Below are 57,671 nucleotides of genomic sequence, written 5' to 3'. Positions count from 1 at the left end.
CAAGCATCAGGTCGTGATGTTGCAGCCTTCATGGACTCTTGGTTGGAACAACCTGGTTACCCAGTTCTCACTGTCAAAGTTGAAAATGATGTCTTGAAGATTTCACAAAAACAATTCTTTATCGGTGAGCATGAAGACAAGAACCGCCTCTGGGTAGTGCCACTCAACAGCAACTGGAAAGGTCTACCAGATACACTTGAAACTGAAAGTATCGAAATTCCTGGCTACGCCGCTCTTCTTGCTGAAAATAAAGGAGCACTTCGCCTTAACACTGAAAATACAGCCCACTACATTACAGACTATCAAGGAGACTTGTTAGATGCTGTTCTTGCTGAGCTAGAGTCACTTGATAACACAAGCAAACTGCAAATCGTCCAAGAACGTCGTCTGCTTGCTGAAGCAGGGCACATTTCTTATGCTGACTTGCTCCCAGTCCTTGATAAACTTGCTAAGGAAGAGTCTTACCTTGTTGTTTCAGCTGTTTCTCAAGTGATTGCTGCCCTTGAACGCTTTATCGATGAAGGTACAGAAGCTGAGAAAGCCTTTAACAGTCTGGTTGCTAAATTGGCTCGTCATAACTATGACCGTCTTGGTTTTGAAGCTAAAGACGGAGAATCAGATGAGGATGAATTGGTTCGTCAGCTGGCCGTTTCTATGATGATTCGCTCCAATGATGCAGAAGCTAGTCAAGTCGCTAGTCAAATCTTTGCAGCTCATAAGGAGAACCTTGCAGGACTTCCAGCAGCCATCCGTGCACAAGTTCTCATCAATGAGATGAAACACCATGAGACCAAGGACTTGGTCGCAACTTATCTGGACCTCTACACTCATGCGACGGATGCGGTCTTCAAACGCCAGTTGGCAGCTGCTCTAGCCTACAGTACAGATGCTGACAATATCCAAACCTTGATTAGTTCATGGAAGGACAAATTTGTGGTCAAACCTCAAGACCTTTCTTCATGGTACCTCCAATTCCTCGGACACCAAGCAACTCAAGAGACTGTTTGGGTATGGGCGCGCGAAAACTGGGATTGGATCAAGGCAGCTCTTGGTGGCGACATGAGCTTTGACAGCTTTGTCATCTTCCCATCACATATCTTTAAAACAGAGCAACGCTTGGCAGAGTACAAGGAATTCTTTGAACCACAACTTTCTGACCTAGCTCTTAGCCGTAATATCCGCATGGGGATCAAGGATATCGCAGCGCGTGTTGACTTGATTAAGCGTGAAAAAGCTGCAGTAGAAGCTGTTGTAGCCCAATATGCTAAAGCTTAATTCGTTTATGTAAACAAAAACTCAACTTTCTATCTGAAAAGAAGAGAGAGTTGAGTTTTTTTTAAGGCAATTTTGGTATAATAATCATAAGAAGGAGGAGTTTCTGATGATAAAAATCTTATTAGTAGAAGATGACCTGGGTCTGTCAAACTCAGTATTTGACTTTTTGGATGATTTTGCAGATGTCATGCAGGTCTTTGATGGAGAAGAAGGTCTCTACGAAGCTGAAAGTGGCGTTTATGACTTGATTTTGCTTGACCTGATGTTGCCGGAAAAAAATGGGTTCCAAGTCTTGAAAGAATTGCGTGAAAAAGGAATCACGACACCAGTCCTTATCATGACTGCCAAAGAGAGTTTGGATGACAAGGGACACGGTTTTGAGCTTGGAGCGGATGACTACCTCACCAAACCTTTCTACCTTGAAGAACTCAAAATGCGAATCCAAGCCCTTCTCAAACGTTCAGGTAAGTTTAACGAAAACACCTTGACCTATGGAGATATTGTCGTCAACCTTTCAACGAATGAAGTGAAGGTGGAAGACACTCCTGTGGAACTACTCGGAAAAGAGTTTGAATTATTGGTTTACTTCCTTCAAAATCAAAATGTTATTCTTCCTAAGACGCAAATTTTTGACCGTCTATGGGGATTTGATAGCGATACGACGATTTCCGTTGTAGAAGTCTATGTCTCAAAAGTTCGTAAGAAATTGAAGGGAACAGCCTTTGCTGAAAATCTTCAAACCTTGCGTAGTGTCGGGTATATTTTAAAAGATGTTCAATAAACTAAAAAAAACATGGTATGCGGATGATTTCAGCTATTTCATTCGAAACTTTGGAGTGTTCACCCTGATCTTCTCTGCTATGACCTTGATTATCCTCCAGGTCATGCACTCGAGTCTCTACACTTCTGTAGATGAAAAACTCCAAGCCCTTAGTAGCAGTCCCCAAGCGGTTATCCAGTTAGCCCTGAATCGGGCAACTGAAGTGGTTAAGGATATTCAACCAGCAACAGCGGATGCCAACAAGGCTGAAATCAAGCCCAATGTCAGCTCCAATACGGAAGTCTTGCTCTTTGACAAGGATTTTAATCAGCTCTTACTGGGCAATCGCTTTTTAGGTTTGGACAAGATCAAGCTGGACAAAAAGGAGTTGAATCACATTCGCCAAATCCAAGTTGTCAATAGCTATGGTCAGGAAGAAACCTATCGGATGATTTTGATGGAAACCAACTCATCTTCCGTCTCAAGTAACGTCAAATATGCTGCGGTTTTAATCAATACCAGCCAGCTCGAGCAAATCAGCCAAAACCACGAGCATTTAATTGTTGTAGTCATGGCTAGTTTCTGGCTCCTGTCTTTAATTGCCAGTGTTTATCTGGCACGTGTCAGTGTCAAACCCTTGCTGGAAAGTATGCAAAAGCAGAAGTCCTTTGTTGAAAATGCGAGTCACGAACTGAGAACGCCTTTGGCCGTTTTACAAAATCGTTTAGAAAATCTCTTTCGAAAACCAGAGGCAACGATTATGGAATCCAGCGAAAGTATCGCTTCCAGTCTTGAAGAAGTTCGCAACATGCGCTTCCTCACGACCAATCTTCTCAACCTTGCACGTCGCGATGATGGAATTAAACCAGAAATAGCAGAAGTATCACCACAGTTCTTTAAGACGACCTTTGCTAACTATGAGTTGATTGCTTCTGAAAATGATCGTATTTTTGAGTATGAAAATCGGATTTATCGTCCCTTTATGACCGATCAGTTGCTCCTAAAACAGCTCATGACCATCTTATTTGACAATGCCATCAAGTATACTGAAGAAGATGGGAAAATTGAGTTTATAGTCCATGCTACAGATCGTCACCTCTATCTAACAGTAACGGATAACGGAATTGGAATCTCAGCTGCTGACAAGAAGAAAATCTTTGACCGTTTTTATCGTGTAGACAAGGCAAGAACTCGTCAGAAAGGTGGCTTTGGTCTTGGACTATCCTTGGCCAAGCAAATCGTAGATGCCTTACGAGGAACGATTAGCGTAAAAGATAACAAACCTAGAGGAACAATTTTTGAAGTTAAGATCGCTATTCAATCTCCTTCAAAACGTAAGAATAAATAAAAAAGACAGTTAGAGAACTGTCTTTTTTGATAACTAGAAAAGAGGTTGGTAGTAGTACCAACCTTTATTTCGAAAATTTTCGTTTCATTATCTTTCGTTGAAGTTGTAAAAGGGCGAAACTAAGACCCATTGCAGCGACAAAGGATAAAGCTGTATTTAATTTTATAGCTAAAAAGATAAAACTAAAAAGTGCCATAAAAATACAGAAACAAGCGATATTTACAAAAAATAAAATCTCTTTTAGGTTAGGGCCGACTGGGGCTTCAGGTGTGTAATCTTGGTAAAGCGGAGTTTGTTTTGATTCGGGAGCTTGTTCAAACTCATAAGCTTCTAGTTTTCTTGCGGACATGATTCTCTCCTTAACAGTACATAACTATTTTATCATTTTTTATGCAGAGAATTATTACAGGATTGTTACAAAACTACTAAAGTCTCTTATCATCCTCTAAGTCGCTCTCTTGACACCTACAAGGGAAAATGGTAGCATGGATGTTACACTTAAAACAGATGACATGACCTTCTCTTTTATAAATATACTGAGAAAGAAAAGGATAACTTATATAAATTGATAGTAAGCTGAGGCTTTTCCTAAGATGATTTGTTAAGTTGCTACCCTGATTTATTTTAAAAAGTATTGGTAGGAGTTGTTTTGAATGGATGATAAGACAGAGATTCTGTCTATTGGTCTGGGTGGCTTTTAAACTACCTCTGGGGAAAAGTAAAAAGGAGATAAGCATGTATCTTGCTATCAAAGAGATATTACGAAACAAACTTCGATATAGTTTGATTCTAACTACCATTTTTCTTATCGCTTTCATGGTCTTTTTTATGACCAGTCTAGCTCTTGGTCTTGTGCGAAACAACCGAGCAGCTATTGATAATTGGCAAGCGACGGGTGTCGTTTTATCCGACTACGCAAATGATAATTTGACAGCATCCTTTATTCCTGAAAAGGACCACAAGGACAAGAGTTCTGAAGAGGCTGCTCCATTGGGCTATATGTTCGCTGTAACCAATCTAGTCGATGGTAGTGAAAAGGTCAATGTTTCCATTTTTGCTCAAAACTGGGACTCTTTTATCTCTCCTAGTTTGACGGAGGGTCGTTATCCTGAAGGAGATGATGAGGTTGTCGTGGATCAGTCTTTTGAGAACTATGGGATGAAGCTAGGTGATGCCATTCAGCTCAATGGAAGTGATTCAAGTTACAAGATTGTAGGCCTGACTCAAGGAAATAAGTTTTTCACTGAGCCTGTTGTCTTTACGAGTCTGACAACTTATTGGACCTTACAAGGAACCTTGAAAGCCAATCGTTCCATCACTGCCTTGGTATTGAAAAATGACATAGAAGTGTCTGGCGATGGACTGAAACAGATTTCCATTCCAAAAATGATTTCGAAAATTCCTGGTTACACACCTCAGGTGAATGTATTTTCAGGAATGATTCTCGCTATGATTGTCATTACAGGCTTGATTGTGGGGATTTTTGTTTATATCATTACCATCCAAAAACTAGGCCTTTATGGAATAATGCGAGCTCAAGGGATACAGATCAAAACCATTGTATGGTCTCTATTCTGTCAAATCTTCCTCCTAGCTGGTATGGGGATTGCTTTAGCCTTGCTGGCAATCGGAGGAGTGATTTTAGTCTTACCAGCTACCTTCTTTTTCTATCCAAGTTGGATAGCCTACTCTGTCCTAAGTTTGGTAATTTCCTTGATGGCCCTTCTAGGTGGTGTCATTTCACTTCCACGCTTGTTAAAGGTGGACCCGATTACTGCGATTGCAGAATGATAAGGAGAATAGTATGACAGCATTGATTGAAATGAATCAAGTGACAAAAACCTACGGGGAAGGAAAGATGAAAGTCGTAGCCCTGCATGAGACGAATTTTCAGCTAAATGCGGGAGAGTTCGTAGCTATCGTTGGACCTTCAGGTTCCGGAAAGACGACCTTTCTAACAACTCTAGGACAACTACAGGAAGCATCGAGTGGAAAGATTCTAGTCAAGGGGAAGGAAACAGGCAGTTTGACGGAGAAGGAAAAAACAGATCTCCGTTTTAGAGAGTTTGGTTTCATTCTCCAGGCTTCAAACTTAATTCCTTTTCTAACGGTCAAGGAACAGCTAGATTTGATAGACAGACTAGATAAGGGGAAAAATAGTAAAAGTGACCGAAAAGAGCTGTTTGACTTGTTGGATTTGGAAAAAGTTCAAAATCATTATCCCAAAGCTCTATCGGGTGGTGAACGTCAACGTGCCGCGATTGCTAGAGCGCTCTATAACAATCCAAGCATTGTGCTTGCAGATGAGCCGACAGCCAGTCTTGACACTGAGCGTGCTTACCAAGTAACGGAGATGCTGGCTGCCATTGCCCATGAACAAGGTAGAGGAGTTGTTATGATTACGCACGATACTCGTCTTCTTGATAAGGTTGATCGTATTTATGTCATGAACGATGGCCACCTAGTTGAAGAAACACATGCATAAAATAGAGTGAATGGTACAAGTTACTGTTCACTTTTTTGATTGGAAAAGATAGAAACAAGTTTAACTTTTTGTGAAACTCTCAGTAACCATAGCTGATTTTTGAGAAATGTGGTATAATCTTCCTTATGGAAAAGATTATCATTACAGCAACTGCTGAAAGTATTGAACAAGTTGAACAACTACTCGAAGCTGGCGTAGACCGTATCTATGTCGGTGAGAAAGATTTTGGCCTTCGTCTGCCAACGACTTTTAGTCATGACCAATTGCGTGAGATTGCTAAGTTGGTTCATGAAGCTGGCAAAGAATTGATTGTTTCGGTTAATGCCCTCATGCACCAAGATATGATGGACCGTATCAAGCCTTTCCTAGACTTCTTGGAAGAAATCAAGACAGACTATATTACTGTTGGGGATGCAGGTGTCTTTTACGTTGTCAATCGCGATGGTTATTCCTTTAAGACCATTTATGATGCTTCAACCATGGTAACAAGCAGTCGTCAGATTAACTTCTGGGGTCAAAAGGCTGGCGCCTCTGAGGCGGTTTTGGCGCGTGAAATTCCATCTGCTGAACTCTTCAAGATGCCAGAGATTTTGAAAATTCCTGCTGAAGTATTGGTTTATGGGGCTAGTGTCATTCACCATTCTAAGCGTCCGCTCTTGCAAAACTACTATAACTTCACGCACATCGATGATGAAAAGACACGTAAACGTGACCTCTTCTTAGCAGAACCGAGTGACCCTGAGAGCCATTATTCTATCTTTGAAGACAATCATGGTACTCACATCTTTGCCAACAATGACCTTGATTTGATGACCAAATTGACAGAATTGGTCGAGCACGGCTTTACTCACTGGAAGCTAGAGGGGCTCTACACACCTGGTCAGAATTTTGTAGAAATTGCTAAACTCTTTATCCAAGCACGTAGCTTGATTCAAGAGGGGAATTTCAGCCATGACCAAGCTTTCTTGTTAGATGAGGAAGTGCGCAAGTTACACCCTAAAAACCGTTTCCTCGACACAGGATTCTATGATTACGATCCTGATATGGTTAAATAGGACACCAAAACCCGAAATAAAAATGTTCGGGTTTTTCCAGTGTATCCATGAAATAAAAACGGATACATGTTATAATAAAAATAGCTCTTTAATGGAGGTGTTTGAGTGGAAAATCTGAAGAAAATGGCAGGTATCAAGGCTGCTGAGTTTGTCAAGGATGGCATGGTAGTCGGACTTGGAACGGGCTCTACTGCCTACTATTTCGTAGAAGAAATCGGTCGTCGGATTAAGGAAGAAGGTTTGCAGATTACTGCTGTGACAACTTCCAGTGTGACTAGTAAACAGGCTGAAGGTCTTAACATCCCGCTCAAGTCAATTGATCAAGTAGACTTTGTCGATGTGACGGTTGATGGGGCGGATGAAGTAGATAGCCAGTTTAACGGAATCAAAGGCGGTGGTGGTGCCCTTCTGATGGAGAAGGTTGTGGCAACGCCCTCAAAAGAATACATTTGGGTGGTAGATGAAAGCAAACTAGTAGAGAAACTAGGTGCTTTTAAATTGCCAGTAGAAGTGGTTCAGTATGGTGCAGAACAGGTCTTTCGTCGGTTTGAACGAGCTGGCTACAAACCAAGTTTCCGTGAAAAAGACGGCCAACGTTTTGTGACCGATATGCAGAACTTTATCATTGATCTTGCCTTGGATGTCATTGAAGATCCGATTACTTTCGGGCAAGAAATGGACCATGTCGTTGGTGTCGTAGAGCATGGCTTGTTCAACCAAATGGTGGACAAGGTCATCGTAGCGGGACGAGATGGTGTTCAGATTTTAACTTCAACAAAAGCAAGATAACTAAAATAATAAGGAGACAGATTATGTCAAAATTTAATCGTATTCACTTGGTGGTACTGGATTCTGTAGGAATCGGTGCTGCGCCAGATGCCAATAACTTTGTCAATGCAGGGGTTCCAGACGGAGCTTCTGACACACTGGGACACATTTCAAAAACCGTTGGTTTGAATGTACCAAACATGGCTAAAATCGGTCTAGGAAATATTCCTCGCGAAACGCCGCTTAAGACTGTACCAGCTGAAAGCAATCCAACAGGTTATGCAACAAAATTGGAAGAAGTTTCCCTTGGTAAGGATACCATGACTGGTCACTGGGAAATCATGGGACTCAACATTACTGAGCCTTTCGATACTTTCTGGAACGGATTCCCAGAAGAAATCCTGACAAAAATCGAAGAATTTTCTGGACGTAAGGTCATTCGTGAAGCCAACAAACCTTACTCAGGAACAGCTGTTATCGATGATTTTGGACCACGTCAGATGGAAACAGGGGAGTTGATTATCTATACTTCAGCTGATCCTGTTTTGCAAATTGCTGCCCACGAAGACATCATTCCTTTGGATGAATTGTACCGTATCTGTGAATATGCTCGTTCGATTACTCTTGAACGTCCAGCCCTTTTAGGTCGTATCATTGCTCGTCCTTATGTGGGTGAACCAGGTAACTTCACTCGTACGGCAAATCGTCGTGACTTGGCCGTATCTCCATTTGCCCCGACTGTTTTGGATAAATTGAACGAAGCTGGCATCGATACGTACGCTGTTGGTAAAATAAACGATATCTTTAACGGTGCGGGTATTAACCATGACATGGGCCACAACAAGTCAAACAGCCACGGAATTGATACATTATTGAAGACAATGGGACTTGCTGGGTTTGAAAAAGGATTCTCCTTCACAAACTTGGTGGACTTTGATGCCCTTTACGGCCACCGCCGCAATGCTCATGGTTACCGTGATTGCTTGCATGAGTTTGATGAGCGCTTGCCTGAAATTATCGCAGCTATGAGAGAGGATGACCTTCTCTTGATTACTGCTGACCATGGAAATGACCCAACCTATGCAGGAACAGACCACACTCGTGAATATATTCCACTTTTAGCTTACAGCCCTAGCTTTAAGGGAAATGGTGTCATTCCAGTTGGACATTTTGCAGATATCTCAGCAACAGTTGCGGATAACTTTGGAGTGGAAACTGCCATGATTGGGGAAAGTTTCTTAGATAAATTGGTATAAGATGACACACTATGCTTTACTGGTTAGGGGCATTAATGTCGGTGGGAAAAATAAAGTTGTCATGGCGCAACTTCGTCAAGAACTGACAGAGTTGGGACTGGAAAAGGTTGAAACCTACATCAACAGTGGCAACATTTTCTTTACTTCGACAGCTCCCAAAGCCCAATTGGTTGAAAAGTTAGAGGCTTTCTTTGAAATCCATTATCCATTTATTCAGATCTTTTCCTTGTTGAGTCTTGAGGACTTTGAAGAGGAACTTGAAAATCTGCCTGAATGGTGGACCAAAGATTTGGCACGAAAGGACGTCCTCTTTTACACGGAGGGCTTGGATGTGGATCAAGTCATCGAGAAAGTTGAAAGTTTGGAACTGAAAGATGAAGTGATTCATTTTGGAAGACTTGGGATTTTCTGGGGGAAATTCTCTGAAAAATCCTACTATGCAACTGCCTATCACAAGTACTTGCTCAAGATGCCTTTCTACCGCAACATCACCATTCGCAACGCAAAAACCTTTGACAAAATCGGTCAAATGCTAAAAAATAATAAAGGAGACACACAATGACATTTTTAGATAAAATCAAGGAAACAGCTGCTTTCCTGAAAGACAAGGGAATCCAAGCACCTGAGTTTGGTTTAATCCTTGGATCAGGACTTGGAGAATTGGCAGAAGAAATCGAAAATCCAGTTGTAGTAGACTATGCAGACATTCCAAACTGGGGCCGCTCTACAGTAGTTGGGCACGCTGGTAAATTGGTATATGGTGAACTTGCAGGGCGCAAGGTCTTGGCTCTTCAAGGACGCTTCCATTTCTACGAGGGAAATCCTCTTGAAGTCGTGACTTTCCCAGTACGTGTAATGAAAGTACTCGGATGTGAAGGTGTCATTGTAACCAATGCAGCTGGAGGTATTGGATTTGGTCCTGGTACCTTGATGGCTATCTCAGACCATATCAATATGACGGGGGAAAACCCATTGATGGGTGAAAACTTGGATGATTTTGGTCCACGTTTCCCAGATATGTCTAAAGCCTACACTCCAGAATACCGTGCTACTGCCCATGAAGTGGCTAAAAAACTCGGTATCAAGCTTGATGAAGGTGTCTATATTGGTGTAACAGGTCCGACTTATGAAACCCCAGCAGAGATTCGTGCCTATAAGACATTGGGAGCAGATGCAGTTGGTATGTCTACAGTTCCTGAAGTTATTGTGGCAGCTCACTCGGGCTTGAAAGTTCTCGGTATTTCATGTATTACGAACCATGCTGCTGGTTTCCAAGAAGAACTCAACCACGAGGAAGTTGTGGAAGTGACAGAGCGTGTTAAAGGCGACTTCAAAGGCTTGCTTAAAGCGATTCTTGCTGAATTGTAATGTCATGAGAGTTCACTTTATTTTACATGAGACATTTGAGGTTCCAGGCGCATATCTAAAATGGGCTCTAGAACGAGGTCATCAAATTACATCAACAAAGGTTTATGAAAAAGAACCTCTTCCTGAAACAATTGACGGGATTAATTTTCTGATTGTCATGGGTGGTCCTCAATCACCTGATGAGGATAGAGAAAACTTCCCATACTATGATCCAAAGGCTGAGCTTGCTTTTATGAAAGAAGCGATTGCTGCAGATATTTATATTGTTGGTGTCTGTCTTGGTGCGCAACTCCTGTCTGTTGCCTATGGTGCGAAGTATGAACATAGTCCAGAGCGCGAGATCGGCGTTTATCCTGTGACATTGACGATGCAAGGTCTAACAGATCCTCATGTCAGCTTGTTCGGAAAAAACATAGAAACCGGCCACTGGCATGGTGATATGCCAGGGCTGACAGAGGATGCTGTTGTTCTTGCGACCAGTCAAGGTTGTCCACGTCAGATTATTCGTTTCAGTCCAAAACATTATGCCTTTCAGGCTCATTTGGAATTTGATCCAGACGCAATAGAGTTATTGATTGCTGCGGATGGTGAGGAGAAATTAAGAGAGCAAAGTGAAAAGTTGCCTTTTGTTCAAACACCAGAAGAATTACGTGGAAACGATTATTCTGAAATGAATGCAAAACTGTATGTATTTTTAGATTCATTGGTAAACTAGGAATTACAGAAAGGCAGAGTATCTGAGTTATAGTCAAACTCGGGCTAATTGTTCTGTGAAATATTTAATTTTAAAATCAAGAAAGAAAGGATGGGTAAACCGTATTTGTTGAACTGAATACGGGCGGAGAACTGTGTAAAAAAGATAAACTGTCTAGCATCTGCGATGCGTCGTCAGTTTCCTATTTTTACTTTGTTCTCTGTCGCTATCCTAAATATACAAAAAGAAAGGTAGAGTAAGGTGTTCAGATTTGAACACGAGCGGAAAACTTTTCTAAAACATTGAAAGGTAGGGTAGTTTGGTTTTGAATTGAACCCGAGCTATTCTCCTATTTATCATCAAAATTAAGAAAGAAAGGAATTGAACCCACCCTAAAAGCAGTGGGAAAAAGATAGTTGGTCTAGCGAGCATCGCTCACTGCGCCCAACTCCTATTTTCCCTTCGCTTTTTGACGGGTTTGGTATCTTATATTATGTCTATCCATATTGCTGCTCAGCAGGGTGAAATTGCTGATAAAATTCTTCTTCCTGGGGATCCTCTTCGTGCGAAATTTATTGCGGAAAACTTCCTTGAAGATGCTGTTTGTTTTAATGAAGTGCGTAACATGTTTGGTTACACTGGTACTTACAAAGGGCACCGTGTATCGGTCATGGGAACTGGGATGGGGATGCCGTCCATTTCGATTTATGCGCGTGAGTTGATTGTGGACTACGGTGTGAAAAAATTGATCCGTGTGGGAACTGCTGGTTCTTTGAATGAAGATGTCCACGTCCGTGAATTGGTTTTGGCGCAAGCAGCTGCAACCAACTCAAACATCATCCGCAACGACTGGCCACAGTATGATTTCCCACAAATTGCTAGTTTTGACTTGCTAGACAAGGCCTACCATATCGCCAAAGAACTAGGTATGACCACCCACGTTGGGAACGTTTTGTCATCAGATGTCTTTTATTCAAACTACTTTGAAAAGAACATCGAACTTGGTAAATGGGGAGTTAAAGCTGTCGAAATGGAAGCAGCAGCCCTTTACTACTTGGCTGCCCAACACCACGTCGATGCACTTGCTATCATGACCATTTCTGATAGCTTGGTCAATCCAGATGAAGACACCACTGCAGAAGAACGCCAAAACACCTTCACTGATATGATGAAGGTCGGCTTGGAAACCTTAATTGCAGAGTAAATTGTAAAAGAAAATCCTGATTTCAAGTGGAATCAGGATTTTTTCATAGATGCGATTTTTTCTGGGTCTGGTGTAACGCGGAGGGTCTTTTGTCCTGTGTAGGTTACAAAGCCAGGTTTTCCACCAGTTGGTTTGTTGAGTTTTTTCACTTCAATCATATCCACCTGCACGAGATTTGACAAACGCCCTTTGGAGAAGTAGGCAGCTAGTTCGGCCGCATCTGTCTTGACTTCATCAGAAGGATTAAGATTTCCTGAGATGACGACATGGCTTCCAGGGATGTCCTTGGCATGGAACCAAAGTTCCTCCTTGCGGGCCATTTTAAAGGTCAATTCCTCATTTTGCAGGTTGTTTCGTCCGACATAGATGATGGTCTTGCCATCGCTCGCCAGATACTGTTCTGGTTTTTTGCGTTTCTGAATTTTCTCGCGTTGGCGTCTTCTAATAAAGCCTGTTTGGATCAATTCTTCACGGATTTCAGCGATTTCCTCCAGCCCAGCTTGGTTGAGAACAGTCTCAACACTTTCCAGATAGAGAATGGTTGCCTTGGTTTCTTCAATCAACTCAGTCAGGTATTTGACAGCTTCTTTGAGTTTCTGGTAGCGTTTAAAGTAGCGTTGGGCATTCTGACTAGGAGTTAGTGCCTTATCAAGAGCAATGGTGATAGGTTGGTTGGTGTAGTAGTTGTCCAAGGTAACCTGATCTTGGTCATTCGGAACTTGGTGGAGGAAGGTTGTCAACAATTCTCCTTTTTGGCGAAATTCTTCAGCATTGTCTGTCGCTAGTAACTCTTTTTCTTGTTTTTTAAGCTTATGTCGATTTTTCTGAAGTTCATTTTCAACACGACGAATGAGCTCACTGGCTTGCTGTTTGACACGGTCCCGTTCAGCCTTGTCCTTATAGTAGGTGTCCAGCAAGTCAGAAAGGCTGGCAAAAGGCTCTCCCACCTGATTTACAAAAGGAACTGGGCTGAAGGAAGTCTCTGTTAAGCATGGATTGGTTTCTTGCCCGAAGAAGTTTCGGAAAGTAGACAGTTTATCACTGACAAGAATGTTTTCCAATTCATTTGCCGTATCACGTCCTAGACCATGAAAGAGACTTTGAAGATTTTTTGCTGTTAGTTCCTGTGTTTGTAGGATTTCAAAGAGTTTTTCATCCTTGACAGTAAATGGATTGAGAGACTCGGTACTCGGCGGAGCGATATAGGTAGATCCTGGAAGTAAGGTGCGGTAGCTATTTTGTGAAAAGCCGACGTGTTTGATGACTTCGAGGATTTTATGGCTACTTTTATCTACGAGGAGAATATTACTGTGTTTGCCCATGATTTCGATAATCAAGGTAGCCTGAATATGGTCTCCAATCTCGTTTTTATTGGAAACGGTAATTTCCACGATACGGTCGTTTTCCACTTGCTCAATCGACTCAATCAGGGCGCCTTGTAAATACTTTCTCAAAACCATGATAAAAGTCGAAGGTTGGGCTGGATTTTCAAAAGTTGTTTGGGTCAGCTGGATGCGACCAAAAACGGGATGAGCAGAGAGGAGCAGGCGATGGCTTTGGCGATTGCTGCGGATTTGCAAGACCAACTCTTGTTCAAAAGGTTGATTGATTTTCTGAATGCGACCATTGACCAACTCGCTTCGCAATTCCTCAACCATGTGGTGTAAAAAAAATCCGTCAAATGACATCGTTCTCTCCTTGTGATTGTATTCCATAGTATTATATCAAAAAGGTAGAATAAAATCATGGAAATGTGGTATAATAAAGCCAAGTAAAGAGAATCGAGAAGTACATGTATATTGAAATGGTAGATGAAACTGGTCAAGTTTCACAAGAAATCTTGCAACAAACCCAAGAAATTTTGGAATTTGCAGCCCAAAAAATAGGAAAAGAAGACAAGGAGATGGCAGTTACTTTTGTGACCAACGAGCGTAGCCACGAACTCAATCTAGAGTACCGTGATACGGATCGTCCGACAGATGTCATTAGCCTTGAGTATAAACCAGAGTTGGACATCTCCTTTGACGAAGAGGATTTGCTTGAAAATCCTGAATTGGCAGAGATGATGTCTGAGTTTGATGCCTATATTGGGGAACTGTTCATCTCTATCGATAAAGCGCATGAGCAGGCTGAGGAATACGGTCACAGCTTTGAGCGTGAAATGGGCTTCTTGGCAGTACACGGCTTTTTACACATTAACGGCTACGATCACTACACTCCGGAAGAAGAAGCGGAGATGTTCGGTTTACAAGAAGAAATTTTGACAGCCTATGGACTCACAAGACAATAAACGAAAATGGAAAAATCGTGACCTGGTATCCAGTTTAGAATTTGCTCTTACAGGAATTCTGACTGCTTTCAAGGAAGAACGCAATATGCGAAAACATGCAGTGACGGCTCTAGTAGTCATCTTTGCAGGTTTTGTTTTTCAGGTGTCACGAATCGAATGGCTCTTTCTCCTAATGAGCATTTTCTTAGTAGTAGCATTTGAGATTATTAACTCTGCTATTGAAAATGTAGTGGATTTAGCCAGTCACTATCACTTTTCTATGTTGGCAAAGAAAGCCAAGGACATGGCAGCAGGAGCTGTGCTAGTGGTCTCTCTTTTTGCTGCAATGACAGGTGCACTTATCTTTATCCCACGCATTTGGGATATACTATTTTAAACTATAAGAGGAAATTATGACATTTAAATCAGGCTTTGTAGCTATTTTGGGACGTCCCAATGTTGGGAAGTCAACCTTTTTAAATCACGTCATGGGGCAAAAGATTGCCATTATGAGTGACAAAGCGCAAACAACGCGCAATAAAATCATGGGGATTTACACCACGGATAAGGAGCAAATCGTCTTTATCGATACACCGGGGATTCACAAGCCCAAAACAGCTCTTGGAGATTTCATGGTGGAATCAGCCTATAGTACTTTGCGTGAAGTGGATACTGTTCTATTCATGGTGCCAGCTGATGAGCCACGTGGTAAGGGCGACGATATGATTATCGAGCGTCTGAAAGCTGCCAAGGTTCCTGTGATTCTGGTGGTGAATAAGATTGACAAGGTCCATCCAGACCAACTTTTGGCTCAGATTGATGACTTCCGTAACCAGATGGACTTTAAGGAAATTGTTCCTATCTCAGCCCTTCAGGGAAATAACGTTTCTCGACTAATCGATATTTTGAGTGAAAATCTAGAGGAAGGTTTCCAGTATTTCCCATCTGATCAAATCACAGACCACCCTGAGCGTTTCTTGGTTTCAGAAATGATTCGTGAGAAGGTTCTTCATTTGACTCGCGAAGAGATTCCTCATTCTGTCGCAGTAGTGGTCGACTCTATGAAGCGTGATGAAGAGACAGACAAGGTTCACATCCGAGCAACCATCATGGTGGAGCGCGATAGCCAAAAAGGAATTATCATCGGAAAAGGTGGCGCTATGCTCAAGAAAATAGGGACCATGGCCCGTCGTGATATCGAACTCATGCTAGGGGACAAGGTTTTCCTAGAAACTTGGGTCAAGGTCAAGAAAAACTGGCGTGATAAAAAGCTAGATTTGGCTGACTTTGGCTATAATGAAAAAGAATACTAAGTAGAGGTGGGCTCATGCCTGCTTCTTGTTTTTACAGAAGGAGGATTTATGCCTGAATTACCTGAGGTTGAAACGGTTCGTCGTGGCTTAGAAAAATTGATCTTGGGAAAGAAGATTTCTAATATAGAGATTATTTATCCTAAGATGATCAAGACGAATTTGGACGAGTTTCGAAAGGAAGTGCCTGGTCAAGTAATTGAGTCCTTGGGGCGTCGTGGAAAATATTTGCTTTTTTACCTGACAGGCAAGGTATTGATTTCTCATCTGCGGATGGAGGGAAAGTATTTTTACTATCCGAACCATGTTCCTGAACGCAAGCATGCCCATGTTTTCTTCCAGTTTGAGGATGGTGCCACTCTTGTATATGAGGACGTACGCAAGTTTGGTACGATGGAACTATTGGCACCCGACCTTTTGGATGTCTACTTTATTTCTAAGAAACTAGGCCCTGAGCCAAGAGAGCAGGACTTTGATTTGCAGGTCTTTCAAGCTGCCCTAGCCAAGTCTAAAAAGCCTATCAAATCCCATCTCCTAGACCAAACCTTGGTAGCTGGCCTTGGGAATATCTATGTGGATGAGGTTCTCTGGCGAGCTCAGATTCATCCAGCAAGACCTTCCCAGACTTTGACAGCAGAAGAAGCGACAGCCATTCATGACCAGACCTTTGCTGTTTTGGGGCAGGCAGTTGAAAAGGGCGGCTCCACCATTCGGACCTATACCAATGCCTTTGGGGAAGACGGAACCATGCAGGATTTCCATCAGGTCTATGATAAGACTGGACAAGCATGTTCGCGCTGTGGGACAGTGATTGAGAAATTCCAGCTCGGTGGACGGGGAACTCATTTTTGTCCTCAGTGTCAAAGGAGGGACTGATGGGAAAAATCATTGGAATTACAGGAGGAATTGCCTCTGGTAAGTCAACTGTGACAAATTTCCTAAGAGAGCAAGGCTTTCAAGTGGTGGATGCTGACGCAGTCGTCCACCAACTACAGAAACCTGGTGGTCGTCTTTATCAGCTCTTAGTTCAGCACTTTGGGCAGGAAATTATCTTAGAAAATGGAGAATTCAATCGCCCTCTCCTAGCTAGTCTCATCTTCTCAAATCCTGAGGAGCGGGAATGGTCTAAACAAACCCAAGGAGAGATTATTCGTGAGGAATTGGCTGCATTGAGAGACCAGTTAGCCCAGACAGAAGCGATTTTTTTCATGGATATTCCCCTGCTTTTTGAACAGGGCTACAGTGCTTGGTTTGATGAAACGTGGCTGGTCTATGTGGACCGTGATGTTCAGGTGGAACGTTTCATGAAACGGGATCATCTTTCTAAGGAAGTAGCAGAGTCCCGTTTGGCCGCCCAGTGGTCTTTAGAAGAAAAGAAAAAATTAGCGAGTCATATATTAGATAACAATGGCAGTCGTGATCAGCTTGTGAGTCAAGTAATGAAGTTACTTGAAGGAGGCGATAGCTGTGCAAGAGATTAGTTGGAAAGAGAATCTTCGTGTTGCCTGGTTCGGTAGTTTTCTAACGGGCGCCAGCATTTCCTTGGTCGTTCCTTTCATGCCTATCTTTGTGGAGCAGTTGGGAATTGAAGGGGACCAAGTTGCTTTCTATGCTGGATTAGCCATCTCAGTTTCGGCTGTTTCAGCAGCTCTAGTTTCTCCCATCTGGGGTATTCTTGCTGACAAGTACGGTCGAAAACCCATGATGATTCGAGCAGGTCTTGCCATGACCATTACGATGGGAGGTTTGGCCTTCGTGCCAAATATCTATTGGCTACTCTTTTTGCGCTTGCTCAATGGTGTATTTACTGGTTTTGTCCCCAATGCGACAGCCTTGATTGCTAGTCAGGTACCTAAAGATAAGTCTGGAGCGGCTCTGGGGACTCTATCTACAGGTGTTGTTGCAGGAACACTGACGGGTCCCTTTGTTGGAGGCTTTATTGCTGAAATTTTTGGCATTCGTAATGTCTTTTTATTGGTAGGTTCTTTCTTATTTTTAGCTGCAATCCTAACCATTTTCTTTATCAAGGAAGATTTTCAGCCAGTTGCTAAGGAGAAGGCTATCCCAACGAAAGAAGTATTTTCTTCTTTCAAGTATCCTAGACTCTTAGTAAACCTATTTTTGACGAGCTTTGTCATTCAATTTTCAGCTCAATCAATTGGCCCCATTTTAGCTCTCTATGTGCGGGACTTAGGGCAGACTGAGAATCTCCTCTTTGTATCAGGATTGATCGTATCCAGCATGGGATTTTCTAGCATGATGAGTGCTGGAATTCTAGGAAAACTTGGCGATAAGGTAGGGAATCATAGATTGTTGGTCGCGGCGCAGATTTATTCCGTCATCATTTACCTTCTTTGTGCCCATGCAACCAGCCCCCTTCAACTTGGCTTGTATCGTTTTCTCTTTGGTCTGGGAACAGGAGCTCTCATACCAGGTGTCAATGCTCTTCTTAGCAAAATGACTCCAAAATCAGGTATTTCACGGATTTTCGCCTTCAACCAAGTCTTTTTTTACCTTGGTGGAGTGATCGGACCTATGGCGGGATCCGCAGTTGCAGGATATTTGGGCTACCATGCTGTCTTTTATGCGACAGCAGCCTGTGTAGCTTTCAGTTGTTTATGCAACTTAGTACAATTTAGATCATTATTAAAAGTAAAGGAAATCTAGTGCGAGTAAAAATCAATCTCAAGTGCTCCTCTTGTGGCAGCATGAATTATCTAACCAGTAAGAACTCCAAAACCCATCCAGACAAGATTGAGGTGTTAAAATATTGTCCAAAGGAAAGAAAAGTAACTTTACATCTTGAATCTAAGTAGAATTTATGGTAAAATAATAGGGATTTTAAGGAGTTTGATATGTATAACCTATTATTAACCATTTTATTAGTATTATCTGTTGTGATTGTGATTGCGATTTTCATGCAACCAACTAAGAACCAATCCAGCAATGTATTTGATGCCAGCTCAGGTGATTTGTTTGAACGTAGTAAAGCGCGTGGTTTTGAAGCTGTGATGCAACGTTTGACAGGTATTTTAGTCTTTTTCTGGCTAGCCATTGCCTTAGCATTGACGGTATTATCAAGTAGATAAGAAATGGGCGAGACTAGGTCTTAGCCTATTTTTATTTTGAATGATGTTTACTAAAGTTATCACTCAAAAAATTATAAAAATCTAGAAAGAAAACATGAAAGATAAAATTAAAGAATATTTGCAAGAGAAGGGGCGAGTGACGGTAAATGATCTTGCTCAGGCTCTCGGAAAGGATGGGTCCAAGGATTTCCGTGAGTTGATTAAAACCCTGTCTCTGATGGAAAGAAAGCACCAGATTCGCTTTGAAGATGATGGTAGCTTATGTCTGGACCAAAAGAAGAAACATGAAATCACTCTCAAAGGGGTTTTTCATGCCCATAAAAATGGCTTTGGCTTTGTCAGTCTAGAAGGCGAAGAGGACGATCTTTTTGTAGGAAAAAACGATGTCAATTATGCCATTGATGGTGATACCGTTGAGGTCGTGATCAAAAAAGTCGCTGACCGCAACAAGGGAACTGCTGCAGAAGCCAAAATTATCGATATCCTAGAGCATAGTCTGACAACAGTTGTCGGGCAAATCGTTCTGGATCAGGAAAAGCCCAAGTATGCCGGCTACATCCGTTCAAAAAATCAGAAAATCAGCCAACCGATCTATGTGAAGAAACCGGCTATCAAGTTGGAAGGTACAGAGGTTCTCAAGGTCTTTATCGACAAATATCCAAGTAAGAAACATGATTTCTTTGTCGCTAGTGTGCTAGACGTGGTGGGGCACTCGACTGATGCTGGGATTGATGTTCTTGAAGTCTTGGAATCCATGGATATTGTCTCAGAATTTCCAGAAGTTGTTCTCAAGGAGGCAGAAAGTGTGCCAGATGCTCCGTCTCAAAAGGATATGGAAGGTCGTCTGGACCTGAGAGATGAGATTACCTTTACCATTGACGGTGCGGATGCTAAGGACTTGGATGATGCGGTACACATCAAGCCTTTGAAAAATGGCAATATCGAACTCGGTGTTCACATCGCGGATGTTTCCTACTATGTGACAGAGGGGTCTGCCCTTGACAAGGAAGCCCTTAACCGCGCGACTTCTGTTTATGTGACAGACCGTGTGGTCCCAATGCTTCCAGAGCGTCTGTCAAATGGTATCTGCTCCCTCAATCCTCAAGTCGATCGCTTGACCCAGTCTGCCATTATGGAAATTGATAAACATGGTCGTGTGGTTAATTACACCATTACCCAAACGGTTATCAAGACTAGTTTTCGCATGACCTATAGCGCTGTTAATGATATCCTGGCTGGCGATGAGGAAAAGAGGCAAGAGTTTAAGAAAATTGTTCCTAGTATCGAACTGATGGCCAAGCTTCATGAAAGGCTAGAAAGCATGCGTGTGAAACGTGGAGCTCTCAATTTTGATACCAGTGAAGCTAAGATTCTAGTGGATAAAAAAGGTAAGCCTGTGGATATCGTTCTTCGTCAGCGTGGAATTGCAGAGCGGATGATCGAGTCCTTCATGTTGATTGCTAACGAAACGGTTGCCGAACACTTTAGTAAGCTGGACCTTCCTTTTATCTATCGGATTCACGAGGAGCCCAAGGCTGAAAAGGTTCAGAAGTTTATTGATTACGCTTCGAGCTTTGGCTTGCGAATTTATGGGACTGCTAGTGAGATTAGCCAGGAGGCCCTTCAAGACATCATGCGTGCTGTTGAGGGAGAACCTTATGCGGATGTATTATCCATGATGCTTCTCCGTTCTATGCAACAGGCTCGCTATTCAGAGCACAATCATGGTCATTATGGTCTTGCTGCAGACTATTACACTCACTTCACCAGCCCCATTCGTCGTTATCCTGACCTTCTAGTCCATCGGATGATTCGCGACTATGGGCGTTCTAAGGAAATAGCAGAGCATTTTGAACAAGTGATTCCAGAGATTGCAACCCAGTCTTCCAACCGTGAGCGTCGTGCCATCGAGGCGGAGCGTGAAGTCGAAGCCATGAAAAAGGCTGAGTACATGGAAAAATACGTGGGTGAAGAGTACGATGCAGTTGTATCCAGCATGGTCAAATTTGGTCTCTTTGTCGAATTGCCAAATACAGTCGAAGGCTTGATTCACATCACCAATTTACCTGAATTTTATCATTTCAACGAGCGTGATTTGACTCTCCGTGGGGAGAAATCAGGAACAACCTTCCGTGTTGGACAGCAGATTCGCATTCGGGTTGAAAGAGCGGATAAGATGACAGGTGAGATTGATTTCTCCTATATCCCAAGTGAGTTTGATGTCATCGAAAAAGGTTTGAAACAAGCTGGGCGCAAAGACAGAGGTCGTGGTTCAAGTCGTCGTTCAGACAAGAAGGAAGACAAGAGAAAATCAGGGTGTTCAAGTGATAAGCACAAGCATTCACAAAAAGATAAAAAGAAAAAAGGCAAGAAACCTTTTTACAAAGAAGTAGCTAAGAAAGGAGCCAAGCATGGCAAAGGGCGAGGGAAAGGTCGTCGCACAAAATAAAAAGGCGCACCACGACTATACAATCGTAGATACGCTAGAGGCAGGAATGGTCCTGACCGGAACTGAAATCAAGAGCGTTCGAGCTGCTCGAATCAATCTCAAGGACGGCTTTGCCCAAGTAAAAAATGGGGAAGTCTGGCTGAGCAATGTTCATATCGCCCCTTACGAAGAGGGGAATATCTGGAACCAGGAACCTGAACGCCGTCGCAAACTCCTGCTCCATAAGAAGCAAATTCAAAAACTGGAACAGGAAACCAAAGGAACAGGAATGACCCTAGTTCCCCTCAAAGTCTATATCAAAGATGGCTACGCTAAACTCCTTTTAGGACTTGCTAAAGGGAAACATGACTATGACAAACGGGAGTCGATCAAGCGACGTGAACAAAACCGCGACATCGCGCGTGTGATGAAAGCTGTCAACCAGCGTTAAGAAGAGGAAGTAAAATGGAAAAACTAATTGCCTATAAACGGATGCCCTTGTGGAATAAACAGACCATGCCTGAAGCAGTTCAGCAAAAGCACAATACCAAGGTCGGCACTTGGGGAAAAATTACTGTCTTGAAAGGGGTACTCAAGTTTATTGAATTAACCGAAGATGGTGAGGTTCTAGCTGAGCACCTCTTTGAGGCAGGAGCAGACAACCCTATGGCACAACCGCAAGCCTGGCACCGAGTAGAGGCTGCAACAGACGATGTAGAGTGGTATTTGGAATTTTATTGTAAACCTGAGGATTATTTCCCTAAGAAATACAATACCAATCCAGTCCATTCAGAGGTCCTAGAGGCTATGCAGACAGTGAAACCAGGAAGAGCCTTGGATTTGGGTTGTGGTCAGGGGCGTAACTCTCTCTTTCTCGCACAGAATGGTTTTGATGTGACAGCTGTGGATCAGAATGAATTGTCCCTTGAAATCTTGCAAAGCATTGTGGAACAAGAGGATCTAGACATGCCTGTAGGACTATACGATATCAATTCGGCCAGCATTAGCCAAGACTATGATTTCATCGTATCGACGGTTGTTCTGATGTTCCTACAAGCGGACCGCATTCCAGCTATTATCCAAAATATGCAGGAGCACACCACGGTCGGTGGCTATAACCTTATCGTCTGTGCTATGGATACAGAGGATTATCCTTGCTCAGTCAATTTCCCATTCACCTTTAAAGAAGGGGAGTTGGCGGACTACTACAAGGATTGGGAATTAATTAAGTACAATGAAAATCCAGGACATTTGCACCGTCGTGATGAAAATGGCAATCGTATTCAACTACGCTTTGCGACTATGTTAGCTAAAAAAATCAAGTAAATCAAACATATACAAGCGAATAGTAACCGATTTGCAAGGTTTCTATTCGTTTTTGTTTGCGTTGGTTGATTGGGGCGAGCAGGATTTTATGCTATACTAGAAGTAGGAAATCTGAGTAGTAGAACTGTATTGCTGATACTCTCAGCGCAAGAAAGTCTTTATGATGGAGGTGGTCGAATGACGAGTCTTTTGGTGGAATTGTATGATCGGCATGTATTGGAAAAGAATGTCTACCAAGCCTTTATCAGTGATTGTGACGAGATTCTCTTTCTTTCTTTGACAAAAATAAGCAATGAAGAGAAAGTCTCCCTCCGTCAGTTTATTCTTGATGAGGTGCACCATATCCAACGAGTGACCTTTCGTCAGCTAACTTTAGAACAATTAACAGATCAGTTAGATTATTGCCTAGCAGGTTACGACCAAGTCCTTCTCGATGTTTTTGGCGGGGATTCACTACTAGCCTTATCTCTCTATCAATATGGCTTGGATCGGCAGCTCCCCATCGTTGCCATGGATGTCGAGCGGGGAAAACAATACAAGTGGGTAGCCGCTCAGTTAGAAAAAGAAGACTTGGACATTCCAACCCTAAGCATCCAACAGCTGATAGCCTTGCGTGGTGGAAAAATGCTCAAATCAAAACGCCCTATCCACTCAGATCAGCAAATTGCAGCCATTAAAAAGCTAGCCAGCTCTGCTATTTCCAATCCTGCTCACTGGTATCAAGTGACCCAATTTTTCTCTCTAGCTAAGACCAATGACCTGCATGCTGAGACAGAAAAGATACTGGAAAACAATGGCAGGTATTATCACTATCCAAAATCCCTTATTCCTTTACTTGTGGAAGCAGGAATGCTTTGTATTGAAAGCGAAGACAAGAAACGAGTAGCATACAGCTTTCCAAGTCAAGAAGCTCAAGTTTTTTGCCGCAACAAGGGGCATATTTTAGAGGTGTATCTTTATCTCTTGGCGCTGGAATCGCAGCTGTTTGATGAGTGTATGATAGGCGGTGAGATTGATTGGAATGGCATCTTTCCAGAGGCGGACAATGTTCAAAATGAGATTGATGTCATTCTGAGAAAGGGACGCTCGATTACCTTTATCTCTTGCAAGATGACAGATTTATCAGTTGAAGCCATTAACGAACTAGAAGTCTACGCCAATCATTTTGCTGGGGAGAGTTGCCTCAAGTTGATTGTTTGTACGGGAAAAATCAATCCAGCTTATGCCAATCGTTGTCAGGAATACGGCGTGCTGGTCATTAGAAGTGAGCAGATTCCTAATCTCATTCCCATGCTAAAAAAATATTCTAAGAGACAAAAAAGATAAGAAATAGTATCATGAAAGGCTGGAATTCCAGTCTTTTTTGCTTCTTTTTCGAATAAATGAGAAAAGGAGGTAGCCCATGTTTGTAGCCAGAGATGCCAAGGGGAATTTTGTGAATGCCCTCGAAAATGATGTGACCAAGCAAGCTTATACTTGTCCAGCCTGTGGAGGCGGACTACGATTACGCCAAGGACAGAGCATTCGAACGCACTTTGCCCATGAAAGGTTAAGGGATTGTATGGCCATTTTTGAGAATGAAAGTCCAGAACACTTGGGCAACAAAGAGGGCCTTTATCACTGGGCCAAGAAAGACAATCAGGTCGCCTTAGAATATAGTCTGCCCGAGATTCAGCAGATAGCAGATGTTCTCGTCAATGAAAAATTAGCACTGGAGGTTCAGTGCAGCCCCTTGTCTCAAAAGCTTTTAGGCGATAGAAGCCAAGGATACCGCAGCCAGGGCTATCAGGTTATCTGGCTACTGGGAGAAAAACTCTGGTTAAAGGAGCGATTAACACAACTGCAAAGGGGCTTTCTCTATTTTAGTCAAAATATGGGTTTCTTTGTTTGGGAACTGGATCTCAAAAGGAAAATTTTGAGACTCAAATATCTTCTGCATCAGGATCTACGTGGCAAGCTTCATTTTCAGGTCAAAGAATTTCCCTATGGAAAAGGAAATCTCTTGGAAATTCTACGATTTCCTTATCAGAAACAAAAACTGCCTCGTTTTGCAGTTGTGCAAGATTCCACTATCTGTCACTACATTCGCCAACAGTTGTACTACCAAAACCCTTACTGGATGAAAAAACAGGAGGAGGCTTATCAACGAGGAGACAATCTATTAAACCGTCAACTGGATGACTGGTATCCCCAGGTCAGACCGATAGAGTCAGGAGATTTTTTGCAGATTGAAACGGATTTGGCTAGCTATTATAGAAATTTTCAGGCCTACTATCAAAAAAATCCGAAAAATAATCGCCAAAAGCTCTATCCACCAGCCTTTTATCACTTATATTTCTCAAAAAATGTGGTAAAATAGAAAGGATGGAGGAATCTTATGGTATTACAACGACATGAAATAAATGAAAAAGATACATGGGATCTTTCGACAATCTACCCAACAGACCAGGCTTGGGAAGAAGCCTTGAAAGATTTAACTGAAAAAGTACAAACAGCAGCCCAGTATGAGGGACATCTCTTGGACAGCGCAGACAGTTTGCTTGAGATCACAGAATTCTCACTCGACTTGGAACGCCAAGTTGAAAAGCTTTATGTCTATGCGCATATGAAAAATGACCAGGACACGCGTGAGACCAAGTATCAAGAGTACTATGCCAAGGCAATGACCCTATACAGTCAGTTAGAACAAGCCTTTTCATTCTATGAACCTGAGTTTATGGAGATTAGCGAAGAGCAGTATGCGGCCTTCCTAGAAGCTCAACCAAAACTCCAAGTTTACAAGCACTTTTTTGACAAGCTCTTGCAAAAGAAAGACCATGTTCTTTCGCAACGTGAGGAAGAATTGCTTGCTGGAGCAGGAGAAATCTTTGGTTCTGCTAGTGAAACCTTCGCTATTTTGGACAATGCGGATATTAGCTTCCCATACGTGCTTGATGACGAAGGCAATGAAGTGCAACTCTCACACGGTACTTACATCCGTTTGATGGAGTCTAAAAACCGTGAAGTGCGTCGTGGTGCCTATGAAGCCCTTTATGCGACTTACGAGCAATTCCAACATACTTATGCTAAGACCTTGCAGACAAATGTTAAGGTGCAAAACTACCGAGCAAAAGTTCGCAACTATAAGAGTGCTCGCCATGCAGCCCTCGCAGCAAACTTTGTTCCAGAAAGTGTCTATGACAATCTAGTAGCAGCAGTTCGCAAGCATTTGCCACTCTTGCATCGTTACCTAGAACTTCGTTCTAAAATCTTAGGTATTTCCGACCTCAAGATGTACGATGTCTACACACCACTTTCGTCAGTAGATTATAGCTTTACCTACGAAGAAGCCTTGAAAAAGGCAGAAGAAGCTTTGGCAGTTTTAGGTGACGACTACTTGAGCCGTGTTAAACGTGCCTTCAGTGAGCGTTGGATTGATGTCTATGAAAACCAAGGCAAGCGTTCTGGTGCCTACTCTGGTGGTTCTTACGATACCAATGCCTTTATGCTTCTCAACTGGCAGGACAATCTAGACAATCTCTTTACCCTTGTCCATGAAACAGGTCACAGTATGCACTCAAGCTATACTCGTGAAACCCAGCCTTATGTTTACGGGGATTACTCTATCTTCTTGGCGGAGATTGCCTCAACCACAAACGAAAATATCTTGACAGAGAAATTGTTGGAAGAAGTAGAAGACGATGCAACTCGCTTTGCTATTCTCAATAACTTCCTAGACGGTTTCCGTGGAACAGTCTTCCGTCAAACTCAATTCGCTGAGTTTGAACACGCCATCCACCAAGCAGACCAAAATGGAGAAGTCTTGACAAGTGATTTCCTCAATAAGCTCTACGCTGACCTGAACCAAGAGTACTATGGACTCAGCAAGGAAGACAATCCTCAGATCCAATACGAGTGGGCACGCATTCCACATTTCTACTATAACTACTATGTTTATCAGTATTCAACTGGTTTTGCAGCTGCTTCAGCCTTGGCTGAGAAGATTGTCCATGGTAGTCAAGAAGACCGTGACCGCTATATAGACTACCTCAGGGCAGGTAAGTCAGACTATCCGCTCAATGTCATGAGAAAAGCGGGAGTGGATATGGAAAAAGAAGACTATCTCAACGATGCCTTTGCAGTCTTTGAACGCCGCTTGAACGAGTTTGAAGCCCTTGTTGAAAAATTGGGACTAGCTTAAGATGGTAGAGTCTTATAGTAAAAATGCCAACCATAACATGCGTCGTCCCGTCGTCAAGGAAGAAATCGTAGAACTCATGCGCCAGCGTCAAAAGCAGGTGACAGGTTCCTTAAAAGAATTGGAGACCTTCGCTCGCAAGGAAAACATTCCCATTATTCCCCATGAAACAGTTGCCTACTTCCGTTTTCTCATGGAAACTATGCAACCTGAGAACATTTTGGAGATTGGAACGGCAATTGGCTTTTCTGCCCTCCTGATGGCGGAACATGCGCCAGATGCTAAGATTACAACCATTGACCGTAATCCTGAGATGATTGGCTTTGCCAAGGAAAACTTTGCCCAGTTTGACAGTCGTAAGCAAATCACCTTACTTGAAGGTGATGCTGTTGATGTTTTATCTACTTTGACAGAAACATATGATTTTGTCTTTATGGATTCGGCCAAGTCAAAGTATATCGTCTTTCTGCCTGAAATCCTTAAACATTTGGAAGTCGGTGGAGTGGTGGTCTTGGATGATATTTTCCAAGGAGGAGATGTTGCCAAGGACATCATGGAAGTCCGCCGAGGTCAACGCACCATTTACCGTGGTTTGCAAAGACTTTTCGACGCAACTTTGGACAATCCAGGTCTAACAGCAACTCTAGTTCCACTTGGAGACGGCATTCTCATGCTAAGAAAAAATCTAGCAGAAGTAGAGCTTCCTGAGAGCGAATGATTTTCAGAAAAATTTAAGAAATTATAGTAAAATAGATAAGGTAACACTTACCGTAAAAGGAGTAAAAATGAAGAAAAAACTTATGGCAGGAGCCATCACACTTTTATCAGTAGCAACACTTGCAGCTTGTTCAAACAGTTCTGAAGGAAAAGATTTGATCAGCATGAAGGGCGATGTGATTACAGAGCATCAATTCTTTGAAGAAGTAAAGAACAATCCAACTGCGCAACAAGTCTTGCTCAATATGACCATCCAAAAAGTATTTGAACAACAATATGGATCAGAGGTAACGGATAAAGATGTGGATGACGCCGTTGCTGAAGAACAAAAGAAATACGGCGATAGCTACAACAGCGTGCTTCAACGTGCAGGTATGACACCTGAGACTCGTAAAGCTCAAATCCGTACCAGCAAATTGGTTGAATTAGCGGTTAAGAAGGCTGCAGAGAGTGAGTTGACAGACGAAGCCTACCAAAAAGCTTTTGAGTCTTACACACCAGATGTAACAGCTCAAATCATCCGTTTGGATAATGAAGACAAGGCAAAAGAAGTACTTGAGAAAGCTAAAGCAGAAGGTGCGGATTTTGCTCAGTTGGCAAAAGACAACTCTAACGACGACAAAACAAAAGAAAATGGTGGAGAAATCACTTTTGACTCTGCTTCAACAGAACTTCCAGAACAAGTCAAGAAAGCAGCCTTTGCCTTGGATGTGAACGGGGTTTCTGATGTGATTACAGCTACTGGAACACAAGCCTACAGCAGTCAGTTCTACATCATCAAAGTAACGAAGAAAACAGAAAAATCTTCTAATATAGAGGATTACAAAGAAAAATTGAAGACCATCATCTTGACTCAAAAACAAAATGATTCAGCCTTTGTTCAAGGAGTAATTGGTAAAGAATTGCAAGCAGCAAACATCAAGGTTAAAGACCAATCATTCCAAAACATCTTCACCCAATACATCGGTGGTGGTGACTCAAGCTCAAGCAGCAGTTCTTCATCTAACTAAGTAAGCAAAAAACAAATCTCAAAAGAGATTTGTTTTTTTATACCTGATACGAGAAAATGAGTAAAATTCGAAGGATTAAAGGATAAGAGTTTTTTTCTTTCTGAAAAAGTGGTATAATAGCAATCAAAACTAGAAAATAAAACGGAATTGGGAACAGAAGCGTCTGTTCCTATTAGAGTGGTGAAATATGAAAATTAGTAAAAGGCACCTACTAAACTATTCCATTTTGATTCCTTACTTCCTTTTATCGATTTTGGGGCTGATTGTGGTATACTCGACAACGAGTGCAACCTTGATCGAAGAAGGGAAAAGTGCCTTTCAATTGGTGCGTAACCAGGGGATCTTCTGGATAGCTAGTTTGATTCTGATTGCCTTAATCTATAAATTAAAATTAGGTTTCCTAAGAAACGGACGTCTCATCTTTATCGTAATGATTGTGGAGATGGTTCTTTTAGCTCTGGCGCGACTGGTCGGAACACCTGTCAATGGAGCATACGGATGGATTTCTGTAGGACCTGTAACGATTCAACCTGCTGAGTACCTTAAGATTATCATCATCTGGTACCTGGCACATCGATTTTCAAAACAACAAGATGAGATTGCGGTTTATGACTTCCAGGTTTTGACACAGAATCAGTGGCTACCTCGAGCTTTTAACGACTGGCGTTTTGTTCTGCTAGTTCTGATTGGTAGCTTGGGAATTTTTCCAGACTTGGGAAATGCGACCATCTTGGTCTTGGTGGCGCTCATCATGTATACGGTTAGTGGGATCGCCTATCGTTGGTTCTCGACCATTCTGGCTCTCTTGGCAGGGAGCTCAATGTTAGTCTTGTCTGTCATTCGCTTTGTTGGGGTTGAAAAGTTTTCTCAAATTCCTGTATTTGGTTACGTTGCTAAACGTTTTAGTGCCTTCTTTAATCCCTTTAATGACTTGGCGGGTGCAGGACACCAGCTCGCAAATTCCTACTATGCAATGGTAAATGGAGGCTGGTTCGGACTGGGACTAGGGAATTCTATCGAGAAGCGTGGTTATCTGCCAGAAGCCCATACGGATTTTGTCTTTTCGATTGTCATCGAGGAGTTTGGATTCGTAGGAGCCAGTATGATTTTGGCTTTACTCTTCTTCTTGATTTTGCGAATCATCTTGGTTGGTATTCGAGCAAAGGATCCCTTTAACTCCATGGTTGCTATTGGTGTCGGAGGGATGATCCTTGTTCAGGTCTTTGTCAATATCGGTGGGATTTCAGGATTGATTCCTTCTACAGGGGTAACCTTCCCCTTCCTTTCACAAGGTGGGAACAGTCTCCTGGTATTATCAGTAGCCATCGCGCTTGTACTAAACATTGATGCCAGCGAAAAACGTGCCAAACTTATCAGAGAATACGAGAATCAAACCGATGAAAGTCTGTAAGGATTGAATGGAAAGGAAAGTATATGTCTCTTCAAAAATTAGAAAACTATAGTAATAAAGCAGTTGTCCAAGAAGAAGTCTTGATTCTGACGGAGCTATTAGAAGATATCACAAAAAATATGCTAGCGCCAGAAACCTTTGAAAAGATTATCCAGTTGAAGGAATTATCAACTAGCGAGAATTATCAAGGGCTCAATAACCTAGTGACCAGTCTTTCGAATGAAGAAATGATTTACATTTCACGCTATTTCTCTATCCTTCCACTTTTGATTAATATCTCTGAGGATGTGGATTTGGCCTATGAAATCAATCACCAAAACAATGTGGACCAAGACTATCTAGGAAAACTATCTACAACGATTAAGATGGTAGCTGAAAAAGAAAATGCAGCCGAAATTTTAGAAAAGTTAAATGTCGTTCCTGTCTTGACCGCTCATCCAACGCAAGTACAACGCAAGAGTATGCTGGATTTAACCAACCACATCCATACGCTCTTGCGCAAGTACCGTGATGTCAAACTCGGCTTGATTAATAAAGAAAAATGGCACACAGATCTCCGCCGTTATATTGAAATTATCATGCAAACGGACATGATTCGTGAGAAGAAATTGAAAGTAACCAACGAAATCACCAACGTGATGGAGTATTACCAAAGTTCTTTCCTGAATGCTGTTCCGCGTTTGACAGCTGAGTATAAAAAATTGGCTAAAGAACAAGGTATCGAGCTTGAGCATCCAAAACCGATTACTATGGGGATGTGGATAGGAGGAGACCGTGATGGAAATCCTTTCGTAACAGCGGAAACTCTCAATAAATCAGCCTTGACTCAGTGTGAAGTCATCATGAACTACTATGATGAAAAGATTTATAATCTTTACCGTGAATTTTCACTTTCAACCAGTATCGTGAATGTCAGCGACAAGGTCCGTGAGATGGCGCTGAAGTCACAAGATAACTCGATTTATCGTGAAAAAGAACTCTATCGTCGTGCTCTTTTTGACATCCAAGCTAAGATGCAGGCTACCAAGGCTTATCTCATTGAAGACAAGGATCTTCAGCCAAGATATGCCACTGCAGATGAATTCTATCAAGATTTGTTGGCCATTCGCGATTCTCTCCTTGAGAATAAGGGAGAATACCTGATTTCAGGAGAATTTGTCGAGTTGATGCAAGCTGTCGAAATTTTTGGTTTCTACCTTGCTTCTATTGATATGCGCCAAGACTCTAGTGTTCATGAAGCCTGTGTAGCTGAATTGCTAGCATCTGCTGGTATCAATGATCACTATAGCGATCTATCTGAAGATGAAAAATGCGCACTCCTCTTAAAAGAGTTGGAAGAAGATCCTCGTATCCTCTCAGCGACTCATGCTGAAAAGTCAGAACTGCTTGAAAAAGAACTCTCTATCTTTAAAGCTGCGCGCAAATTGAAGGATAAACTAGGTGAAAATGTCATTCGTCAAACCATCATTTCTCACGCAACCAGTGTATCTGATATGCTAGAGCTAGCCATCATGCTCAAGGAAGTCGGCTTGGTAGATGCCCAAAAAGCCCGCGTTCAGATTGTTCCCCTCTTTGAAACGATCGAAGATTTGGATCACTCAGAAGAAACCATGAGAAGATATTTCTCTCTTCCTTTGGCTAAAAAATGGATTGCTTCAAAAGACAACTACCAAGAAATCATGCTTGGCTACTCTGATAGTAACAAGGATGGTGGTTACCTATCCTCATGTTGGACTCTCTATAAAGCGCAACAACAACTGACTGCTATTGGGGATGAATTTGGCGTTAAGGTTACTTTCTTCCATGGTCGTGGTGGTACTGTGGGTCGTGGTGGTGGACCAACTTATGAAGCTATCACATCTCAACCACTCAAGTCTATCAAGGACCGCATCCGTCTGACTGAGCAAGGAGAAGTCATTGGAAACAAATACGGTAACAAAGACGCTGCCTATTATAACCTTGAAATGCTGGTTTCTGCAGCCATTAACCGTATGATTACCAAGAAGAAGAGTGATACTAATACGTCGAATCGTTACGAAGCTATTATGGACCAAGTAGTAGACCGTAGTTATGATATCTACCGTGATTTGGTCTTTGGAAATGAACATTTCTATGACTATTTCTTTGAATCAAGTCCAATCAAGGCTATTTCAAGCTTCAATATCGGTTCGCGTCCAGCAGCTCGTAAGACCATCACTGAAATCGGCGGTTTGCGTGCTATTCCTTGGGTCTTCTCATGGTCACAAAGCCGTGTCATGTTCCCTGGGTGGTATGGTGTGGGATCAAGCTTTAAAGAGTTTATTGATCAAGATCCAAAGAATATCGAGTTCCTTCGAGACATGTACCAAAACTGGCCTTTCTTCCAATCTTTGCTTTCCAATGTAGACATGGTCTTGTCTAAGTCTAACATGAACATTGCTTTTGAATATGCCAAGCTCTGTGAAGACGAAGAAGTACAAGCTATCTACTACACTATTTTAGATGAATGGCAGTTGACTAAGGACGTTATTTTAGCTATCGAAGGTTATGACGAACTCTTGGCAGAAAACTCTTATCTAAAAGACAGTCTAAACTATCGTATGCCTTACTTTAATATCCTGAACTACATCCAGTTGGAGTTGATCAAACGTCAACGTCGCGGCGAATTGTCAGCAGACGAAGAAAAACTGATCCATACAACTATCAACGGAATTGCAACTGGTTTGCGTAATTCAGGCTGATATTCTACAAACTTCCTCCTTTTTCAAGGGGAAGTTTTTGAATTGTTTAAAAAATTCTAAAAATAAGCTTGACAAGTAGTTGAAAAATGATATAATTTAAACATTCAGAAAGTAATCATGCTCATTTTATAGAGAGTCTGTGGTTGGTGAAAGCAGATAGATGAAATTGATGAAATTGGGCTGAATGTACTTAAGAATTTGAAATCATAAAAATTCGGTGAGCACACCTTACAGTGCAACTCGTTATTGCGAGAAAGAGCGATAGGGATATTCCCTATAATTGAGGTGGCACCGCGCATCGACGTCCTCACACAAGTTTTTTGTGTGAGGACTTTTTCTATTAGGAGGATGATGATGGAATTTAAACGATGGCGTCGCTTGTTTTGTTGAAAAGAGCATTATACAAGTGATTTAAAAGGAGAAAGAAAAATGAAAAATAAACGTTTGATTGGAATTGTCGCTGGATTAGCAGTATTGGTGGTGGCTAGCTTGATTTATTCATCTATGAATAAGCCATCAGCTAAAGAAGAGCAAAAGGTTGCTAAGGTTGGTGTCCTTCAATTTGTTAGTCACCCATCCTTGGACTTGATTTACCAAGGGATTCAAGATGGACTAGCTGAAGAAGGCTATAAGGACGACCAGGTAAAAATCGACTTTATGAACTCTGAAGGTGATCAGAGCAAGGTTGCAACCATGAGTAAACAATTGGTTGCTAATGGAAACGATGTTGTTGTTGGGATCGCGACACCAGCGGCTCAAGGACTCGCTAGTGCTACAAAAGACCTACCAGTTATCATGGCTGCTATTACAGACCCAATCGGTGCTAACTTGGTCAAAGACTTGAAAAAACCAGGAGGCAACATCACAGGGGTATCAGACCACAACCCTGCTGAACAACAAGTAGAGTTGATAAAAACTCTCACACCAAATGTCAAAACAATCGGAGCTCTTTACTCAAGTAGCGAAGATAACTCAAAAACACAGGTAGAAGAATTCAAGGCTTATGCTGAAAAAGCAGGTTTGACAGTCGAAACATTTGCCGTTCCTTCAACAAATGAAATTGCTTCAACAGTCAATGTTATGACAAGCAAGGTCGATGCAATTTGGGTTCCAATTGACAATACCATTGCATCCGCATTCTCAACAGTTGTTTCAAGTAATCAAACAGCTAAAAAGCCAATCTACCCAAGTGCCACGGCCATGGTAGAAGCAGGTGGATTAGCATCTGTAGTAGTTGACCAACACGATCTTGGAGTGGCTACTGGTAAAATGATTGCCAAAGTTTTGAAAGGTGAAAAACCAGCTGATACGCCAGTTAATGTCTTTTCAACTGGTAAGTCAGTGATTAATAAAAAACTAGCGCAGGAACTTGGTATTACCATTCCTGAGTCCGTTCTAAAAGAAGCGGGACAAGTGATTGAATAAAGATAAAGGAGGAGCTGGACACATCTCCTCCCATTTTTACTAAAGAAAGAAATGAGTGAAAGATTATGATAGTATCCATTATTTCTCAGGGAATGGTCTGGGCGATTTTAGGTTTGGGAATCTTTATGACTTTCCGAATTTTGAATTTCCCTGATATGACTACTGAAGGTTCTTTTCCTCTTGGGGGAGCAGTAGCTGTAACCTTGATAACACAGGGAGTCAATCCGTTTTTGGCGACCTTAGCTGCAGTAGGTGCGGGCTGTCTAGCTGGAATGGCGACGGGTCTTTTGTATACTAAAGGAAAAATCCCAACCCTCTTATCAGGGATTCTGGTCATGACTTCTTGTCATTCCATCATGCTCATGATTATGGGACGTGCCAATCTGGGGCTTCTTGGAACCAAACAAATTCAGGATGTCTTGCCTTTTGATTCAGACCTTAACCAACTCCTGACTGGATTAATCTTTGTAGCTCTTGTTATTGGCCTTATGCTCTTTTTCCTTGATACCAAACTAGGTCAAGCCTACATCGCTACAGGTGACAATCCCGATATGGCTCGTAGCTTTGGTATCAATACGGGACGTATGGAACTCATGGGTTTGGTTCTCTCAAATGGGATTATCGCGCTTGCAGGGGCCTTAATTGCTCAACAAGAAGGATACGCGGATGTCTCTCGAGGAATTGGCGTGATTGTCGTAGGGCTTGCTAGCTTGATTATTGGTGAGGTTTTGTTCAAGAGTTTGACCCTGGCAGAGCGACTCATGACCATCGTCGTTGGCTCTATCGCTTATCAGTTCCTCGTTTGGGGAGTTATTGCTCTTGGGTTTAATACAAGTTATCTTCGTTTGTACAGCGCCTTGATTTTGGCAGTTTGCCTTATGATTCCAACCTTCAAAAGCAAATACCTGAAAGGAGTCAAGTTTAGCAAATGACAGCAATTGTAGAATTAAAAAATGCTACCAAAGTCATCACGAATGGCTTTGACGAAGAAAAAATCATTCTGAATGATGTTTCTCTTGAAATTTTCGAACATGATTTCATTACCATCTTAGGGGGAAATGGAGCGGGGAAATCAACGCTTTTTAACACGATTGCAGGTACCTTACCTTTAACAAGTGGAAGTATCCGTATCATGGGGGAGGACGTGACGAATTTTTCACCTGAAAAGCGGGCTAAGTACTTGTCTCGCGTCTTTCAGGATCCTAAGATGGGTACGGCTCCCCGTATGACAGTGGCGGAAAATCTCTTGATTGCCAAGTTTCGTGGTGAGAAGAGAGGACTCCTGCCTAGAAGGCTTTCAAGCCATAGGGAAGAGTTCCAGACTACCATTGAAAAGGTTGGAAATGGTCTTGAAAAACATCTGGACACTCCTATTGAGTTTCTTTCAGGTGGACAACGTCAGGCCTTGAGTCTCTTGATGGCAACTTTGAAACGACCAGAGTTGCTCTTGTTGGATGAACACACAGCAGCCCTTGACCCAAAAACAAGTGTGGCATTGATGGAATTAACAGATGACTTTGTCAGCAAAGATCATCTAACAGCCTTGATGATTACCCACCATATGGAAGATGCACTGAAGTATGGAAACCGTCTGATTGTCATGAAGGAAGGTCGCATCATCCAAGACCTCAATAAAGAAGAAAAAGCTAAGATGAAAATTTCAGACTACTATCAATTATTTGAATAGATGAGTGAAGTAATCATCAAAAAATAGTGAAAATTAACTTAGAAACATGGAAGTGTTTCTGAGTTTTTTATCACCTCTTTCTATCTAGAAAAATAAGGCAAAGAGAATTACGGAAAGCGTATGAAATGGTTTACTTTTTTTCAGAAATAAGCTATACTAGTTTACGTGAAACTATGATAAGATGGAGGTATTGTGTATGGTTGACAAGCAAGTCATTGAAGAAATCAAAAACAATGCCAACATTGTGGAAGTCATAGGTGATGTGATTTCTTTACAAAAGGCTGGACGGAACTATTTAGGGCTCTGTCCTTTTCATGGTGAAAAGACCCCTTCTTTCAACGTTGTGGAAGACAAGCAGTTTTATCACTGTTTTGGCTGTGGTCGTTCAGGAGATGTCTTTAAGTTTATCGAAGAATACCAAGGTGTGTCCTTCATGGAAGCCGTTCAGCTCTTAGGAGAGCGCGTCGGTATTCAACTAGCTACGCCGGTACAGTCTCGTCCCCAACAAACTTCCCCTCATCAAGCTCTATACGATATGCATGAAGAAGCTGCCCGTTTTTACCATGCCATCCTCATGACGACAAAGATGGGAGAAGAAGCAAGGGCTTATCTCTACAAACGCGGATTGACAGATGATGTTCTGAAGCACTTCCAGATTGGACTAGCTCCAGCAGAGAGAACTTATCTCTATCAACGTTTGGCTGACAAGTTTGAGGAAAAGGATTTATTGGATTCGGGCTTGTTTTATCTGTCAGATGGTAATCAATTTTATGATACTTTTTTTGGACGAATCATCTTTCCTTTGACCAATGACAAGGGGCAGGTTATTGCATTTTCAGGTCGTATCTGGCAAGAAACGGATAGTCAGACTGCCAAATATAAAAATAGCCGCTCGACTGCAATTTTTAACAAGAGCTACGAATTGTATCATCTGGACAAGGCAAAAAAGGGAACAGGTAAGATTACAGAGCTCTATCTGATGGAAGGCTTCATGGATGTGATTGCAGCCTACCGTGCTGGTATAGAAAATGCTGTAGCTTCCATGGGAACAGCCTTAAGCAAGGAGCATGTTGATCACCTCAGACGCTTTACCAAAAAAATTGTTCTCAGCTACGATGGCGACAAGGCAGGGCAGACAGCAACAGCCAAGGCTCTAGAGGAGTTAAAAGACTTCTCAGTTGAGGTTGTTCGAGTACCTGATGCCATGGACCCAGATGAGTATTTGCAAAAGAATTCTGCTGAAGACCTGGCTTACCTTTTAACCAAGACTCGGATTAGTCCCATAGAGTTCTATATTCACCAGCTCAAGCCGGAAAATAGTGATAACTTACAGGCGCAAATCGAGTTCATTGAAAAGATTGCCCCCCTAATCGCCAAAGAAAAGTCTATCACTGCCCAGAATTCTTATATCCACATTCTGGCGGATAATCTACCTTCTTTTGATTACCAGCAGGTGGAGCAGATTGTAAATGAAAGTCGCATTGTTCAAAGGCAGGAAAGAGTCAAAGAGGAGCAACCTCCAGCAGCGATTAGTTTACCTGTAACGCGGCAACTGAGAGCAGTCATGAGAGCAGAGGCTCATCTCCTTTATAGGATGGCTGAGAATCCAGTTGTTCTAAATGACTACCGATTAAGAGAAGATTTTTTCTTTGATACCCCAGAATTTCAAATTCTTTACGAATTATTAAGTGCAGAGGGAGAAATCGGATCAGAGGAACTGTCTCATCAGACTCCTGAGGTTGAAAATGCCTGGTACCACGTGCTTAGCTTGGATTTGCCAGCTGAGATGTCGCCTCAAGAGCTAGCGGAAGTCGAAGCGACTCGTAACCGTGCCCTCCTCAGCAAGGACAATTTAAGGATTAAAAAGAAAGTGCAGGAAGCTAGTCATGTAGGAGATACAGACACAGCCTTGGAAGAATTGCAACGATTGATTTCCCAAAAGAGAAGAATGGAGTAATAATGGCAACAAAACAAAAAGAAGTAACCACATTTGATGTGCAAGTAGCAGACTTTATCCGTAACCACAAAAAAACAGGAACAGCAACAGATGACGAAATCAATTCAAGTCTGGTTATTCCGTTTGCCCTTGATGCAGAAGGCATTGAAGACCTTTTGCAACGGATTCAGGATGCTGGAATTTCTATCACAGATAACGAAGGAAATCCAAGCGCGCGTGTTCTTAGTGCAGAAGAAGAACCAGAACTCAGTGATGAGGACTTGATTGGCTCAACTTCTGCCAAGGTTAATGACCCAGTCCGTATGTATTTGAAGGAAATCGGGGTTGTTCCTCTCTTGACTAACGAAGAGGAAAAAGAATTGGCCTTAGCAGTTGAGGCTGGTGATATTGAAGCCAAACAACGTCTTGCAGAAGCCAACCTTCGTTTGGTGGTTTCGATTGCTAAGCGCTACGTAGGGCGTGGCATGCAGTTTCTTGACCTGATCCAAGAAGGAAACATGGGCTTGATGAAGGCTGTTGACAAGTTTGACTATTCAAAAGGATTCAAGTTTTCAACTTACGCAACTTGGTGGATTCGTCAGGCGATTACCCGTGCCATCGCTGACCAAGCCCGTACTATTCGTATCCCTGTCCACATGGTAGAAACCATTAACAAGCTTGTCCGTGAACAGCGGAATCTCCTTCAAGAATTGGGACAAGATCCAACTCCTGAACAAATCGCTGAGCGTATGGATATGACACCTGACAAGGTCCGCGAAATCTTGAAAATTGCTCAAGAACCAGTATCACTTGAAACACCGATTGGTGAAGAGGACGATAGCCATCTTGGGGACTTTATCGAAGACGAAGTAATTGAAAATCCAGTAGACTACACAACTCGAATCGTTTTGCGCGAGCAGTTGGATGAAGTTTTGGATACTCTCACAGACCGTGAAGAAAACGTTCTGCGCCTTCGTTTCGGGCTAGATGATGGGAAAATGCGTACCCTTGAAGATGTTGGTAAAGTCTTTAACGTGACTCGTGAGCGTATCCGTCAGATTGAGGCCAAGGCTTTGAGAAAATTGCGCCAACCAAGTCGCAGCAAACCCCTTCGTGATTTTATTGAAGACTGAGAGTGAGGAATAACATGGCTTATACAGAAGAGCAAATTGAAACGATCAAAACACGCATTTTAAATGCTTTGGAAGAAGTCATCGACCCTGAGTTGGGGATTGATATTGTCAACCTAGGTTTGATTTATGAAATTCGTTTTGATGGTGAAACAGGTCATACTGAAATTGATATGACCTTGACAACTATGGGCTGCCCACTGGCTGACCTTTTGACAGACCAGATACATGATGCGATGACAGATGTGCCTGAGGTAACCAATACCGAAGTTAAATTGGTCTGGTATCCAGCTTGGACAGTTGAAAAAATGAGCCGATACGCGCGTATCGCCCTAGGAATTAAATAAAGACTAAAAAAATGAGAGAGACGATTGGAAAATAGGATAATTTTATCCTTTTTCCAATCGTCTCTTCTTTCTTTTGCTGATTTTCTGGAAATAAAATGGTATAATGAAAGGTATGGAAAACGAAAAATTGCGTATTAATATGCTAAGCTCAAGTGAAAAAGTAGCTGGTCAAGGAGTGTCAGGAGCATATCGAGAATTGGTTAGTCTCCTTCACCGCGATGCTAAAGACCAGTTGATTGTTACAGAGAATCTTCCTGTAGAGGCAGATGTAACTCATTTTCACACCATTGATTTCCCTTATTATTTATCTACTTTCCAAAAGAAACGCTCTGGGAGAAAAATTGGCTATGTGCATTTTTTGCCTGATACGCTTGAGGGGAGTTTAAAGATTCCATTTTTCCTAAAAGGAATTGTCAAACGCTATGTTTTTTCCTTTTACAACCGAATGGAACACTTGGTGGTGGTCAATCCCATGTTTATCGAGGATTTAGTGGCTGCTGGTATTCCGCGTGAAAAAGTAACTTATATTCCAAATTTTGTAAACAAAGATAAATGGCATGCATTACCAGCTGAGCAAGTTGCACAACTCCGGAAGGAAATGGATCTCGCGGAAGATCAGTTTGTCGTAATCGGTGCGGGTCAGGTTCAGAAACGTAAAGGGATTGATGACTTTATCCGTCTTGCTGAGGAATTGCCAGAAATTACCTTTATCTGGGCAGGTGGTTTTTCATTTGGTGGGATGACAGATGGTTATGAACGCTACAAGAAGATAATGGACAATCCACCTGAAAATCTTATTTTTCCTGGAATTGTGTCACCCGAACGGATGCGGGAACTTTATGCTATGGCGGATCTGTTCTTGCTACCAAGTTATAATGAATTATTCCCTATGACCATCTTAGAGGCCGCTAGTTGCGAGGCTCCGATTATGTTAAGAGATTTGGATCTATATAAGGTTATTCTTGATGGGAATTATCGTGCTACAAGTGATGTTTCCGAGATGAGAGAAGCAATCCTAGAATACAAGAATGATTCTGAAGCCTTAAAAGACTTGAAAGAAAAAGCTTGCGAGATCTCCAAAGAGTACTCTGAGGAGCATTTGTTGGAAATCTGGTTAAAATTTTATCGAGAACAGGCTGCTTTGGGCAAAAAGTGAGGTAATTTATGCGAATTGGTTTATTTACAGATACCTATTTCCCTCAGGTTTCCGGGGTCGCGACTAGTATTCGGACTTTGAAAACTGAGCTTGAAAAGCAGGGGCATGCAGTTTTTATCTTTACAACAACAGATAAAGATGTGAACCGCTACGAGGATTGGCAAATTATTCGCATTCCGAGTGTCCCTTTCTTTGCGTTTAAGGATCGACGATTTGCCTACCGAGGTTTTACAAAGGCGCTTGAAATTGCCAAGCAGTATCAACTCGATATTATTCATACCCAGACAGAATTTTCTCTTGGTTTGTTAGGAATTTGGATTGCGAGAGAATTGAAAATTCCAGTTATTCATACCTACCATACCCAGTATGAAGACTATGTGCATTACATTGCTAAGGGCATGCTAATTCGTCCGAGTATGGTAAAATATTTGGTGCGTGGCTTCCTTCATGATGTAGATGGCGTGATTTGCCCTAGTGAGATTGTTCGTGACCTTTTATCTAAATACAAAGTCAAGGTTGAAAAGCGTGTCATCCCAACTGGAATTGAGCTGGCTAAGTTTGAACGACCTGAGATCAAAGAGGAAAACTTACTAGAGCTTCGTTCGAAGTTAGGTATTCAGGAAGGCGAGAAAATGCTGCTGAGCCTTTCTCGTATCTCCTTTGAGAAGAATATCCAAGCAGTCTTAGTCGCCTTTGCACAGGTTTTGAAAGAAGAAGAAAAGGTGAAGTTGGTTGTTGCTGGAGACGGACCTTATCTGGACAGTCTGAAAGAACAAGCAGGGAAATTAAACATACAAAAACATGTGATTTTTACAGGTATGATTGCTCCCAGTGAGACAGCCTTGTACTATAAAGCAGCTGATTTCTTTATTTCAGCATCTACGAGTGAAACTCAGGGTTTAACCTATCTAGAAAGTCTAGCCAGTGGAACGCCTGTTATTGCTCATGGCAACCCCTATCTTGAAAATCTGATCAATGATAAAATGTTTGGGACCCTCTACTATGGAGAACGAGAGCTTGCAGGAGCTATACTTGAAGCATTGATTGCTACTCCTGATATGTCTGAACAAAATTTGGCGGATAAGTTGTACGAGATTTCGGCTGAAAATTTTGGGAAACGAGTTCATGAGTTTTACCTTGATGCCATTATCTCAAATAACTTTGAACATGAGCTACATGATGGACAGCCTGTCACTCAGCGCTTTTTAAAAACGATTCTCTATCTACCTCAACAGGCTGTTACAAGCCCAGTAAAAGAATCCAAGCGTATTTTAAGAGCGTCTCGAAAACAATTGTCTAGCATCAGAGATTATTGGAGAGACGAATTCAAATAATAGAATAAGAGGAAGAAAAAATGAAAAAATTAATGAGAAGCGGAAAAGATCAAAAAATTGGTGGAGTATGCGCAGGAGTTGCTCATTATTTTGATATTGATCCAACAATTGTTCGTGTCATTTGGGCTGTTCTTGCATTTTGTTATGGGACAGGAGTCCTTGCTTATATCATTTTATGGTTGATTGCACCAGTTTCATCAGAGTATTAAATTAGAATTATATAGAAAAAGGAGAAGTTATGGCTTTTGGAGATAACGGAAAACGCAAAAAAACATTGTTTGAAAAGGTGACGCTTGTTGTCGTGCTCATCATGTTGTTTGTAACCCTTGCTGGTATCTTTGCAACTGCGCTTGGAGCTTTCAGTAGATTCTAAGCAAGCTATGAGGATAGAAACAATAACTAATGACTGGGTTCTCCCCAGCCTTTTTAAAGTGAGAAGAAAATATGAGTATGTTTTTAGATACAGCCAAGATTAAGGTCAAGGCTGGTAATGGTGGCGATGGCATGGTTGCCTTTCGCCGTGAAAAATATGTCCCTAATGGCGGTCCTTGGGGTGGTGATGGTGGACGTGGAGGTAACGTTGTTTTCGTGGTAGACGAAGGCTTACGTACCTTGATGGATTTCCGCTATAACCGTCATTTCAAGGCTGATTCCGGTGAAAAAGGAATGACCAAAGGAATGCACGGACGTGGTGCAGAAGATCTACGTGTTCGCGTGCCACAGGGGACTACTGTACGTGATGCGGAAACAGGAAAAGTCATTACAGACTTGATTGAACATGGTCAAGAGTTTATCGTGGCTCATGGTGGTCGAGGTGGTCGTGGAAATATCCGTTTTGCCACTCCAAAAAATCCTGCACCTGAAATCTCTGAGAATGGAGAACCAGGACAAGAACGCGAGTTGCAACTGGAATTGAAAATCTTAGCGGATGTTGGCTTGGTCGGTTTCCCATCTGTTGGAAAATCAACTTTGCTTAGTGTCATCACTTCAGCTAAGCCCAAAATCGGTGCTTACCACTTTACGACGATTGTCCCAAATTTGGGTATGGTTCGTACACAGTCAGGTGAATCTTTTGCAGTAGCAGACCTTCCAGGTTTGATTGAAGGGGCCAGTCAAGGGGTTGGTCTTGGAACCCAGTTTCTTCGTCATATCGAACGCACTCGAGTTATCCTCCATGTCATCGATATGTCAGCTAGTGAAGGACGTGATCCTTATGAGGACTACCTTGCTATCAATAAGGAATTAGAATCCTACAACCTTCGTCTCATGGAACGTCCACAGATTATCGTGGCCAACAAGATGGATATGCCTGAAAGTCAGGAAAATCTGAAAACTTTCAAGGAAAAGTTGGCAGCAAACTACGACGAGTTTGAGGAACTTCCAGCCATCTTCCCAATTTCTGGATTGACCAAGCAAGGTTTGGCAACTCTTTTGGATGCGACAGCTGAATTGTTAGACAAGACTCCAGAATTCCCGATTTATGATGAATCCGATATGGAAGAAGAGGCTTACTATGGCTTTGACGAGGAAGAAAAAGCCTTTGAGATTAGTCGTGATGATGATGCGACATGGGTACTTTCTGGTGAAAAACTCATGAAACTCTTTAACATGACCAACTTTGACCGTGACGAATCGGTCATGAAGTTTGCCCGTCAGCTTCGTGGTATGGGAGTTGACGAAGCCCTTCGTGCGCGTGGCGCCAAAGATGGCGATTTGGTCCGCATTGGTAAATTTGAATTTGAATTTGTAGACTAGGAGATTGATATGGGAGATAAACCGATATCATTCCGAGATGCAGATGGCAATTTTGTTTCTGCAGCAGATGTATGGAATGAAAAGAAACTAGAAGAATTATTTAATCGTCTCAATCCTAAACGCGCTCTTCGATTGGCACGTACAAAGAAAGAAGAAACACAGTCAAAGAAATAAAAAATTCCCGTGATCTTTTAATCACGGGATTTGTTTTATTCACTAAAGAAAAATGGTGGCGCATATTTTTTAAGACTCTCAAAACAAGCCTGCGCTTTTGTAGCATCTTCACAGATAATCATGCAGACATCGTCTCCACAAAGGGTTGCAACGATATCTGGAAAGGCCAAGGAATCAATTACAGATCCAAACGATTGGGCTAAACCGGGTAAAGTTTTCAAAATAACTTGGTGTTGCACAGGACGCAACATAACAAGAGCATCTTCCATATAGTTTTCAAGACGTTTTTCCCATTTGGAGATAGACCCTGTATTTAGCACATAGTAAGAATTATCCTCTTCGCGCACTTTTGAAAGGTTCATGGTTTTGATATCGCGTGATAGAGTAGCCTGAGTCACTTGGATATCATTTTCCGCTAATAAGGCTTGTAATTCAGCTTGCGTATGGATTTTGTTTTTTGAAACGAGGGCGCGGATAAGTTGGTGTCTGTGTTCTGATTTGTTCATAAAGTAAGTACTCCTTTTAAAAGGTACAGTAAGCGTGGACTGAACGAAAACGTCAGTCGGGTGGTAGGCGGTATTGTCACGTATGATGATTTTAAAGTCAGTAGGATAAAGAACTAGATGGAGAGATTCTCCTTCTTTTAACTTTTCACTAGTTGGGTGCAGATAAACTGGGTAGCGATTCGTTCATCACCATTGATGTTCTTTAATGACAGTGTATCATCCAATAAGCGTAGCATTTTGTCACGGCGTTTTGTGAATTCACTCTAAATGTTAATTCACAGTGATTTCCAACATGTGGTCTAGTAGCGTGTATGATAAATGGTTACACATGTTGGTTAGGGGTGTTAGTATCTTTTGTCCAAGTTCTATCTAGGGGCTTCTAAAATGCTTTCAGATGAACTGGATTTGATACAAAGTTTATGTTTGATTCGACTGTTCAAGTGGAAAACTTTGGTTATAGGAAGTTCAATGGTCAAATTCATTGACTTTTCCTTTGAATCCTTCCATATTGAAAGTCTGGTAGATTATACCTTTTGACAAGGTAGGATAAGACTAGACTGTGCTAAATCAACAGTCAACTGATAGTCTGTATTATCTCGAATTGTAATCTCAAAGTCTGTGGTGTAGAGAACCAAACGGAGAGTATCTCCTTCTTTAAGTTTGTAGATAGTTGGTTGAAGCTCTAGCTGGAAGTCCATCCATTCATTTGGTTGGATTTCTTCAATCGTCAAGAGATTGGTTCGATTTTGAAGATTAAGGTAACCTTTGGTGATGACACGTTGGGCACTTGGATTGAATGTCAGTTCGCAGAGATTTTCTAACATGTGGTAACGACCATTATCAATGGTTCTAGCACTTAAAACAGCTGGATAAGGCTGCAGATATTTCTTTTGTCCAAGTTCTAGCAGTTGGGCGGATAATAAGCCCTTGTTCGTACTCGATTTGACACGAAGTTTCAGCGCCACTCGCCCATTTAAGTGAAGGTCTTGACTTACTGGAAGGTCAATGGTGATCTGATTGGCTTTACCTTGGTAAAGTTCGGTGTTGAAGATCTGGTAAGTTTTTCCATAACGATCAAAATCTTTTTGATCATACTGGTTTTGAATCACTTTTTCCTCATTACCGAGAGAGAAGGTATGCAGTTCATCCTGTTTGCCAAAGTTATCAAGGCCTTGCCATCTTTGCGGTGCGATATTGTCCTGCCATATAACAGTCGGAAGTTGATAGCTTGAGTCAAGTCCTAGCAATTTCATACTTAACAAGGCATTCATGGACTCTCGGAAGTCAATCGACTGCCAGTTGTTCATATAGACATGGGCACCATGATGGAAAAAGAGGTGCTTATTGATATGGCTAGGAAGGGCATGAAACATCTGGTAAACATGAAGAGGTTTGACGTTCCAATCCTGGGAACCATGCGTAAAGACGACCTCGGCTTGAACCTTGTGAGCATTGAGCAGATAGTTGCGGTCATGCCAAAACTGATTGTAGTCACCAGTCTTGCGATCGAGTTTCTCTTTAACTTTTTCTAAGTCTGCTTGATGAGCTTCATTGCCACGAATATAGTCACCAGCTTGGAGGTTGCGGGAGTAGGTCAGTTCAGCAAGTGAGTCAAAATCCTCACCTGGATAGCCCCCTGGGCTGGTCACTAGACCATTTTCCCGATAGTAGTTGTACCAAGAGGAAATACCTGCTTCTGCGATGATCACTTCCAAGCCATCAACACCAGTGGTGGCGAGACCATTGGACATGGTACCTAGATAGGAAATTCCTGTTGTTGCGACTTTGCCGTTTGACCAGTCAGCCTTGACTTGGCGCTTGCGCGTGTGGTCCGTGAAAGCACGACAACGACCATTGAGCCAATCAATGACATTTTTATAAGCTTCAATCTGCTGGTAGTCCCCATTGGTCATGAGACCTTGAGAATCTTTGGTTCCAACACCTGATACATAGAGATTGGCAAATCCACGTGGGAGGAAGTAGTCATTGAGTGTATATGAGCTATTGATATGAGATAGCTTTTCCTCAGCTTCTGAGACGACTTCTGCTTGACCATGAGGTTCGACTAAATTCAGCTTGGGCTCCTCAAGTTCAATGGTGTGGGGCGGTTTGACCTCAAGCTCTCCCTCCATTTTGTAGAGAGCCTTGTCACTGGCTTTATCGTTGGTCCCTTGGTGATAAGGGCTGGCAGTCATGACTGAAGGAATCTGTCCATCATAACGCGGGCGAATAATGCTGACCTTGACTAAGTCAGGGAGTCCGTCTTTATCAGTATCCAAACGGCTCTCGACATACACGACTTCACGAATGACATCATGAGTAGAGAAGGTTGCCAAGCTCTTACCGTTAAAGTAGTGGTAGTGATTATCTTCTGAAATGAGTCCATCACTAACAAGTTGATCGATGAGCGTATTTCCTTTTTTCGTTCTCGTATTGAGTAACTGATAAAGATTTTCAATGAGATCTCCATAAACAATAGGAAAACCAGTTTCTTTACGAAACTGTTCGGCATCCTCAAAGTCAACAAGATAGCTAAATCCTAAAAGTTGAAAAACTACTGTGTAGAAAATCTCCGCAGTTAACTCACGGTCTGACTGGAAAAAAGTTACTAAATCTGTTTCTTTATCCGCAGCCAAAGTCGACAAGGCATAATCCGTGTCAGAATAAGTGAAAAAACTCCAACGAATGAAGTCTTCAAACTGTCTTTTTAAGGACAGTTGGGGTGACAGCTTTAGACCAAGACCTTCTAATTCTGCAAATCGTTGAGAACTAGTGGTTGGTTGATAGCTGAATTGATTAAAACGCATGTTTCTCTCCTTTGAAAACAGACTGGATTTATTATATCAAAAAAGAGGGAAAAATGGAATAAATAAACTTAAATGAAATAAATTTCTTAAACCAGCATATCTATTTGGTAAGTTATTATAAAATGCTGAATAAATACCATAGAAGTAAGCCTTTTTCTAGAGATTTTTATATGTAAAACTGCATATAACTCCTATCTTTATTATTCTTCGTTTGGTATAAATATATCTAAATTTACATTTAAAACTATTATATAATATTAATTTTTTATTTTCTTCCTTTGAAAAATGAAGAATTTAACAGTAAGAAGAGAAGAAGTTTGTAACTGATGATATTGAAAAGAAAGTGCAGAGTTGCTTCAATATCCAGCTTAAAATGGTATAATAGTAGTAAAACGAAAGCAAGGAGGAGAAGAAATGATTGCACAGCTCGACACCAAGACTGTTTATAGTTTTATGGAAAGTGTGGTTTCGATTGAAAAATATGTACAAATGGCTAAAGAATACGGCTATTCTCACCTTGCTATCATGGATGTGGATAATCTCTATGGAGCCTATCATTTTCTAGAAGCAACTCGTAAGCATGGCATTCAACCTTTAATTGGTTTAGAAATGACCTTGGTCAAAGATGAGGAGAATCTCTCTCTACGTTTTCTAGCCCTATCCACTAAAGGTTATCAAGAGTTGATGAAGTTATCCACTTTAAAAATGACTGGACGGAAAAATTGGTCTGACTTCACCTCCCACCTCGAAGATGTTGCTATTATTGTTCCCTATTTTAATGGGGTCGAACAGTTGGATTTGGGGGTTGATTATTTTATCGGTGTTAGTCCAGATACTCCTCAAGAAGTCTTTATAAGACCCATTCTTCCACTCTATCAAGTCAACTCTTTTGAAAAAGAAGACCTACAGGTTTTACAAATTTTGTCAGCAGTCAAGGAAAATGTCAGCCTGAGAGAAGTGGATCTACATTCACAACAGGGGATTTTTTTACCTGCCTCAGACCTGGAAGCACGTTTTATGAATCGCTTCCCTCAGGCTCTTGCCAATCTCCAAGGTCTGATAGAAAATGTTAGCTATCAAATCGACCCAAGTTTAAAACTCCCTCGCTTTAATCCTGAAAGACCAGCGGTCGAAGAACTTAGAGAGAGGGCTGAGAAAGGTTTGAGTGACAAGGGGCTAACCTCAGCTATTTATCATGAGCGACTAAATGAAGAATTAGCTGTGATTCATGATATGGGCTTTGACGACTATTTCCTTGTAGTTTGGGATTTGCTCCGTTTTGGACGTTCCCAAGGTTACTATATGGGAATGGGGCGTGGATCTGCTGTAGGTAGTTTGGTCGCCTACTCACTGGATATTACAGGGATTGATCCAGTTGAGAAGAACCTGATTTTCGAGCGCTTTTTAAATCGTGAGCGTTACACCATGCCCGATATCGATATCGACATTCCAGACCTTTATAGACCAGAGTTCATTCGTTATGTTCGTGATCGCTATGGCAGTCAACACGTGGCGCAGATTGTCACTTATTCGACCTTTGGAGCAAAACAGGCAATTCGTGATGTTTTCAAACGCTATGGCGTTCCAGAGTACGAATTAACAAATATTACGAAAAAAATCAGTTTCCGAGATACGCTAACGACGGCCTATGAAAAGAATTTGCAATTTAGACAGGTCATCAATAGCAAGATTGAATATCAAAAAGCTTTTGAGATTGCTCGAAAGATTGAAGGTTATCCTCGTCAGACCTCTATCCATGCGGCAGGAGTCGTTATGAGTGACCAAGATTTGACGGACTATATTCCTCTAAAATATGGTGAGGATATGCTCATCACCCAGTATGATGCTCATGGTGTTGAAGCCAATGGACTTCTAAAAATGGATTTCCTCGGTTTACGTAACCTGACTTTTGTCCAAAAAATGCAGGAATTGCTTGCGGAGTCAGAGGGTGTTCATCTAAAAATCGAAGAGATTGATCTGGAAGACAGTGAAACTTTAGCCCTCTTTGTAGCTGGAAATACCAAAGGTATTTTCCAATTTGAACAACCAGGAGCCATTCGACTCTTGAAACGAGTTCAGCCGCAAGTCTTTGAAGAGGTAGTAGCAACGACATCCCTCAATAGACCGGGGGCAAGTGATTATATTGATAATTTTGTCGCTCGTAAGCATGGTAAAGAAAAGGTGACGGTGTTAGACCCTGTCTTAGAAGACATCCTTTCATCAACCTACGGTATTATGCTCTATCAAGAGCAGGTCATGCAGGTAGCTCAACGCTTTGGAGGATTCAGTCTTGGTAAAGCCGACATTCTCAGACGTGCCATGGGTAAGAAAAATGCCAAAGAGATGCATCTGATGAAGGAAGATTTTATCACAGGAGCTATGAAATTGGGGCATACAGAAGAAAAGGCCAACCAAGTTTTTGCAGTGATGGAAAAGTTTGCAGGCTATGGATTTAACCGATCCCACGCTTATGCCTACTCAGCACTGGCATTCCAACTAGCTTATTTCAAGACACACTATCCTGCTATTTTCTTTCAAGTTATGTTGAACTATTCTAGCAGTGATTACATTGTAGATGCATTGCAGATGGGCTTTGAAGTAGCTCCCTTAGCAATAAACAGCGTTCCCTATCATGATAAAATTGCTCATAAGAAAATCTATCTTGGTCTAAAAGCCATTAAGGGAATGCCAAGAGATTTGTCTTACTGGATTATTGAAAATCGTCCTTTCTCAAGCATTGAAGATTTCGTCACACGTCTTCCCAAGAATTACAAGAAACTGTCGCTTCTAACGCCTTTGGTTGAACTGGGGCTTTTTGATGAATTTGACAAGAATCGTCAGAAAATCTTAGTGAACCTACCAAACTTATTTGTCTTTGTTGAGGAGTTGGGTGGACTCTTTGCGGATACAAATTATAGTTGGACTGAAGCTGATGATTTTACTGAGGCAGAGAAATTTTACAAAGAGCAGGAACTGATTGGGGTAGGTATCAGTCCCCATCCTCTCCAAACTCTTGCCAAACAAGCCCTATATCCGACCACTCCAATCACTAATCTAACCGAGGGAGCTCAAGCCACTCTCCTAGTTGAAGTGCAAAAGATTAAAGTGATTCGAACCAAGAAAGGCGAGAGTATGGCTTTTCTACAGGTTCATGATAGTAAGTCTCGGATGGATGTAACTGTATTTTCAGACCAATATAGAAAATTTGCTTCCAATTTATCCGAAGGGAAATTTTACTACATCAATGGCAAAGTTCAATCTCGAGATGGTCGTCTGCAAATGATTGCACAAGATTTGAAAGAAGCAGTGGCGGAACGATTCTGGATTCAAGTTAAAAATCATGAAAATGATAAAGAGATTTCAAATATCCTAGAACAATACAAAGGCCCAATCCCTGTCATTATCAGGTATGAAGAGGAAGGAAAAACGGTTGTTTCTACACAACATTATGTAAGAAAAGATTCTGCTCTAGAGGAAAAATTAGAGGGAATTGCTATGAAAACGATTTATCGCTAAAAATACGGAAAATAGAAGAATTTTCGATTTAAATGTGGTATAATCAGTAAGAATGTTAAAAGAAAAAGGAGCATAAACCAAATGAAACGTATTGCTGTTTTGACCAGTGGTGGAGACGCCCCTGGTATGAATGCTGCCATCCGTGCAGTAGTTCGTCAAGCAATCTCAGAAGGAATGGAAGTTTTTGGTATCTATGATGGGTACGCTGGTATGGTTGCCGGTGAAATTTATCCACTTGATGCTGCTTCAGTGGGAGACATCATTTCACGTGGTGGTACTTTCCTTCACTCTGCTCGTTACCCTGAGTTTGCACAACTTGAAGGCCAACTTAAAGGGATTGAGCAATTGAAAAAACACGGTATCGAAGGAGTCGTAGTTATCGGTGGAGACGGTTCTTATCACGGAGCTATGCGCTTGACGGAACATGGATTCCCAGCTATCGGACTTCCAGGAACTATTGATAACGATATCGTAGGGACTGATTTCACAATTGGATTTGATACTGCAGTTACGACTGCTATGGATGCGATTGATAAGATTCGTGATACGTCATCAAGTCACCGTCGTACTTTCGTTGTTGAAGTAATGGGACGTAACGCTGGCGATATCGCTCTTTGGGCAGGTATCGCAACTGGTGCTGACGAAATCATCATCCCTGAAGAAGACTTCAAGATGGAAGATATCGTTGCAAGCATCAAAGCTGGTTATGAATGTGGTAAGAAACACAACATCATCGTTTTGGCTGAGGGAGTTATGTCTGCGAATGAGTTTGGTAAGAAACTCAAGGAAGCTGGAGACACTAGTGACCTTCGTGTAACTGAACTTGGACACATCCAACGTGGTGGTTCACCAACCGCTCGTGACCGTGTATTAGCATCACGCATGGGTGCACACGCTGTTAAACTTCTTAAACAAGGAATCGGTGGTGTTGCTGTCGGTATTCGTAACGAGAAAATGGTTGAAAATCCAATTCTTGGAACAGCAGAAGAGGGAGCTTTGTTTAGCTTAACAGCTGATGGTAAAATTGTCGTTAACAACCCTCACAAAGCTGATCTTGAACTTTCTGACTTGAACAAGAACTTGTCATAATCAACTTTAACTAATCTGGTAAAATGACCATTAAAGGTCGAATTATATAAAGGAGTCACAAAAATCATGAACAAACGTGTAAAAATCGTTGCAACTTTGGGTCCTGCGGTTGAAATCCGTGGTGGTAAAAAATTCGGTGAAGACGGATACTGGGGTGAAAAACTTGACGTTGAAGCTTCAGCTCAAAATATTGCTAAATTGATTGAAGCAGGAGCAAACACTTTCCGTTTCAACTTCTCACACGGTGATCACCAAGAACAAGGTGAGCGTATGGCAACTGTTAAACTTGCTGAGAAACTTGCAGGTAAAAAAGTTGGTTTCCTTCTTGATACTAAAGGGCCTGAAATCCGTACAGAATTGTTTGAAGGTGACGCAAAAGAGTACTCTTACAAAACTGGTGAAAAAATCCGTGTTGCAACTAAACAAGGAATCAAATCAACTCGTGATGTGATTGCTTTGAACGTTGCTGGTGCTCTTGATATCTACGATGATGTTGAAGTTGGTCACCAAGTTTTGGTTGACGATGGTAAATTGGGTCTTCGTGTTTTCGCAAAAGACGATGCAACTCGTGAATTTGAAGTAGTCGTTGAAAATGACGGTATCATTGCTAAGCAGAAAGGTGTAAACATCCCTAACACTAAAATTCCTTTCCCAGCTCTTGCTGAACGTGATAACGATGATATCCGTTTCGGTTTGGAACAAGGTATCAACTTCATCGCGATTTCATTCGTACGTACTGCAAAAGACGTCGACGAAGTTCGTGCAATCTGTGAAGAAACTGGTAATGGTCACGTTCAATTGTTTGCAAAAATCGAAAACCAACAAGGTATCGATAACTTGGATGAAATCATTGAAGCTGCTGACGGTATCATGATCGCCCGTGGTGACATGGGTATCGAAGTACCATTCGAAATGGTTCCAGTTTATCAAAAAATGATCATCACTAAAGTGAACGCAGCAGGTAAAGTTGTTATCACAGCAACAAACATGCTTGAAACAATGACTGAAAAACCACGTGCAACTCGTTCAGAAGTATCAGACGTATTTAACGCTGTTATCGACGGAACTGACGCTACAATGCTTTCAGGTGAGTCTGCAAACGGTAAATACCCACTTGAGTCAGTAACAACAATGGCTACAATTGACAAGAACGCACAAACTCTTCTTAACGAATACGGACGTTTAAACTCAGATACATTCGAACGTAACTCTAAGACAGAAGTTATGGCTTCAGCTGTTAAAGATGCTACTAACTCAATGAACATCAAATTGGTTGTTACTCTTACTAAGACTGGTCACACAGCTCGTTTGATTTCTAAATACCGTCCAAATGCTGATATCTTGGCATTGACATTTGACGAATTAACAGAGCGTGGATTTATGTTGAACTGGGGTGTTATCCCGATGTTGACAGACACTCCATCATCAACTGATGACATGTTTGAAATTGCTGAACGTAAAGCAGTTGAAGCAGGTCTTGTACAATCTGGTGATGATATCGTTATCGTTGCTGGTGTACCAGTTGGAGAAGCTGTTCGTACAAACACAATGCGTATCCGCACAGTACGTTAATCTAACATTAAAACCTATCATTTCAGGCTGAAAAGCTTGAGTGATAGGTCTTTTTTTATCAAAATGAGATGGTATTTAGTAAATAGGAATGGGAAAAAACTGAAAATTATGGTATAATAGAACGAAAAGACCTTTTTAGTAAATTTTGAAAGAGTAAAACATGAGAAAAATTGTCATCAATGGTGGACGTCCATTGCAAGGTGAGATCACCATTAGTGGTGCTAAAAATAGTGTTGTAGCGCTTATTCCAGCTATTATCTTATCAGATGATATTGTCACTTTAGATTGCGTTCCAGATATTTCAGACGTTGCTAGTCTTGTCGAAATCATGGAGATTATGGGGGCGACTGTTAAGCGTTATGAGGATGTCTTGGAGATTGATCCAAGAGGTGTTCAAAACATTCCTATGCCTTATGGCAAGATTAATAGCTTGCGTGCTTCTTATTATTTCTACGGAAGTCTTTTAGGTCGCTTTGGTGAAGCTACAGTTGGCCTTCCTGGCGGATGTGATCTGGGACCTCGTCCAATTGACCTTCACTTAAAAGCCTTTGAAGCCATGGGTGCTAAGGTCAGCTATGAGGGAGATAATATGAATTTATCTGCTCAAGGTAAGGGACTTCATGGCGCAAGTATTTACATGGATACCGTCAGCGTTGGAGCAACGATTAACACGATGATTGCTGCGGTTAAAGCTAAGGGGCGTACTGTCATTGAAAATGCGGCTCGTGAACCGGAAATTATCGATGTTGCTACTCTTTTGAACAACATGGGGGCCCATATTCGTGGTGCAGGAACTGATATTATCATTATTGATGGTGTTGAGAAACTTCATGGAACTCGTCACCAAGTAATCCCAGACCGTATCGAAGCTGGAACCTATATTTCACTTGCTGCAGCGGTAGGAAAAGGAATTCGCATTAACAACGTTCTCTATGAACACTTAGAAGGGTTTATCGCCAAACTAGAGGAAATGGGCGTTCGTATGACGGTCTCAGAAGACAGCATCTTCGTTGAAGAACAGTCCGATTTGAGAGCCATCAATATCAAAACTGCACCCTATCCTGGGTTTGCAACTGATTTGCAACAGCCTATCACGCCACTTTTACTAACTGCCCAAGGTCGTGGAACCATTATTGATACGATTTATGAGAAACGTGTTAACCATGTCTTTGAGTTATCAAAAATGGATGCGGATATTACGACTACAAACGATCACATTATTTACAACGGTGGTCGTAACTTACACGGAGCAAGTGTAAAAGCTACAGACTTGCGAGCTGGTGCTGCACTTGTCATCGCTGGCTTGATGGCTCAAGGCCAGACTGAAATTACGAATATTGAGTTTATCCTTCGTGGCTACTCAGATATTATTGAAAAATTGCGTAGTCTTGGAGCGGATATTACACTCGTTGAAGACTAAGCCGTTGAGGTGATTATGAATATTTGGACCAAATTAGCAATGTTTTCTTTTTTTGAAACGGAGCGCTTGTATTTGCGTCCTTTCTTTTTTAGTGACAGTCAAGCGTTTTTCGAGATTGCTTCAAACCCTGAGAATTTACAGTTTATTTTTCCCAGTCAAGCAAGTTTGGAAGAAAGTCAGTACGCCCTTGCTAACTATTTTATGAAGAATCCTCTGGGTGTTTGGGCAATTTGTCTTCAAGGAGATCAGGAAATGATTGGCTCCATTAAATTTGAAAAAATCGATGAAATCAAAAAAGAAGCAGAAATTGGTTACTTCTTAAAAAAGGATTCTTGGTCACAAGGTTTTATGACAGAAGTGGTTACAAAGCTTTGTCAGCTTTCCTTTGAAGAATTTGGTTTAAAACAATTATCCATCATCACTCATCTGGAGAATCAAGCTAGTCAAAAAGTAGCCTTAAAATCAGGCTTTAGCCTCGTCCGACAGTTTAAGGGAAGCGATCGCTATACACGAAAAATGAGGGACTATCTTGAATTTCGATACATAAAAGGAGAATTCAATGAGTAAACACCAGGAAATTTTGTCCTATCTGGAAGAGTTGCCAATTGGGAAGAGAGTTAGCGTTCGCAGTATTTCCAATCACCTAGGTGTTAGTGACGGAACAGCCTACCGAGCTATCAAAGAAGCTGAAAATCGTGGAATTGTTGAAACTCGGCCACGTAGTGGAACTATACGGGTCAAGTCCCAGAAAGTGGCTATTGAGAGGCTAACCTATGCTGAAATTGCTGAAGTCACCTCATCTGAAGTTTTAGCTGGTCAGGAAGGGTTGGAGAGAGAGTTTAGCAAATTCTCCATTGGGGCTATGACAGAGCAAAATATCCTGTCTTATCTCCATGATGGCGGTCTTTTGATTGTAGGTGACCGTACTCGTATTCAACTTTTAGCCTTGGAAAATGAAAATGCAGTCCTTGTAACAGGTGGTTTTCATGTCCAAGATGATGTTCTTGAGTTGGCTAATAAAAAAGGGATTCCAGTTCTGAGGAGTAAACATGACACTTTTACAGTAGCGACCATGATTAACAAAGCCCTCTCAAATGTTCAAATCAAAACCGATATTCTGACAGTCGAAAAGCTCTATCGTCCCAGTCATGAGTATGGTTTTTTGAGAGAAACGGATACAGTCAAAGACTATCTAGACTTGGTCCGTAAGAACAGAAGTAGCCGTTTCCCAGTTATTAACCAACACCAAGTGGTTGTTGGGGTTGTTACCATGCGTGATGCGGGAGATAAGTCACCCAGCACAACGATTGACAAGGTGATGACGCGGAGCATCTTCGTAACAGGCTTAGCGACTAATATTGCCAATGTCAGTCAACGAATGATTGCAGAAGATTTTGAGATGGTTCCCGTTGTCAGAAGTAACCAAACCCTACTCGGTGTCGTAACACGACGAGATGTCATGGAAAAGATGAGCCGTTCTCAAGTTTCTGCTTTGCCGACTTTCTCAGAGCAAATCGGGCAAAAACTCTCTTATCATCATGATGAAGTCGTCATAACTGTTGAGCCCTTCATGCTGGAGAAAAATGGTGTCCTTGCTAATGGAGTCTTGGCTGAAATCCTCAACCATATGACCCAAGACCTCGTTGTCAATAGCGGACGTAATCTCATCATTGAGCAGATGTTGATTTATTTCTTGCAGGCTGTGCAGATAGATGATACTCTGCGGATTCTGGCTCGGATTATTCACCACACGAGACGCTCAGCTATTATTGATTATGATATTTATCATGGGCATCAGATTGTTTCAAAAGCAAATGTTACGGTTAAAATTAATTAGAATCTAGGAGAAAAAATGATAACTTTAAAATCAGCACGTGAAATCGAAGCCATGGACAAGGCTGGTGATTTCCTAGCAAGTATCCATATTGGCTTACGTGATTTGATTAAGCCAGGCGTGGATATGTGGGAAGTTGAAGAGTACGTTCGTCGACGTTGTAAAGAGGAGAATTTCCTTCCTTTACAGATTGGTGTGGATGGGGCAGTTATGGATTATCCCTATGCCACTTGTTGCTCTCTTAATGACGAAGTAGCTCACGCTTTCCCACGTCATTACATCTTGAAAGATGGCGATTTGCTCAAGGTTGACATGGTACTGGGTGGTCCGATTGCCAAATCCGACCTCAATGTCTCTAAACTTAGCTTCAACAATGTTGAACAAATGAAAAAATACACCCAAAGTTATACTGGTGGTTTAGCTGACTCATGTTGGGCTTATGCGGTTGGTACACCGTCTGAAGAAGTGAAAAAACTGATGGACGTAACCAAGGAAGCTATGTATGTAGGAATTGAGCAAGCAGTTGTCGGCAATCGTATCGGTGATATTGGTGCAGCCATTCAAGAATATGCTGAAAGTCGCGGTTACGGTGTCGTACGTGATTTGGTTGGTCATGGTGTTGGTCCAACTATGCACGAAGAGCCAATGGTTCCTAACTACGGTATTGCAGGCCGTGGACTCCGTCTCCGTGAAGGAATGGTGCTGACTATTGAACCCATGATCAATACTGGTGACTGGGAAATCGATACAGATATGAAGACTGGCTGGGCTCATAAGACTATAGATGGCGGCCTGTCTTGCCAATATGAACATCAGTTTGTGATTACTAAAGACGGTCCTGTTATCTTGACTAGTCAAGGTGAAGAAGGAACGTATTAAAATGAAAGGAGCTTAGCTCCTTTTTTTGTGTCAACTTTAGTCAAAATAAATAAGCGTAGCAGACTTCTTACAAATTTATTCTTTTGTAGTAAAATAGGATTAGAATTTTGAGAAAGTAGGTAATTCGTTGGAGTCGATTATATTTCTAGTATCCGTTTTTTTAGCAGGTATCCTGTCCTTCTTTTCACCCTGCATCTTTCCTTTGCTACCTGTCTATGCTGGTATTTTACTGGATGATCAGGGAAATTCGAAAAGCTTTCGCTTTTTTGGAAGAGACGTTGCATGGTCTGGTTTAATTCGAACCTTGTGCTTTATTGCAGGAATCTCCCTCATTTTCTTTATTTTGGGATTTGGAGCTGGATTCCTAGGGCACATGCTCTATGCAGACTGGTTTCGTTATGCTATGGGAATAGTCATTATTCTTTTAGGGTTTC

Annotated in this window: 54 protein-coding genes and 1 other annotated feature (2 of these 55 only partly in view); of the genes, 50 read left to right on the top strand and 4 right to left on the bottom strand. The window is 41.8% G+C overall.

The genetic code is table 11. The features are described from left to right. From CO686_RS05485 to CO686_RS05475, 3 genes are all read left to right on the top strand, one after another. On the top strand, positions 1-1,275 hold the 3' portion of the coding sequence (locus CO686_RS05485; RefSeq protein ID WP_001149146.1) for a M1 family metallopeptidase. The gene continues 1,272 nt to the left of window position 1, outside the view; only the last 1,275 of its 2,547 coding nucleotides appear in the window; its start codon lies beyond the left edge, outside the window; it ends in the stop codon at positions 1,273-1,275. Positions 1,276-1,381: 106 nt separating this feature from the next. Further along, positions 1,382-2,056: a two-component system response regulator CiaR gene (gene ciaR / locus CO686_RS05480; protein WP_000590630.1), complete on the top strand. Its 675-nt coding sequence runs from the start codon at positions 1,382-1,384 to the stop codon at positions 2,054-2,056. After that, positions 2,046-3,383, top strand: coding sequence for a sensor histidine kinase (locus CO686_RS05475; protein WP_096753606.1), 1,338 nt, complete (start codon positions 2,046-2,048; stop codon positions 3,381-3,383). The genes ciaR and CO686_RS05475 overlap by 11 nt, the downstream gene beginning before the upstream one ends. Positions 3,384-3,447: 64 nt before the next feature. On the opposite strand, the gene CO686_RS05470 is transcribed toward CO686_RS05475, so the two are convergent. Further along, on the bottom strand, positions 3,448-3,732 hold the full coding sequence (locus tag CO686_RS05470) for a DUF3270 domain-containing protein (RefSeq protein ID WP_001276159.1): 285 nt from the start codon (positions 3,730-3,732) through the stop codon (positions 3,448-3,450). A 386-nt stretch (positions 3,733-4,118) separates the two neighbouring features. Here CO686_RS05470 and CO686_RS05465 point away from each other — a divergent pair, with 386 nt between their 5' ends. The 9 genes from CO686_RS05465 to deoD all read left to right on the top strand — a co-directional run bounded on the left by CO686_RS05465 (position 4,119) and on the right by deoD (position 12,213). Continuing rightward, positions 4,119-5,174, top strand: a complete 1,056-nt coding sequence (locus CO686_RS05465) for an ABC transporter permease (protein WP_070657887.1) — start codon at positions 4,119-4,121, stop codon at positions 5,172-5,174. A gap of 13 nt (positions 5,175-5,187) precedes the next feature. Continuing rightward, complete coding sequence (locus CO686_RS05460) at positions 5,188-5,868, top strand: ABC transporter ATP-binding protein (protein ID WP_000125730.1); 681 nt, start codon at positions 5,188-5,190, stop codon at positions 5,866-5,868. A gap of 125 nt (positions 5,869-5,993) precedes the next feature. After that, positions 5,994-6,923: a peptidase U32 family protein gene (locus CO686_RS05455; protein ID WP_096753605.1), complete on the top strand. Its 930-nt coding sequence runs from the start codon at positions 5,994-5,996 to the stop codon at positions 6,921-6,923. A 105-nt stretch (positions 6,924-7,028) separates the two neighbouring features. Then, the gene (gene rpiA, locus CO686_RS05450) at positions 7,029-7,712 is read left to right on the top strand and encodes a ribose-5-phosphate isomerase RpiA (RefSeq protein ID WP_000429269.1); all 684 of its coding nucleotides are present in this window, start codon (positions 7,029-7,031) and stop codon (positions 7,710-7,712) included. A 23-nt stretch (positions 7,713-7,735) separates the two neighbouring features. After that, complete coding sequence (locus tag CO686_RS05445; RefSeq protein ID WP_049500403.1) at positions 7,736-8,947, top strand: phosphopentomutase; 1,212 nt, start codon at positions 7,736-7,738, stop codon at positions 8,945-8,947. A 1-nt stretch (position 8,948) separates the two neighbouring features. Continuing rightward, entirely contained in the window at positions 8,949-9,509 is a 561-nt protein-coding gene (locus CO686_RS05440; RefSeq protein WP_096753604.1) for a DUF1697 domain-containing protein, read from the top strand. After that, on the top strand, positions 9,506-10,315 hold the full coding sequence (locus CO686_RS05435; RefSeq protein ID WP_049500398.1) for a purine-nucleoside phosphorylase: 810 nt from the start codon (positions 9,506-9,508) through the stop codon (positions 10,313-10,315). The genes CO686_RS05440 and CO686_RS05435 overlap by 4 nt, the downstream gene beginning before the upstream one ends. 4 nt (positions 10,316-10,319) lie before the next feature. Next, complete coding sequence (locus CO686_RS05430) at positions 10,320-11,030, top strand: type 1 glutamine amidotransferase (protein ID WP_065371730.1); 711 nt, start codon at positions 10,320-10,322, stop codon at positions 11,028-11,030. A 472-nt stretch (positions 11,031-11,502) separates the two neighbouring features. Continuing rightward, on the top strand, positions 11,503-12,213 hold the full coding sequence (deoD, locus tag CO686_RS05425) for a purine-nucleoside phosphorylase (protein WP_000022091.1): 711 nt from the start codon (positions 11,503-11,505) through the stop codon (positions 12,211-12,213). A 32-nt stretch (positions 12,214-12,245) separates the two neighbouring features. On the opposite strand, the gene pavA is transcribed toward deoD, so the two are convergent. Beyond that, the gene (gene pavA, locus CO686_RS05420; RefSeq protein ID WP_049500855.1) at positions 12,246-13,901 is read right to left on the bottom strand and encodes an Rqc2 family fibronectin-binding protein PavA; all 1,656 of its coding nucleotides are present in this window, start codon (positions 13,899-13,901) and stop codon (positions 12,246-12,248) included. Between the two features lie 104 nt (positions 13,902-14,005). Between pavA and ybeY the strand changes: the two genes are divergently transcribed. From ybeY to CO686_RS05270, 30 genes are all read left to right on the top strand, one after another. Then, on the top strand, positions 14,006-14,503 hold the full coding sequence (gene ybeY, locus CO686_RS05415) for an rRNA maturation RNase YbeY (RefSeq protein ID WP_000275172.1): 498 nt from the start codon (positions 14,006-14,008) through the stop codon (positions 14,501-14,503). After that, on the top strand, positions 14,484-14,879 hold the full coding sequence (locus CO686_RS05410) for a diacylglycerol kinase family protein (protein WP_049549991.1): 396 nt from the start codon (positions 14,484-14,486) through the stop codon (positions 14,877-14,879). Before ybeY ends, CO686_RS05410 begins: the two co-directional genes overlap by 20 nt. Positions 14,880-14,895: 16 nt before the next feature. Next, on the top strand, positions 14,896-15,795 hold the full coding sequence (gene era / locus CO686_RS05405; RefSeq protein ID WP_000143275.1) for a GTPase Era: 900 nt from the start codon (positions 14,896-14,898) through the stop codon (positions 15,793-15,795). A gap of 48 nt (positions 15,796-15,843) precedes the next feature. Next, positions 15,844-16,668: a DNA-formamidopyrimidine glycosylase gene (mutM, locus tag CO686_RS05400; protein ID WP_096753603.1), complete on the top strand. Its 825-nt coding sequence runs from the start codon at positions 15,844-15,846 to the stop codon at positions 16,666-16,668. Then, positions 16,668-17,273 carry a dephospho-CoA kinase gene (gene coaE, locus CO686_RS05395; RefSeq protein WP_096753602.1) on the top strand — a complete coding sequence of 202 codons (606 nt, stop codon included), beginning with the start codon at positions 16,668-16,670 and terminating at the stop codon, positions 17,271-17,273. The genes mutM and coaE overlap by 1 nt, the downstream gene beginning before the upstream one ends. After that, on the top strand, positions 17,260-18,459 hold the full coding sequence (gene pmrA / locus CO686_RS05390) for a multidrug efflux MFS transporter PmrA (RefSeq protein ID WP_096753601.1): 1,200 nt from the start codon (positions 17,260-17,262) through the stop codon (positions 18,457-18,459). Before coaE ends, pmrA begins: the two co-directional genes overlap by 14 nt. Further along, positions 18,459-18,608 carry a 50S ribosomal protein L33 gene (gene rpmG / locus CO686_RS05385; protein ID WP_007519517.1) on the top strand — a complete coding sequence of 50 codons (150 nt, stop codon included), beginning with the start codon at positions 18,459-18,461 and terminating at the stop codon, positions 18,606-18,608. The genes pmrA and rpmG overlap by 1 nt, the downstream gene beginning before the upstream one ends. 39 nt (positions 18,609-18,647) lie before the next feature. After that, positions 18,648-18,881: a preprotein translocase subunit SecG gene (gene secG, locus CO686_RS05380; protein WP_000282517.1), complete on the top strand. Its 234-nt coding sequence runs from the start codon at positions 18,648-18,650 to the stop codon at positions 18,879-18,881. Between the two features lie 94 nt (positions 18,882-18,975). After that, a complete protein-coding gene (gene rnr / locus CO686_RS05375) occupies positions 18,976-21,330 on the top strand; it encodes a ribonuclease R (RefSeq protein WP_096753600.1) in 2,355 nt (784 codons plus the stop codon). Further along, positions 21,293-21,760, top strand: a complete 468-nt coding sequence (gene smpB, locus CO686_RS05370; RefSeq protein WP_001051742.1) for an SsrA-binding protein SmpB — start codon at positions 21,293-21,295, stop codon at positions 21,758-21,760. Before rnr ends, smpB begins: the two co-directional genes overlap by 38 nt. Positions 21,761-21,774: 14 nt before the next feature. Beyond that, positions 21,775-22,635: an SAM-dependent methyltransferase TehB gene (gene tehB / locus CO686_RS05365; protein ID WP_000413068.1), complete on the top strand. Its 861-nt coding sequence runs from the start codon at positions 21,775-21,777 to the stop codon at positions 22,633-22,635. A 177-nt stretch (positions 22,636-22,812) separates the two neighbouring features. Further along, positions 22,813-23,961, top strand: a complete 1,149-nt coding sequence (locus CO686_RS05360; RefSeq protein WP_096753599.1) for a PDDEXK family nuclease — start codon at positions 22,813-22,815, stop codon at positions 23,959-23,961. Between the two features lie 76 nt (positions 23,962-24,037). Then, a complete protein-coding gene (locus CO686_RS05355; protein ID WP_033629881.1) occupies positions 24,038-24,994 on the top strand; it encodes a competence protein CoiA in 957 nt (318 codons plus the stop codon). A gap of 18 nt (positions 24,995-25,012) precedes the next feature. Further along, on the top strand, positions 25,013-26,815 hold the full coding sequence (gene pepF, locus CO686_RS05350; protein ID WP_033629880.1) for an oligoendopeptidase F: 1,803 nt from the start codon (positions 25,013-25,015) through the stop codon (positions 26,813-26,815). Position 26,816: 1 nt separating this feature from the next. Continuing rightward, positions 26,817-27,530 carry an O-methyltransferase gene (locus CO686_RS05345; protein WP_080702645.1) on the top strand — a complete coding sequence of 238 codons (714 nt, stop codon included), beginning with the start codon at positions 26,817-26,819 and terminating at the stop codon, positions 27,528-27,530. A 67-nt stretch (positions 27,531-27,597) separates the two neighbouring features. Continuing rightward, positions 27,598-28,539 carry a peptidylprolyl isomerase PrsA gene (gene prsA, locus CO686_RS05340; protein ID WP_000728082.1) on the top strand — a complete coding sequence of 314 codons (942 nt, stop codon included), beginning with the start codon at positions 27,598-27,600 and terminating at the stop codon, positions 28,537-28,539. Positions 28,540-28,726: 187 nt separating this feature from the next. Further along, on the top strand, positions 28,727-29,950 hold the full coding sequence (gene ftsW / locus CO686_RS05335; RefSeq protein WP_000703343.1) for a cell division peptidoglycan polymerase FtsW: 1,224 nt from the start codon (positions 28,727-28,729) through the stop codon (positions 29,948-29,950). A 23-nt stretch (positions 29,951-29,973) separates the two neighbouring features. Further along, positions 29,974-32,670, top strand: coding sequence for a phosphoenolpyruvate carboxylase (gene ppc, locus CO686_RS05330; protein WP_049549992.1), 2,697 nt, complete (start codon positions 29,974-29,976; stop codon positions 32,668-32,670). Between the two features lie 96 nt (positions 32,671-32,766). Next, positions 32,767-32,982 (top strand) — a binding site (T-box leader). Between the two features lie 117 nt (positions 32,983-33,099). Then, positions 33,100-34,095 carry a tryptophan ABC transporter substrate-binding protein gene (trpX, locus tag CO686_RS05325; RefSeq protein ID WP_000792187.1) on the top strand — a complete coding sequence of 332 codons (996 nt, stop codon included), beginning with the start codon at positions 33,100-33,102 and terminating at the stop codon, positions 34,093-34,095. Positions 34,096-34,160: 65 nt separating this feature from the next. After that, the gene (locus tag CO686_RS05320; RefSeq protein WP_000637255.1) at positions 34,161-35,027 is read left to right on the top strand and encodes an ABC transporter permease; all 867 of its coding nucleotides are present in this window, start codon (positions 34,161-34,163) and stop codon (positions 35,025-35,027) included. Then, positions 35,024-35,782 carry an ABC transporter ATP-binding protein gene (locus CO686_RS05315; RefSeq protein ID WP_000125429.1) on the top strand — a complete coding sequence of 253 codons (759 nt, stop codon included), beginning with the start codon at positions 35,024-35,026 and terminating at the stop codon, positions 35,780-35,782. Before CO686_RS05320 ends, CO686_RS05315 begins: the two co-directional genes overlap by 4 nt. Before the next feature lie 196 nt (positions 35,783-35,978). Beyond that, the gene (gene dnaG / locus CO686_RS05310) at positions 35,979-37,739 is read left to right on the top strand and encodes a DNA primase (RefSeq protein ID WP_049549993.1); all 1,761 of its coding nucleotides are present in this window, start codon (positions 35,979-35,981) and stop codon (positions 37,737-37,739) included. A 2-nt stretch (positions 37,740-37,741) separates the two neighbouring features. Further along, positions 37,742-38,851 carry an RNA polymerase sigma factor RpoD gene (rpoD, locus tag CO686_RS05305; RefSeq protein WP_049549994.1) on the top strand — a complete coding sequence of 370 codons (1,110 nt, stop codon included), beginning with the start codon at positions 37,742-37,744 and terminating at the stop codon, positions 38,849-38,851. 14 nt (positions 38,852-38,865) lie between these two features. Further along, positions 38,866-39,195, top strand: coding sequence for a metal-sulfur cluster assembly factor (locus CO686_RS05300; protein WP_000331930.1), 330 nt, complete (start codon positions 38,866-38,868; stop codon positions 39,193-39,195). A gap of 112 nt (positions 39,196-39,307) precedes the next feature. Beyond that, positions 39,308-40,351 carry a glycosyltransferase family 4 protein gene (locus CO686_RS05295; RefSeq protein ID WP_049549996.1) on the top strand — a complete coding sequence of 348 codons (1,044 nt, stop codon included), beginning with the start codon at positions 39,308-39,310 and terminating at the stop codon, positions 40,349-40,351. An 8-nt stretch (positions 40,352-40,359) separates the two neighbouring features. Continuing rightward, positions 40,360-41,685, top strand: coding sequence for a glycosyltransferase family 4 protein (locus CO686_RS05290; protein ID WP_049500621.1), 1,326 nt, complete (start codon positions 40,360-40,362; stop codon positions 41,683-41,685). A gap of 20 nt (positions 41,686-41,705) precedes the next feature. Then, positions 41,706-41,894 carry a PspC domain-containing protein gene (locus CO686_RS05285; RefSeq protein ID WP_000735788.1) on the top strand — a complete coding sequence of 63 codons (189 nt, stop codon included), beginning with the start codon at positions 41,706-41,708 and terminating at the stop codon, positions 41,892-41,894. A 29-nt stretch (positions 41,895-41,923) separates the two neighbouring features. Next, complete coding sequence (locus CO686_RS05280; RefSeq protein WP_000863851.1) at positions 41,924-42,058, top strand: DUF4044 domain-containing protein; 135 nt, start codon at positions 41,924-41,926, stop codon at positions 42,056-42,058. 71 nt (positions 42,059-42,129) lie between these two features. Continuing rightward, complete coding sequence (gene obgE / locus CO686_RS05275; protein WP_000061637.1) at positions 42,130-43,440, top strand: GTPase ObgE; 1,311 nt, start codon at positions 42,130-42,132, stop codon at positions 43,438-43,440. Between the two features lie 9 nt (positions 43,441-43,449). Beyond that, positions 43,450-43,614, top strand: coding sequence for a hypothetical protein (locus tag CO686_RS05270; protein WP_000502578.1), 165 nt, complete (start codon positions 43,450-43,452; stop codon positions 43,612-43,614). Positions 43,615-43,649: 35 nt separating this feature from the next. On the opposite strand, the gene CO686_RS05265 is transcribed toward CO686_RS05270, so the two are convergent. Both CO686_RS05265 and CO686_RS05260 read right to left on the bottom strand, forming a co-directional pair. Further along, positions 43,650-44,120 (bottom strand): arginine repressor, encoded by a 471-nt coding sequence (locus tag CO686_RS05265; protein WP_001043018.1) that lies wholly within the window; start codon positions 44,118-44,120, stop codon positions 43,650-43,652. Between the two features lie 524 nt (positions 44,121-44,644). Next, on the bottom strand, positions 44,645-46,927 hold the full coding sequence (locus CO686_RS05260) for a Xaa-Pro dipeptidyl-peptidase (protein ID WP_096753598.1): 2,283 nt from the start codon (positions 46,925-46,927) through the stop codon (positions 44,645-44,647). 414 nt (positions 46,928-47,341) lie between these two features. Here CO686_RS05260 and CO686_RS05255 point away from each other — a divergent pair, with 414 nt between their 5' ends. The 8 genes from CO686_RS05255 to ccdA2 all read left to right on the top strand — a co-directional run. Further along, positions 47,342-50,443: a DNA polymerase III subunit alpha gene (locus CO686_RS05255; protein WP_096753597.1), complete on the top strand. Its 3,102-nt coding sequence runs from the start codon at positions 47,342-47,344 to the stop codon at positions 50,441-50,443. A gap of 81 nt (positions 50,444-50,524) precedes the next feature. After that, positions 50,525-51,532, top strand: a complete 1,008-nt coding sequence (gene pfkA, locus CO686_RS05250; protein ID WP_049500615.1) for a 6-phosphofructokinase — start codon at positions 50,525-50,527, stop codon at positions 51,530-51,532. 66 nt (positions 51,533-51,598) lie between these two features. Continuing rightward, positions 51,599-53,104: a pyruvate kinase gene (gene pyk / locus CO686_RS05245; RefSeq protein ID WP_096753596.1), complete on the top strand. Its 1,506-nt coding sequence runs from the start codon at positions 51,599-51,601 to the stop codon at positions 53,102-53,104. A gap of 160 nt (positions 53,105-53,264) precedes the next feature. Continuing rightward, entirely contained in the window at positions 53,265-54,524 is a 1,260-nt protein-coding gene (gene murA, locus CO686_RS05240) for a UDP-N-acetylglucosamine 1-carboxyvinyltransferase (protein WP_049500611.1), read from the top strand. Positions 54,525-54,539: 15 nt separating this feature from the next. Next, a complete protein-coding gene (locus CO686_RS05235) occupies positions 54,540-55,091 on the top strand; it encodes a GNAT family N-acetyltransferase (RefSeq protein WP_065371741.1) in 552 nt (183 codons plus the stop codon). Beyond that, positions 55,084-56,361 carry a CBS-HotDog domain-containing transcription factor SpxR gene (gene spxR / locus CO686_RS05230; protein WP_000033808.1) on the top strand — a complete coding sequence of 426 codons (1,278 nt, stop codon included), beginning with the start codon at positions 55,084-55,086 and terminating at the stop codon, positions 56,359-56,361. The genes CO686_RS05235 and spxR overlap by 8 nt, the downstream gene beginning before the upstream one ends. Positions 56,362-56,376: 15 nt before the next feature. After that, positions 56,377-57,237, top strand: a complete 861-nt coding sequence (locus CO686_RS05225; RefSeq protein ID WP_096753595.1) for a methionyl aminopeptidase — start codon at positions 56,377-56,379, stop codon at positions 57,235-57,237. Between the two features lie 127 nt (positions 57,238-57,364). Further along, positions 57,365-57,671 carry the 5' portion of a thiol-disulfide oxidoreductase-associated membrane protein CcdA2 gene (gene ccdA2, locus CO686_RS05220; protein ID WP_000443809.1) on the top strand. It continues 401 nt past the right edge of the window, so the window shows 307 of its 708 coding nt (coding positions 1-307); it begins with the start codon at positions 57,365-57,367; the stop codon falls past the right edge of the window.

The sequence above is a fragment of the Streptococcus oralis genome, assembly GCF_002386345.1.
Classification (GTDB): Bacteria; Bacillota; Bacilli; order Lactobacillales; family Streptococcaceae; genus Streptococcus; species Streptococcus oralis_S.
Note: the sequence above shows the minus strand (reverse complement) of the source record. Positions and strands in the feature narration are given on the sequence as shown.

Bases quoted from the DNA above. Each gene is read 5' to 3' on its own strand.
- ciaR (WP_000590630.1), top strand. From the start codon at position 1,382: ATGATAAAAATCTTATTAGTAGAAGATGACCTGGGTCTGTCAAACTCA.
- CO686_RS05475 (WP_096753606.1), top strand. From the start codon at position 2,046: ATGTTCAATAAACTAAAAAAAACATGGTATGCGGATGATTTCAGCTAT.
- CO686_RS05470 (WP_001276159.1), bottom strand. From the start codon at position 3,732: ATGTCCGCAAGAAAACTAGAAGCTTATGAGTTTGAACAAGCTCCCGAA.
- CO686_RS05465 (WP_070657887.1), top strand. From the start codon at position 4,119: ATGTATCTTGCTATCAAAGAGATATTACGAAACAAACTTCGATATAGT.
- CO686_RS05460 (WP_000125730.1), top strand. From the start codon at position 5,188: ATGACAGCATTGATTGAAATGAATCAAGTGACAAAAACCTACGGGGAA.
- CO686_RS05455 (WP_096753605.1), top strand. From the start codon at position 5,994: ATGGAAAAGATTATCATTACAGCAACTGCTGAAAGTATTGAACAAGTT.
- CO686_RS05445 (WP_049500403.1), top strand. From the start codon at position 7,736: ATGTCAAAATTTAATCGTATTCACTTGGTGGTACTGGATTCTGTAGGA.
- CO686_RS05440 (WP_096753604.1), top strand. From the start codon at position 8,949: ATGACACACTATGCTTTACTGGTTAGGGGCATTAATGTCGGTGGGAAA.
- CO686_RS05435 (WP_049500398.1), top strand. From the start codon at position 9,506: ATGACATTTTTAGATAAAATCAAGGAAACAGCTGCTTTCCTGAAAGAC.
- CO686_RS05430 (WP_065371730.1), top strand. From the start codon at position 10,320: ATGAGAGTTCACTTTATTTTACATGAGACATTTGAGGTTCCAGGCGCA.
- deoD (WP_000022091.1), top strand. From the start codon at position 11,503: ATGTCTATCCATATTGCTGCTCAGCAGGGTGAAATTGCTGATAAAATT.
- pavA (WP_049500855.1), bottom strand. From the start codon at position 13,901: ATGTCATTTGACGGATTTTTTTTACACCACATGGTTGAGGAATTGCGA.
- ybeY (WP_000275172.1), top strand. From the start codon at position 14,006: ATGTATATTGAAATGGTAGATGAAACTGGTCAAGTTTCACAAGAAATC.
- CO686_RS05410 (WP_049549991.1), top strand. From the start codon at position 14,484: ATGGACTCACAAGACAATAAACGAAAATGGAAAAATCGTGACCTGGTA.
- era (WP_000143275.1), top strand. From the start codon at position 14,896: ATGACATTTAAATCAGGCTTTGTAGCTATTTTGGGACGTCCCAATGTT.
- mutM (WP_096753603.1), top strand. From the start codon at position 15,844: ATGCCTGAATTACCTGAGGTTGAAACGGTTCGTCGTGGCTTAGAAAAA.
- coaE (WP_096753602.1), top strand. From the start codon at position 16,668: ATGGGAAAAATCATTGGAATTACAGGAGGAATTGCCTCTGGTAAGTCA.
- secG (WP_000282517.1), top strand. From the start codon at position 18,648: ATGTATAACCTATTATTAACCATTTTATTAGTATTATCTGTTGTGATT.
- rnr (WP_096753600.1), top strand. From the start codon at position 18,976: ATGAAAGATAAAATTAAAGAATATTTGCAAGAGAAGGGGCGAGTGACG.
- smpB (WP_001051742.1), top strand. From the start codon at position 21,293: ATGGCAAAGGGCGAGGGAAAGGTCGTCGCACAAAATAAAAAGGCGCAC.
- tehB (WP_000413068.1), top strand. From the start codon at position 21,775: ATGGAAAAACTAATTGCCTATAAACGGATGCCCTTGTGGAATAAACAG.
- CO686_RS05360 (WP_096753599.1), top strand. From the start codon at position 22,813: ATGACGAGTCTTTTGGTGGAATTGTATGATCGGCATGTATTGGAAAAG.
- CO686_RS05355 (WP_033629881.1), top strand. From the start codon at position 24,038: ATGTTTGTAGCCAGAGATGCCAAGGGGAATTTTGTGAATGCCCTCGAA.
- pepF (WP_033629880.1), top strand. From the start codon at position 25,013: ATGGTATTACAACGACATGAAATAAATGAAAAAGATACATGGGATCTT.
- CO686_RS05345 (WP_080702645.1), top strand. From the start codon at position 26,817: ATGGTAGAGTCTTATAGTAAAAATGCCAACCATAACATGCGTCGTCCC.
- prsA (WP_000728082.1), top strand. From the start codon at position 27,598: ATGAAGAAAAAACTTATGGCAGGAGCCATCACACTTTTATCAGTAGCA.
- ftsW (WP_000703343.1), top strand. From the start codon at position 28,727: ATGAAAATTAGTAAAAGGCACCTACTAAACTATTCCATTTTGATTCCT.
- ppc (WP_049549992.1), top strand. From the start codon at position 29,974: ATGTCTCTTCAAAAATTAGAAAACTATAGTAATAAAGCAGTTGTCCAA.
- trpX (WP_000792187.1), top strand. From the start codon at position 33,100: ATGAAAAATAAACGTTTGATTGGAATTGTCGCTGGATTAGCAGTATTG.
- CO686_RS05320 (WP_000637255.1), top strand. From the start codon at position 34,161: ATGATAGTATCCATTATTTCTCAGGGAATGGTCTGGGCGATTTTAGGT.
- CO686_RS05315 (WP_000125429.1), top strand. From the start codon at position 35,024: ATGACAGCAATTGTAGAATTAAAAAATGCTACCAAAGTCATCACGAAT.
- dnaG (WP_049549993.1), top strand. From the start codon at position 35,979: ATGGTTGACAAGCAAGTCATTGAAGAAATCAAAAACAATGCCAACATT.
- rpoD (WP_049549994.1), top strand. From the start codon at position 37,742: ATGGCAACAAAACAAAAAGAAGTAACCACATTTGATGTGCAAGTAGCA.
- CO686_RS05300 (WP_000331930.1), top strand. From the start codon at position 38,866: ATGGCTTATACAGAAGAGCAAATTGAAACGATCAAAACACGCATTTTA.
- CO686_RS05295 (WP_049549996.1), top strand. From the start codon at position 39,308: ATGGAAAACGAAAAATTGCGTATTAATATGCTAAGCTCAAGTGAAAAA.
- CO686_RS05290 (WP_049500621.1), top strand. From the start codon at position 40,360: ATGCGAATTGGTTTATTTACAGATACCTATTTCCCTCAGGTTTCCGGG.
- CO686_RS05285 (WP_000735788.1), top strand. From the start codon at position 41,706: ATGAAAAAATTAATGAGAAGCGGAAAAGATCAAAAAATTGGTGGAGTA.
- CO686_RS05280 (WP_000863851.1), top strand. From the start codon at position 41,924: ATGGCTTTTGGAGATAACGGAAAACGCAAAAAAACATTGTTTGAAAAG.
- obgE (WP_000061637.1), top strand. From the start codon at position 42,130: ATGAGTATGTTTTTAGATACAGCCAAGATTAAGGTCAAGGCTGGTAAT.
- CO686_RS05270 (WP_000502578.1), top strand. From the start codon at position 43,450: ATGGGAGATAAACCGATATCATTCCGAGATGCAGATGGCAATTTTGTT.
- CO686_RS05265 (WP_001043018.1), bottom strand. From the start codon at position 44,120: ATGAACAAATCAGAACACAGACACCAACTTATCCGCGCCCTCGTTTCA.
- CO686_RS05260 (WP_096753598.1), bottom strand. From the start codon at position 46,927: ATGCGTTTTAATCAATTCAGCTATCAACCAACCACTAGTTCTCAACGA.
- CO686_RS05255 (WP_096753597.1), top strand. From the start codon at position 47,342: ATGATTGCACAGCTCGACACCAAGACTGTTTATAGTTTTATGGAAAGT.
- pfkA (WP_049500615.1), top strand. From the start codon at position 50,525: ATGAAACGTATTGCTGTTTTGACCAGTGGTGGAGACGCCCCTGGTATG.
- pyk (WP_096753596.1), top strand. From the start codon at position 51,599: ATGAACAAACGTGTAAAAATCGTTGCAACTTTGGGTCCTGCGGTTGAA.
- murA (WP_049500611.1), top strand. From the start codon at position 53,265: ATGAGAAAAATTGTCATCAATGGTGGACGTCCATTGCAAGGTGAGATC.
- CO686_RS05235 (WP_065371741.1), top strand. From the start codon at position 54,540: ATGAATATTTGGACCAAATTAGCAATGTTTTCTTTTTTTGAAACGGAG.
- spxR (WP_000033808.1), top strand. From the start codon at position 55,084: ATGAGTAAACACCAGGAAATTTTGTCCTATCTGGAAGAGTTGCCAATT.
- CO686_RS05225 (WP_096753595.1), top strand. From the start codon at position 56,377: ATGATAACTTTAAAATCAGCACGTGAAATCGAAGCCATGGACAAGGCT.